47 protein-coding genes are annotated in these 52458 nt (G+C 66.9%); 28 read left to right on the top strand and 19 right to left on the bottom strand.

The genetic code is table 11. The features are described 5' to 3' along the window. Window positions 1–438: 438 nt before the first annotated feature. Window positions 439–2025, top strand: a complete 1587-nt coding sequence (locus Q0996_RS08605; protein WP_299617689.1) for an ABC transporter substrate-binding protein — start codon at window positions 439–441, stop codon at window positions 2023–2025. A 6-nt stretch (window positions 2026–2031) separates the two neighbouring features. Here the strand turns inward: Q0996_RS08605 and Q0996_RS08600 are convergent, their stop codons facing one another. Further along, entirely contained in the window at window positions 2032–2274 is a 243-nt protein-coding gene (locus Q0996_RS08600; protein WP_299617687.1) for a YdcH family protein, read from the bottom strand. A 158-nt stretch (window positions 2275–2432) separates the two neighbouring features. Between Q0996_RS08600 and pobA the strand changes: the two genes are divergently transcribed. The 4 genes from pobA to Q0996_RS08580 all read left to right on the top strand — a co-directional run bounded on the left by pobA (window position 2433) and on the right by Q0996_RS08580 (window position 8492). After that, window positions 2433–3608, top strand: a complete 1176-nt coding sequence (pobA, locus tag Q0996_RS08595) for a 4-hydroxybenzoate 3-monooxygenase (RefSeq protein WP_299617685.1) — start codon at window positions 2433–2435, stop codon at window positions 3606–3608. A 174-nt stretch (window positions 3609–3782) separates the two neighbouring features. Next, window positions 3783–5990, top strand: a complete 2208-nt coding sequence (locus tag Q0996_RS08590) for a C45 family peptidase (RefSeq protein WP_299617683.1) — start codon at window positions 3783–3785, stop codon at window positions 5988–5990. Between the two features lie 298 nt (window positions 5991–6288). Then, window positions 6289–7551, top strand: coding sequence for an MFS transporter (locus Q0996_RS08585; protein WP_299617681.1), 1263 nt, complete (start codon window positions 6289–6291; stop codon window positions 7549–7551). 119 nt (window positions 7552–7670) lie between these two features. Continuing rightward, on the top strand, window positions 7671–8492 hold the full coding sequence (locus tag Q0996_RS08580) for an alpha/beta hydrolase (RefSeq protein ID WP_299617679.1): 822 nt from the start codon (window positions 7671–7673) through the stop codon (window positions 8490–8492). A 111-nt stretch (window positions 8493–8603) separates the two neighbouring features. Here Q0996_RS08580 and Q0996_RS08575 read toward each other — a convergent pair whose 3' ends face one another. Next, window positions 8604–9833: a YbiU family protein gene (locus Q0996_RS08575; RefSeq protein WP_299617677.1), complete on the bottom strand. Its 1230-nt coding sequence runs from the start codon at window positions 9831–9833 to the stop codon at window positions 8604–8606. A gap of 26 nt (window positions 9834–9859) precedes the next feature. After that, the gene (locus Q0996_RS08570; protein ID WP_299617675.1) at window positions 9860–10972 is read right to left on the bottom strand and encodes a LacI family transcriptional regulator; all 1113 of its coding nucleotides are present in this window, start codon (window positions 10970–10972) and stop codon (window positions 9860–9862) included. Between the two features lie 251 nt (window positions 10973–11223). On the opposite strand from Q0996_RS08570, the gene Q0996_RS08565 reads away from it, so the two are divergent. From Q0996_RS08565 to Q0996_RS08525, 9 genes are all read left to right on the top strand, one after another. After that, entirely contained in the window at window positions 11224–12480 is a 1257-nt protein-coding gene (locus Q0996_RS08565) for an ABC transporter substrate-binding protein (RefSeq protein WP_322096666.1), read from the top strand. A gap of 88 nt (window positions 12481–12568) precedes the next feature. Next, window positions 12569–13453 carry a carbohydrate ABC transporter permease gene (locus Q0996_RS08560; RefSeq protein WP_299617671.1) on the top strand — a complete coding sequence of 295 codons (885 nt, stop codon included), beginning with the start codon at window positions 12569–12571 and terminating at the stop codon, window positions 13451–13453. Continuing rightward, window positions 13450–14331, top strand: a complete 882-nt coding sequence (locus Q0996_RS08555; RefSeq protein WP_299617669.1) for a carbohydrate ABC transporter permease — start codon at window positions 13450–13452, stop codon at window positions 14329–14331. The genes Q0996_RS08560 and Q0996_RS08555 overlap by 4 nt, the downstream gene beginning before the upstream one ends. Window positions 14332–14349: 18 nt before the next feature. Further along, window positions 14350–15450 (top strand): ABC transporter ATP-binding protein, encoded by a 1101-nt coding sequence (locus Q0996_RS08550; RefSeq protein WP_299617667.1) that lies wholly within the window; start codon window positions 14350–14352, stop codon window positions 15448–15450. 123 nt (window positions 15451–15573) lie between these two features. Further along, window positions 15574–16608, top strand: coding sequence for an oxidoreductase (locus tag Q0996_RS08545; protein ID WP_299617665.1), 1035 nt, complete (start codon window positions 15574–15576; stop codon window positions 16606–16608). 596 nt (window positions 16609–17204) lie between these two features. Then, a complete protein-coding gene (locus tag Q0996_RS08540; protein ID WP_299617663.1) occupies window positions 17205–18989 on the top strand; it encodes a fatty acyl-AMP ligase in 1785 nt (594 codons plus the stop codon). 47 nt (window positions 18990–19036) lie between these two features. Continuing rightward, entirely contained in the window at window positions 19037–20005 is a 969-nt protein-coding gene (locus Q0996_RS08535; protein WP_299617661.1) for an NAD(P)-dependent oxidoreductase, read from the top strand. Window positions 20006–20114: 109 nt separating this feature from the next. Next, window positions 20115–20366, top strand: a complete 252-nt coding sequence (locus tag Q0996_RS08530; RefSeq protein WP_299617659.1) for an acyl carrier protein — start codon at window positions 20115–20117, stop codon at window positions 20364–20366. A 4-nt stretch (window positions 20367–20370) separates the two neighbouring features. Next, the gene (locus Q0996_RS08525) at window positions 20371–21585 is read left to right on the top strand and encodes an aminotransferase class I/II-fold pyridoxal phosphate-dependent enzyme (protein WP_299617657.1); all 1215 of its coding nucleotides are present in this window, start codon (window positions 20371–20373) and stop codon (window positions 21583–21585) included. Window positions 21586–21601: 16 nt separating this feature from the next. Here Q0996_RS08525 and Q0996_RS08520 read toward each other — a convergent pair whose 3' ends face one another. The 6 genes from Q0996_RS08520 to Q0996_RS08495 all read right to left on the bottom strand — a co-directional run bounded on the left by Q0996_RS08520 (window position 21602) and on the right by Q0996_RS08495 (window position 27690). Then, complete coding sequence (locus tag Q0996_RS08520; protein WP_299617654.1) at window positions 21602–22513, bottom strand: hypothetical protein; 912 nt, start codon at window positions 22511–22513, stop codon at window positions 21602–21604. 5 nt (window positions 22514–22518) lie between these two features. After that, entirely contained in the window at window positions 22519–23499 is a 981-nt protein-coding gene (locus Q0996_RS08515) for an acylglycerol kinase family protein (protein ID WP_299617691.1), read from the bottom strand. Window positions 23500–23501: 2 nt separating this feature from the next. Continuing rightward, complete coding sequence (locus Q0996_RS08510) at window positions 23502–24710, bottom strand: CDP-alcohol phosphatidyltransferase family protein (RefSeq protein WP_299617652.1); 1209 nt, start codon at window positions 24708–24710, stop codon at window positions 23502–23504. A 170-nt stretch (window positions 24711–24880) separates the two neighbouring features. Then, on the bottom strand, window positions 24881–25966 hold the full coding sequence (locus Q0996_RS08505; RefSeq protein WP_299617650.1) for an LptF/LptG family permease: 1086 nt from the start codon (window positions 25964–25966) through the stop codon (window positions 24881–24883). After that, a complete protein-coding gene (locus tag Q0996_RS08500) occupies window positions 25963–27180 on the bottom strand; it encodes an LptF/LptG family permease (RefSeq protein ID WP_299617648.1) in 1218 nt (405 codons plus the stop codon). Before Q0996_RS08500 ends, Q0996_RS08505 begins: the two co-directional genes overlap by 4 nt. Window positions 27181–27231: 51 nt before the next feature. Then, entirely contained in the window at window positions 27232–27690 is a 459-nt protein-coding gene (locus Q0996_RS08495; protein WP_299617646.1) for an HIT family protein, read from the bottom strand. Between the two features lie 127 nt (window positions 27691–27817). On the opposite strand from Q0996_RS08495, the gene Q0996_RS08490 reads away from it, so the two are divergent. After that, window positions 27818–28384: a DUF2141 domain-containing protein gene (locus tag Q0996_RS08490; protein WP_299617644.1), complete on the top strand. Its 567-nt coding sequence runs from the start codon at window positions 27818–27820 to the stop codon at window positions 28382–28384. Here Q0996_RS08490 and Q0996_RS08485 read toward each other — a convergent pair. After that, entirely contained in the window at window positions 28290–29279 is a 990-nt protein-coding gene (locus Q0996_RS08485) for a metallophosphoesterase (protein WP_299617642.1), read from the bottom strand. The genes Q0996_RS08490 and Q0996_RS08485 overlap by 95 nt on opposite strands. Before the next feature lie 148 nt (window positions 29280–29427). On the opposite strand from Q0996_RS08485, the gene Q0996_RS08480 reads away from it, so the two are divergent. Next, window positions 29428–30201: a phosphocholine cytidylyltransferase family protein gene (locus tag Q0996_RS08480; protein ID WP_299617640.1), complete on the top strand. Its 774-nt coding sequence runs from the start codon at window positions 29428–29430 to the stop codon at window positions 30199–30201. On the opposite strand, the gene Q0996_RS08475 is transcribed toward Q0996_RS08480, so the two are convergent. From Q0996_RS08475 to Q0996_RS08460, 4 genes are all read right to left on the bottom strand, one after another. Next, window positions 30184–31011, bottom strand: coding sequence for an NTP transferase domain-containing protein (locus tag Q0996_RS08475; protein WP_299617638.1), 828 nt, complete (start codon window positions 31009–31011; stop codon window positions 30184–30186). The two genes, Q0996_RS08480 and Q0996_RS08475, sit on opposite strands and share 18 nt — an antisense overlap. Continuing rightward, entirely contained in the window at window positions 31008–32210 is a 1203-nt protein-coding gene (locus Q0996_RS08470) for a dATP pyrophosphohydrolase (RefSeq protein ID WP_299617636.1), read from the bottom strand. The genes Q0996_RS08475 and Q0996_RS08470 overlap by 4 nt, the downstream gene beginning before the upstream one ends. Before the next feature lie 83 nt (window positions 32211–32293). Continuing rightward, window positions 32294–33073 (bottom strand): sterol desaturase family protein, encoded by a 780-nt coding sequence (locus tag Q0996_RS08465; RefSeq protein ID WP_299617634.1) that lies wholly within the window; start codon window positions 33071–33073, stop codon window positions 32294–32296. 90 nt (window positions 33074–33163) lie between these two features. Further along, the gene (locus Q0996_RS08460) at window positions 33164–33922 is read right to left on the bottom strand and encodes a 2,3-diphosphoglycerate-dependent phosphoglycerate mutase (protein WP_299617632.1); all 759 of its coding nucleotides are present in this window, start codon (window positions 33920–33922) and stop codon (window positions 33164–33166) included. Between the two features lie 161 nt (window positions 33923–34083). On the opposite strand from Q0996_RS08460, the gene Q0996_RS08455 reads away from it, so the two are divergent. The 5 genes from Q0996_RS08455 (at window position 34084) to Q0996_RS08435 (ending at window position 39860) form a co-directional block, all read left to right on the top strand. Next, a complete protein-coding gene (locus tag Q0996_RS08455; RefSeq protein ID WP_299617630.1) occupies window positions 34084–35244 on the top strand; it encodes a mitochondrial fission ELM1 family protein in 1161 nt (386 codons plus the stop codon). Next, window positions 35241–36599: a hypothetical protein gene (locus Q0996_RS08450; protein ID WP_299617628.1), complete on the top strand. Its 1359-nt coding sequence runs from the start codon at window positions 35241–35243 to the stop codon at window positions 36597–36599. Before Q0996_RS08455 ends, Q0996_RS08450 begins: the two co-directional genes overlap by 4 nt. 213 nt (window positions 36600–36812) lie before the next feature. Continuing rightward, entirely contained in the window at window positions 36813–38216 is a 1404-nt protein-coding gene (locus Q0996_RS08445; RefSeq protein ID WP_299617626.1) for a hypothetical protein, read from the top strand. Between the two features lie 31 nt (window positions 38217–38247). Further along, complete coding sequence (locus Q0996_RS08440) at window positions 38248–39120, top strand: FkbM family methyltransferase (protein ID WP_299617624.1); 873 nt, start codon at window positions 38248–38250, stop codon at window positions 39118–39120. Further along, a complete protein-coding gene (locus Q0996_RS08435) occupies window positions 39114–39860 on the top strand; it encodes a hypothetical protein (protein WP_299617622.1) in 747 nt (248 codons plus the stop codon). The genes Q0996_RS08440 and Q0996_RS08435 overlap by 7 nt, the downstream gene beginning before the upstream one ends. A 19-nt stretch (window positions 39861–39879) precedes the next feature. Here the strand turns inward: Q0996_RS08435 and Q0996_RS08430 are convergent, their stop codons facing one another. From Q0996_RS08430 to Q0996_RS08420, 3 genes are all read right to left on the bottom strand, one after another. Continuing rightward, window positions 39880–41967 (bottom strand): acyltransferase family protein, encoded by a 2088-nt coding sequence (locus Q0996_RS08430; protein WP_299617620.1) that lies wholly within the window; start codon window positions 41965–41967, stop codon window positions 39880–39882. Between the two features lie 119 nt (window positions 41968–42086). Beyond that, on the bottom strand, window positions 42087–43805 hold the full coding sequence (locus Q0996_RS08425; protein WP_299617618.1) for an ABC transporter ATP-binding protein: 1719 nt from the start codon (window positions 43803–43805) through the stop codon (window positions 42087–42089). Between the two features lie 94 nt (window positions 43806–43899). After that, window positions 43900–44649 carry a TylF/MycF/NovP-related O-methyltransferase gene (locus tag Q0996_RS08420; protein ID WP_299617616.1) on the bottom strand — a complete coding sequence of 250 codons (750 nt, stop codon included), beginning with the start codon at window positions 44647–44649 and terminating at the stop codon, window positions 43900–43902. Between the two features lie 205 nt (window positions 44650–44854). Between Q0996_RS08420 and Q0996_RS08415 the strand changes: the two genes are divergently transcribed. The 6 genes from Q0996_RS08415 to Q0996_RS08390 are packed head-to-tail and all read left to right on the top strand — an operon-like array spanning window position 44855 to window position 49893. Continuing rightward, on the top strand, window positions 44855–45994 hold the full coding sequence (locus tag Q0996_RS08415; RefSeq protein ID WP_299617614.1) for a 4Fe-4S dicluster domain-containing protein: 1140 nt from the start codon (window positions 44855–44857) through the stop codon (window positions 45992–45994). Next, window positions 45994–46488 carry a Crp/Fnr family transcriptional regulator gene (locus Q0996_RS08410; protein WP_299617612.1) on the top strand — a complete coding sequence of 165 codons (495 nt, stop codon included), beginning with the start codon at window positions 45994–45996 and terminating at the stop codon, window positions 46486–46488. The genes Q0996_RS08415 and Q0996_RS08410 overlap by 1 nt, the downstream gene beginning before the upstream one ends. Window positions 46489–46535: 47 nt before the next feature. Beyond that, entirely contained in the window at window positions 46536–47348 is an 813-nt protein-coding gene (locus tag Q0996_RS08405) for an FAD/NAD(P)-binding protein (RefSeq protein ID WP_299617610.1), read from the top strand. 2 nt (window positions 47349–47350) lie between these two features. Next, window positions 47351–48148, top strand: a complete 798-nt coding sequence (locus tag Q0996_RS08400; RefSeq protein ID WP_299617608.1) for an oxidoreductase — start codon at window positions 47351–47353, stop codon at window positions 48146–48148. Next, window positions 48138–49433, top strand: a complete 1296-nt coding sequence (locus tag Q0996_RS08395; RefSeq protein ID WP_299617606.1) for a Ni/Fe hydrogenase subunit alpha — start codon at window positions 48138–48140, stop codon at window positions 49431–49433. Before Q0996_RS08400 ends, Q0996_RS08395 begins: the two co-directional genes overlap by 11 nt. Further along, entirely contained in the window at window positions 49417–49893 is a 477-nt protein-coding gene (locus Q0996_RS08390; protein ID WP_299617604.1) for a hydrogenase maturation protease, read from the top strand. The genes Q0996_RS08395 and Q0996_RS08390 overlap by 17 nt, the downstream gene beginning before the upstream one ends. On the opposite strand, the gene Q0996_RS08385 is transcribed toward Q0996_RS08390, so the two are convergent. Both Q0996_RS08385 and Q0996_RS08380 read right to left on the bottom strand, forming a co-directional pair. Beyond that, complete coding sequence (locus Q0996_RS08385) at window positions 49890–50846, bottom strand: shikimate dehydrogenase (RefSeq protein ID WP_299617602.1); 957 nt, start codon at window positions 50844–50846, stop codon at window positions 49890–49892. The two genes, Q0996_RS08390 and Q0996_RS08385, sit on opposite strands and share 4 nt — an antisense overlap. Before the next feature lie 55 nt (window positions 50847–50901). Beyond that, entirely contained in the window at window positions 50902–51528 is a 627-nt protein-coding gene (locus tag Q0996_RS08380) for a glucose-6-phosphate isomerase family protein (RefSeq protein WP_299617600.1), read from the bottom strand. A 181-nt stretch (window positions 51529–51709) separates the two neighbouring features. On the opposite strand from Q0996_RS08380, the gene Q0996_RS08375 reads away from it, so the two are divergent. Beyond that, window positions 51710–52458, top strand: a 749-nt coding sequence (locus Q0996_RS08375; protein WP_299617598.1) for an FGGY-family carbohydrate kinase, incomplete at its 3' end; no start/stop codon positions are given.

Here is a 52458-nt window from a genome sequence, read left to right as displayed (position 1 = left end):
TGCCGGCGGCACCAGACCGCCCGAAGGGTCGCGCACAGGCGCCCGTCCGCTACGTCGCGCCCCTCAACCGTAGTCCCCGCTACGCTTTTCGGACCGCTCCTGGCGGTGCGGACGCCTGAACACGACGCAGACCGTGGAGGGGGTGAGGAATGCGGGCTAAACATGACAAGCTCCTTTGAAGAAATCGGATTGGCGCGGGACCTTCACTGGCGAGGCGGCAGCGCCAAGACAGACGAGATAGGGGGCCGTCATGTCCGGTTCGTTTCGCCGAAGCCGGAGAATGATTTCTTCTGTTTCACCCGCTGAAACACGGCCGCGGCCCCGGGTCTGTCCCGATCTGCCAGGTGGTTGAACCGGCGGGAGGCCCGGGCTTAGACTTTCGCCCTGGGCATGTGCCGGGGGGCCAAGCGCCGAAGGGAGCCGAAAGGAGACGGAGTGATGTATCCAAGAGCCACCAGACTAGCGGCGGCGGCCGCACTCGCGCTTCTTCTGGCGCCCTGGCAGGGCGCCCCGCTCGGGGCCAAGGAGTTCCGCTGGGCCTCCACCACCGATCCGCAGACCCTCGATCCCCATGCCGTCAACTCAGCCCCGGTTCTCGGGTTCTTGAACAACGTCTACGAAGGGCTGGTGCGCCGGGGCCGGGACATGAAGATCGAAGGGGCGCTGGCCGAGCGCTGGGAGCCGCTGGGCGACGACGGCTGGCGCTTTCACCTGCGCCGCGGCGTCACCTTTCACGACGGTTCGGCCTTCACCGCCGAGGACGTGCTGTTTTCCTATGAGCGCGCGAGCGCCGAGGAGGCCGATGTCCGCTCCTGGTTCGCGCCGGTGCGCGAGGTCCGCATGGTGGACGGCTTCACCGTCGACTTCCTGACCAAGGCGCCCAACCCGATCTTCCCGGACTCCATCGCCAACTTCATGATCATGGACAAGGACTGGTCGGAGGCCAACGGCACCGCCCGCACCTCGACCCAGGCCGAGACCTTCGCCACCCTGAACGCCAACGGCACCGGCGCCTTCCGGGTGGCCGAGCGCTCCCCGGGGGTGCGCACGGTGCTGGAGCCCTATGCCGGCTGGTGGGGCGCGGTGGAGCACAACGTCACCCGCGCGGTCTTCACGCCGATCACCCAGCAGGCAACGGCGGTGGCGGCCCTCATTTCCGGCGAGGTCGACTTCATCAACCCGGTACCGCTGCAGGACGTGCCGCGGCTGGAAGGCGCCCCCGGCGTCAAGGTCATGCAGGGCATCGAGGCGCGGGTGATCATGCTGGGCTTCGCCCACCAGGCGGCGGCGCTGAAGTTCTCCGACGAGACCGGCGATGCCAATCCCTTCCAGGACCCGCGGGTGCGCAAGGCGGTCTATCAGGCAATCGACGTGGAGACCCTGATCAAGAAGGTGATGCGCGGCAACGCCGCCCCGGCGAGCCTGCTGGTCAGCCCGGCGATGCGCGGCTACAGCCCCGGGCTGGCGGCGCGCGAAGCCTTCGATCCGGCGGCGAGCAGGGCGCAGCTGGCCGCGGCCGGCTACCCCGACGGCTTCAGCTTCGGCCTCGCCTGCCCCAACGATCGCTACATCAACGACGCCAGCATCTGCACGGCGGTCGCCGCCATGCTGGCCAAGGTCGGCCTCACGGTGAAGCTGAACACCATGCCGGTGCGCCAGTACTGGCCGGAGCTGCGGGCCGGGCAGTTCGACATGTACATGCTCGGCTGGTCGCCGGGCACCTTCGATGCCGAACATCCCATCCGCTTCCTGCTGGCCACGCCGAACAAGGAGAAGAAGCTGGGAAGCTGGAACTTCGGCGGCTTCTCCGACAGCCAGGTCGACGACCTGCTGCCGAAAATCCAGCGTGAGATCGACCCCTCCGCCCGCCAGCAGATGCTGGACGAAGTCCACGGCCGTCTGCAGCAGGAAGTGGCCTACGTGCCGCTTTACGTGCAGCCGCTGGTCTGGGGCATGAAGCAGAACATCGAGGTCACCCAGCGCGCCGACAACTTCTTCATCCTGCGCTGGGTCACGGTGAACTGAACCCGCTTAGGAGCCCGTCTGCAACATCGCGGCGATCTCGTCCTTCAGCAGCAGGCGTTCCTTCTTCAGGTCCTCGGTGCGCATGTCCGAGGCGGCCTCGACCTCGCTCTCGATGCGGTGAATCTCCCGGTTGACCGTATGATACTGATCCGCCAGGCGGGCGAAGTGGGCCGATTCCATCTTCAGGCGGTGGATCGCCTCGGCGGATTCGGGGAATTCGTCGGCGAGCTCGTGGGGGGTGTGGGTCATAGAATCCTCTGCGGGTTTGCGGTCTTGATGCCGAGTTGGCCCCAAGGACGGCCACGCCTCATTGATCTTGGTCAAAGCCCAGGCGCCGCCTATGCTGCGGCGGAAGACGGACCGAGAGCCGTCAAGGCCGCGTTCGAAGGCTGGAACAGGGGGTAGGGGTGGAGCGCACGCAGGTGGCCATCATCGGCGCCGGCCCGGCGGGCCTGCTGCTGGGCCAGTTGCTGCTCCGCCAAGGCATCGATGCGGTCATCCTGGAGCGGCACACGGCGGCGCATGTGCTCGGGCGCATCCGCGCCGGGGTTCTGGAGCCCGGGACCGTCGAGCTGATCACCCGCGCCGGCTGCGACCGGCGCCTCAGGGCGGAGGGACTGCTCCACGGCGGCGTCAATCTTTGTTTCGGAGGGGAGCGGCACCGCATCGACCTCGTGGGCCTCACCGGCGGCAAGCAGGTGACGGTCTACGGCCAGACCGAGGTCACCCGGGATCTGATGGACGCCCGCGCCGCCGCCGGGGCCGTCACCCACTACGAGGCCGAGGAGGTCTCGCTGCACGACTTCGACGGCCCGCGGCCTTTCCTGCGCTTCGTCAGGGACGGGGCCGAGCGCACCCTGCACTGCGAGTTCATCGCCGGCTGCGACGGTTTCCACGGCATCAGCCGCCCTTCGGTTCCGGAAAGCGCGATGGAGACCTTCGAGCGGGTCTATCCCTTCGGCTGGCTGGGGCTGCTGGCCGACGTGCCGCCGGTGAACGAGGAACTGATCTATGTGAACCACGAGGACGGTTTCGCCCTCTGTTCCATGCGCTCGCCGACCCGCAGCCGCTACTACCTGCAATGCCCTGCGGAGGAGCGTGTCGAGAATTGGAGCGACGAACGCTTCTGGGATGAGCTTCGCCGCCGCCTGGACCCGGAGGCGGCGTCCCGGCTGACCACCGGCCCGGCCCTGGAAAAATCCATCGCCCCCTTGCGCAGCTTCGTGACGGAACCCTTGCGCTTCGGGCGGCTGTTTCTTGCCGGCGATGCCGCCCACATCGTGCCGCCCACCGGCGCCAAGGGCCTCAACCTCGCGGCCAGCGACGTGCACTACCTGTCGGAAGCCCTGATCGAACACTTCTGCGACGGCTCTTCGGCGGGGCTGGAGGCCTATTCGTCCCGTGCCCTGGCGCGCATCTGGAAGGCCGAGCGGTTTTCCTGGTGGATGACCTCGATGATGCACCGCTTTCCCGAGGTCGGGCGTTTCGGGCGCAGGATTCAGCGGGCCGAGCTGGAGTACCTCGTCTCCTCGCGCGCCGCCGCCACCGCGCTCGCCGAGAACTACGTCGGCCTTCCCTACTAGAAGACAGTGCCCGCGATGAGAGCCGCTCTTTGCCCTTTGTCCCCGCTTGGCGTTTCGGACTAGGTTGAGACCCGTCGGGTCCTTGTGAGTTCTCTCACAGCGGCGGGCCGGGGAGACCCTAAGCTGCCGCAAGGCAACGGCCTTGGGCCGCAGGAACTGGGGAAGGGAAGGGCAATGAGCGACGTGATCGAGGGCCTGGACAAGGCACCGGAAACCCTGCCGCCGGGGGCGGGCCGGGCCGACAGCAGCCTGCGCCGGCTCACCCTCAAGGGCCAGACCTTCCTTGTGCTCAAACAGCGCGGCCGCTTCCCCGACATCGCCTACGATCACGCCCGCCTCTTGGCGCAGGAGATTCACGACGGCGCCTTTCCGGAGATCATCTCGACCATCGCCCGCGCGGTGAACCTGGAAAGCGACACCCTCAGCCACGTCGCCAGCGCGCTTTACCGCTGCTACAGCGACCGCGTTCTGCGCAACTCCAGTCGCGAGTTCCGGGAGGCTGTTGACGGCCTCTCCCAGGGCTACCGCGATGGCATCGACGGACCCGCCTTCACGGACCTGGAGGTCCGCGATGCCATCATCGCCATCGAGGTGGGCAACGTCATCGACGGCCTGTCGCGGATCTTCCAGCTTCCCGGTGTGCGGCTGGCGCGGGCGCCAAAGATTCTGCCGCTGGTCATACCCTCGCTGTTCGATGACGAGGCCAAGGCTTACCTGCAAGAGGCGACGACCGAGGAGGCAAAGCAGCAGGATCTCGGCGCCGCCCTGGTAGCGCTCAGCGGGCCCAACAACCGCATCGACTTCGCCTGCACCGGTTTCGTCGTGCCCGGCGCCTTCACCAAAGACGGCCGCCACCTGCACGCCCGCAACCTGGATGCCGATCTTTATCACTGGAACAAGGCGCCGGTGCTTTCCTTGATCGACGAGACCGAGGGGCAGCAGGGCCGGCACAAGTACGCCGCTTTCGGCACCGCCGGGCTGATCTATCCCGGCGGCATCAGCGGCCTCAACGACGCGGGGCTGGCCGTCGCCCTGCACCAGATGTCCACCACCCAGATCCAGAGTGGCTTCCTCTTCGACACCGGCGACATCTGTCCTTTCGTTCAGCAAAGGGTCTTGCGCGAGGCGGCCAACGTCGACGAGGCGGTCGACCTGGTGAAGGACAGCCGGCACTTCGCCGCCTGGACCATCTGCGTCTCCGATGCCAAGACCGGCCAGTCTGCGCGCATCGAGGTGAACGGCGAGCGCGTTCGCGTGAGCAAATACGCCAACGAGGCGATCCCGCAGACCAACCACTTCCTGCACGCCGATATGGCCGAGCGGCTGTTCGACGAGGACGACCAGCACTTCACCCCCAGCTTCGGTAAGTGGCTGGAGACCCACGCCCGCTACGATGCCGTGACGGCGGCCCTGAAGGCCGACGCGCCCGAGCGGCGGATCGACCTGGACTGGGCCATCGACTGGCTGTCGTCCAGCCACGACGGCGCTCTCGAGAAGATCCGCAAGGGCATCGACGGTGAGGTTTCGCCCCTGGCGGCCGAGCGTTCCTACGGGCGCGTGCCGCGCAAGGTCTACAGCCAGCTCGGCAGCATCGTCCTGGCAGACCCGAAGCGCCGCTTCTACCGCGACGAGGTCTGGATGACCACCGGCGACCGCCAGCCGAGCCCGCACAGCGGCTATGCCGGCTTTCAGGTGGACTGGGAGGGCTTCGAGCTCAATCCCGTCGCGCCGGAACCGGTGAAACGCGTCGCCCACTACGCCGAGGACGGCCGCAAGAACTGGGAGGAGTCCCTGGTGCGCTATCTCTGGGCGCGCCTGGCGGTGTCACGCCCGCGCGACGAAAACGGCGCGCTGCTGCGCCGCCGGCTCACCGACGCCGAGGTGCGGGCGGGCCAGGAGCGGGCGGTCCACCTGCTGGGCTCGGCCATCGAGCTGGCGGCCGACGACCGCATCGTCGAGGTGCCCTATCACTACATGCGCGCCCGCTTCAATCACGAACTCGGCAACTACGCGGCAGCGGAGGCCGACTGGCGGCTGCTGCGCGCGATCTGGGCTTGGCAGACCGACGCCCCGGCCATCGCCGCCGACTGGCCGGTGGCCAACCCCAAGGCGATGCCGCTGATGCACCCCTATGAGGCGGCCCTGGTCGCCCTGCTGTCCTCGGCGACCGAGGACCTGCGCACCGGCAACACGGCCTGGGAGGGGCGCGACGCGCGGCTGGAGGAAGCACGCAGCCTCTTCGCCGCCCTCCAAACGGACTACTTCGGCGACGGCACCGCCCACTTCGATCTCGACGACTGGCTCGACCTCCTCGAGGAGATCAAGGACCAGGGCGCCGGCGCCGTGTCCCTGCCCGGCCCCAACTTCGTGACGGTGGAATAGCGGCTGATTGGCGGTTGGGGCGCGCACTCATGAACAACGGATAGCGGACGATCGCTTTCCGCAGAAGTCCGGACATCCACCTGCCGGCCGCCCTTGTCGCAGATGTGCCGTGAGCGGGTATCGGTGGCCTGTTTCAGGTGCTGGTAGTCGTCTGGATCGGTGCTGCGTGTTGAGTGCTTCGCCATACCAACGCCTCGACAGTCTTGGCAGAATCTCGATGAAATATGGCAGGACGGCGGAAATCTGCCAACTGTAGACTGTAGGTCACTCAGCCCGGTGGTGACGGAAGACCAAGACCATGAACCGCGACCGTCTGTACTTCTTGCTTCTGAACATCGGCCACTTCATGGATCACCTCTTCACCTTGATTTTCGCCACCGTGGCCGCGCTGGTGCTCTACAGGGAATGGGGCGTTTCCTACGCAGAGTTGCTGGCCTATGCGACGCCTGGGTTTTTCGCCTTCGGCGCTTTCGCCCTGCCGGCGGGCTGGCTTGCCGACAAGTGGAGCCGCGACGGGATGATGTGTGTCTTTTTCATCGGCATCGGGTTGGTTTCCACCGCCACCGGCTTCGCGCAGACCCCGCTGCAAATCGGTATCGGGCTTTTCGCCATCGGCGTGTTCGCGGCCATCTATCATCCCGTCGGGCTGGCCATCGTCACCACCAAGTGGCGCGATACAGGGATGCGGATCGCCGCAAACGGCGTTTGGGGAAACCTGGGGGTCGCCGCCGCCGCCCTGATCACCGGCTACCTCATCGACCATGCCGGATGGCGCATGGCTTTCATCCTGCCCGGCTTCTTCTCCATTGCCGTTGGCATCGCCTATATGTTGCTTCGCTGGGAAGGTATTGGCGCTGAACGAAAAGCCTCCAAGACAGAGGCCTCCGCAGCGGCGCCTGCGCCATCGCCCGAGTACAAGCGACTGCTGGTCCGTGTTTCCGCGATCGTCTTTCTGACGACGGCGGTCTCCTCGATCATCTTTCAGTCGACGACCTTCGCGTTACCGAAGATCTTCGAGGAACGGCTTCAAGGACTTGCCGCTGACATGGCCGCTTGGGCCGATGGTCTCGCAGCCGGAAGGAGCAGTGACATGGCGACCATGATCGGTTCCATGGCCTTCATCGTCTTTGCCGTGGCCTCGGTCGCCCAACTGATTGTCGGCTCAATGCTCGACCGCTTTGGGCCGCGCCGCGTGTTCATGTCCGTGGCGGTCATTCAACTGATTTTCTTCTCGGCCATGCCGGGTCTCACGGATGGTCCCGCGCTTTTGGTTGCCTTGGGCTTTATGCTCGGCGCCTTCGGGCAGATTCCGATCAACGACTTCATGATCGGCAAGACCGCCTCAGGCCCCTACCGGGCACGCATCTATGGTGTGCGCTATGTCGTCAGCTTCACCGTGTTGGCCGCGACCCTGCCCTTGATCGGCTTTGTGTATCACAACTGGGGATTCGATACCCTGTTCCGTATCCTTGCCGCCGCAGCCCTGGTCATTCTCGCTGCTGTGACGATCCTGCCGAGAAAGCTCCCCACGCCTGAATCGGCAATGGCAGCGGCGGAGTAGGTTCCTTGTGGATCAGTCTGAGACCAACGGCTTTCAATGGCTGGTGTCCGATCTGAGGTGCGGATCGGCGGGAAGGACTCAGGCTTGGGCCAAGATCCCGCCGCGCCGGAGAGATGATTATGCGAGATACCGGTAAGTGGCTCTTCAAGCTGGCCCGCATCCTCGCCGTGGCCTACGTCGCCACCGTCGCTTTGATGTTCGCACTGCAGACCCAACTGCTTTTCCCGACCTACATGGTGTCGGGTTCCGAGCCGCCCATGCCGGCATCCACCATCCGCCTTGAGGTCGCGACGCCCAATGGCGAGAGCCTCCGGGGCGTTCACCTGCCGCCCGCCCGTGAGCGATCGAGGGAGCGGCTGGTGGTTCTCGGCTTCGGCGGCAACGCTTGGAACGCAGGCAGCCTCGCGGTGTTTCTTCACCAGCTGTTTCCCGAGGCCGAGGTGGTTACCTTCCACTATCGCGGATACGAGCCCAGTAGCGGCAGCCCGAGCGCCGCCGCCCTTCTCGCCGATACGCCTGTGGTCTATGACCATGTGCTGGAGGCTGTCGGCGCGGAGCGTGTCGTCGCCGTGGGGATCAGTATCGGCGCCAGCATCGCGGCAGAGCTCGCAGCCCAGCGTCCCCTTGCGGGCCTGATCTTGGTGACGCCCTTCGATTCCCTAGAGGCGCTTGCCCGCGATCACTATCCTTGGGTACCGGTGGGTTGGCTGCTGCGCCATCACATGTCAACCGTCGAGTCCCTGCGCGGCTTGGCTACCCCGACCGCCCTCATCACCGCCGAACGTGACACCGTCGTGCCACCGCGTCGCACCGTCGCGGTGCGGCGGGCGATCTCCTCTCTGGTGCTGGACCGCACAATTAAGGGCGCGGGCCACAACGATCTATTTGGTCGCCCCGACTTCCGCGAGGCCATGACAGAGGCGTTGGCACGGATCGACTAGGCCCAGGGTCGCGGGGACCGTTGCGCGGTACGAGAACCACGCGGCCAACTTCTTCGATCTCGTCAAGCGCGCCGCAGTCTGCAGATAGAGTCGCCCTTGCGAGTCAAAGGCCTACAAGGCCATCTGCGCTTTTCCGAGGTCGGTCAGGTCGTCGAGGGTGGCGCGGCCCTTGAAGTCGACCTCGTAGTTCTCCGGGGCGAAGTCCGGGGCGCTTTCGCCGGCGAGGAAGGCGGCGGCCTGCTTGCGGGCGTAGGCCTCGTTCTTGGGGCAGCGCGGCGAGGCGCCGATGTAGATGACGTTGGACTCGTGGTTGCCGTTGTGCACGTCCTCGACGGCGTGGATCATGTCCGGGTGCCACCAGACCGTATCGCCCGGCTCCACCCGGGGGATCGAGACCAGGCCGTCCAGCAGGTCCTCGTGCCAGGTTGGGTCGGCGCAGAGGGCGCGGCCCGGCAGGGCGCCGCAGAGCTCGTCATCCGGCACGTCCGGCTGCAGGGCCCGCAGCAGCATGTAGGCGATGGCCGAGGAGATCGGCACGAGCTGCAAGGTGCCGTCATTAGGCCCCTGGCTGGTGAGCGCGGTCCAGCCCTGGAAGGAGCGGAACATGGAGCAGACTGCCGGCGAGGCGTATTCGCGCGTCTGGGTGCGATAGGTGGCCTTCCAGGGGTCGTAGGCCGTCCAGTCGCCGCCGAAGACGGCTTCGTAGATCTTCTGGAAGGCCGGGTCGACCCAGCGCTCGTAGGAGCCGGCGTCCATGTGCGGCGAGAGGCCGAGTTTGCTGTCCCCCGGGCGGCGCCGGCGCGTGCGGTCGGCATAGGTGAAGTCGTTGTCGGGATCGAACTCCTGGCCGGTGGGCCCGCGCACGTCCCAGAGGCCGTTGAGGAATCGCTTGGTCTCGGCCATCTCCGGGGCCTGGCGGGCCATGATCTGGGGCTTCGACCAGTAGAGCCCGAAGATCTGCGGGCGCGCCGCGTCGAGCCCGTCGAAGTACTTGTCCATCCCGGACTTTTCCTGCGCCTTTTCCAGGTAGCGGTTCTCGGCGATGTAGCTGCCGATCTCCGCGTTCCAGGCTTCCGCCCGGGCGCGCGGGAAGACGCCGCGGATGACCACCGCGCCACGGCGGCGGATGCGGTCGCGGTCTTGCGACGCCACGCGGCCCGCCTGGACCGCGGCGAAGTCGATCTGCGGCACCGCCGAGCCGGTCCTGGCTTCCTCGTCCAGGAGCGCCGCGACCTCCCTTCGCATGCCCTCGCGCACCTTGGCGAAGGCGGCGACCACGTCCTGCCGGCCGCGCAGCTCGGCTTTGGCCTTGACGATGAAGTGACGGATGGTTTCGTCCATGGGGTCCTCCGAATGGCTGCTGCCGGTCATTGCCGCGCCGCGGCTGCGGGCGGGTGCTGCGTTCTGAACCGCAGTTCCGGCACTCTGATGCTTTGCAGGGTGTCGATGGGTTCCTCGTTGATGCGCCGGACCAGGATGCTTGCCAGGGCGTGGCCGGTGGCGGTCAGGTCCTCGAAAATCGTGTCGATGGCGGGCGTGGTGTGGTCGAGCACCGAGGAGGTCTGCTTGGCCACCAGATCGAAGTCCTGGCCCGGCATCATCCCGGCATCGCGCAGGCCCGCGCCCAGGGCCAGCGCCGAGACGTCGCCACTGCAGATGAAGCCGTCCGGGCGCGCGCCGTTCCCGACCAGCGCGCGCACCGCCGTGCGAATGGCGTCGGGCGCGGAATCGGTGTCGATGCCCGGGGTGGGGACAATGGCGGCGCCAAAGTGGTGCACGGCCCGCTCGAAGCCCATCATCATGTGATTGTGGTAGGTGACGCCTTCGGGCGGCGCGATGAGGCTGAGCCGCCGACGGCCCTTCTCGGTCAGGCGCTTGGCGGCCTCGAAGGCGAAGGCGTAGTTGTCGAAGTCGTGGTAGGGATGCGGCGTCGCCAGCTCGGTGCGCCCGTGGGAGACGAAGGGAAAGTCCATCTCCAGGAGATAACGGATGCGCACGTCCTGGGGCCGGGTGCGCGAGAGGATGATCCCGTCGGCCGAGCCGGTCTCGATGATGTAGCGGATCGGCTCCATGGGATCGCCGCCCAGAAAGTGGGGGGTCACCACCAGGTGATAGGCGGTCTCCCGCAGCGCCTGGGAGATGCCGAAGATCATGGAGGTGCCGTAGCCCATGACCTCCTCATGGGGATTGAGCACCAGGCTGATCACGTTGGTCTTGCCGGTGCGCAGACGCACCCCGGCGCGGTCCGGGCGGTAGCCGATATCCCGGGCGATGCGGCGCACCCGCTTCTTGGTTTCCTCGCCGATCTCCGGCCCGTCCTTCAGCGCCCGGGAGACCGTGGTCACCCCCAGATTGGCGATCTCGGCGATGGTCTTCAGGGTCGGGCGCTTGCCGCTGTCCGGCGGCAGGGAGGCGCTGCCCTGCGGCGCGGCCGCCCGGGTCTTGCTGGCGTCTGTCCTGGCCCTGCTTTTCGGTGCCATTCTGGTGCTGCTCCCGGCCTCGAGGGGCCGCGTGGAAACCCCGCGACTATACCTGTATCGTTACAGATCGCAACGGGGATTCTGGCGATTCCTTTATTCATCGATGTTTCGGTTCCTAATATTTCATATATATCAGTATATTATGTATGTTCTCTATTTTTCCTCAAAGGGGGAGTTGACCGAACGGATCTGTAACGTTACAGATAAGGAAAGTTGAACTGTGAACACAGACCTGAACTGGGAGGAACATGATGACCCGCTTTGGCTTGAAGCTTTCCGCTAGCCTGGTGGCTCTGGCACTTGTGGCCGGCGGCCCGGCCGCGGCCGCGGAAGAGGTGGAGGTGCTGCACTGGTGGACGTCGGGCGGCGAGGCGGCCGCGCTGAACGTCCTGAAAGAGGACCTCGAGAGCAAAGGCGTCGGCTGGCAGGACATGCCGGTGGCCGGCGGTGGCGGCGAGCAGGCGATGACCGTGCTGCGCGCCCGGGTGACCGCCGGCAACGCGCCCACGGCGGTGCAGATGCTGGGCTTCGACATCCAGGACTGGGCCCAGGAGGGGGCCCTGGCGGACCTCAACGAGCTGGCGGCCTCGGAGAACTGGGACACAGTGGTGCCGGCCGCCCTGCAGCGCTTCGCCAAGCACGACGGCAAGTGGATCTCCGCGCCGGTCAACGTGCACTCGACCAACTGGGTCTGGGCCAACAAGAAGATCTTCGACGAACTCGGCATCGCCCAGCCCAACACTTGGGACGAACTGGTCGCGGCCCTGACGAAGATCCAGGATGCCGGCTATGTGGCGGTGGCCCATGGCGGGCAGGCCTGGCAGGACGCGACGATCTTCGACGCCGTGGTGATGAGCGTCGGCGGGCCTGACTTCTACAAGGCCGCCTTCATCGATCTCGATCCCGATGCCCTGGGCGGCGCGCAGATGACCGAGGCCTTCCAGCGCATGGAAACCCTGCGCGGCTTCGTCGACGAGAACTTCTCCGGCCGCGACTGGAACCTGGCTTCGGCCATGGTGATCGAGGGCAAGGCCGGGCTGCAGTTCATGGGCGACTGGGCCAAGGGCGAGTTCCTCAAGGCCGGCCTGACACCGGATCAGGACTTCCTCTGCTTCCGCTTCCCCGGCACCGACGGCACGGTGACCTTCAACTCCGACCAGTTCGCCATGTTCTCGGTCGGCACCGAGCGGCGCGATGCGCAGGTGAAGCTGGCCTCCTCCATCATGGCGCCCTCCTTCCAGTCCGCCTTCAACGTCGTCAAGGGCTCGGTGCCGGCGCGCACCGACGTCTCCGATGCCGACTTCGATGCCTGCGGCAAGAAGGGCATGAAGCAGCTCGCCGCGGCCAACGACGCCGGCAAGCTCTTCGGCTCCATGGCCCACGGCCATGCCGCGCCGGCATCCGTGAAGAACGCGATCTACGACGTCGTGACCGCGCACTTCAACGGCGAATTCGATGCCGCGACGGCCGCTGAAGAGCTGGTCAACGCGGTGGACGCCGCGCAGTAACCTCCCGCTGCGCAAGCGGCGCCCGGACCTCGTTTCGGGCGCCGCTTCCCCGGGCCCCGCGCCTCACTCAAGAGCTGACGTCTTCGCCATGCCGACCCGCCTGCGCGCCACTGCCCAGGATCTGCTGCCGAAACTCGTGCTGTCGCCGAGCTTCGTTCTGATCCTGATCTTCGTCTACGGCTTCATCGTCTTCACCGGCTATCTGTCGTTCACCGGCTCGCGCATGCTGCCGTCCTTCGACCTGGTGGGCTTTGCCAACTACTTCAAGCTCTTCAGCCTGCGCCATTGGTCGACCGCCCTCAGCAACCTGGCGATCTTCGGGGTGCTCTACATCGGCATCTGCACGGTGATCGGCCTGGGGCTGGCCATCCTGCTGGACCAGAAGATCCGTGGCGAGGGTGTGCTGCGACCGATCTTCCTCTATCCCATGGCGCTCTCCTTCATCGTCACCGGCACCGCCTGGAAGTGGTTCCTCGATCCCGGGATCGGCCTGGAAAACGTGATGCACCTCTGGGGTTGGGAATCCTTCGAGTTCCGGTGGATCAAGGACCGCGACATGGCGATCTACACCATCGTCATCGCCGCCGTCTGGCAGTCCTCCGGCTTCGTCATGGCGATGTTCCTGGCCGGCCTGCGCGGCATCGACAACGAGATCCTGAAGGCCGCGCAGATCGACGGCGCCTCGGCCTGGAAGCTCTACCGCCGCATCGTCATTCCCATGCTACGGCCGGCCTTCCTCTCGGCCTTCGTCGTGCTCGCCCACCTGGCGATCAAGTCCTACGACCTGGTGATCGCGCTGACCAACGGCGGCCCGGGACGGGCCACCGAGATGCCGGCGACCTTCATGTACTCCTACACCTTCACCCGCAACCAGATGGGGGTCGGCGCCTCCTCGGCGGTGATCATGCTGATCATGATCGCCTCCATCATCATACCCTATCTCTACAGCGAGCTGAGGGAGAAGCGGACATGAGCGCGGCCAGCAACGACATCGCCCTGCGCACCGGCGTGATCACCCGCGTGGCCATCTTCGCGGTGCTGATTCTCTTCGCGGTCTATTACCTGCTGCCGCTCTTCGTCATGCTGGTGAATTCGGTGAAGCCGCTGGAGGAAATCCGCTCCGGCAATATGCTGGCGCTGCCGGAGGTCTTCACCATCGCGCCCTGGATCAATGCCTGGGGAGAGGCGCAGATCGGCGTGCAGCCCACCGGTCTCTCGCCCTACTTCGTCAACTCCATCATGATGGTGGTTCCGGCGGTCTTCATCGCCACCTTCCTGGGCGCGCTGAACGGCTATGTGCTGACCAAGTGGCGGTTCCGCGGCCACCGCATCGTCTTCGGGCTTATGCTGTTTTCCTGCTTCATCCCCTTCCAGATCGTGCTCATTCCCATGGCGCGGATTCTCGGCCTGCTGGGGATAGCCGGCACCACCTGGGGGCTGGTGCTGGTCCATGTTGTCTACGGCCTGGGCTTCACCACCCTGTTCTTCCGCAACTACTACGATGCCTTTCCCAGCGAGCTGATCCGGGCGGCGACCATCGACGGCGCCGGATTCTTCCGCATTTTCCGCCGCATCCTGCTGCCGTCGTCCGGGCCCATCATCGTGGTCACCGTGATCTGGCAGTTCACCAACGTCTGGAACGACTTCCTTTTCGGCGCTTCCTTCGCCGACTTCGACAGCCAGCCCATGACGGTGGCCCTGAACAACCTGGTGAGTTCCTCCACCGGGGTGAAGGAATACAACGTCCACTTCGCCGGGGCGATCCTCGCGGCCTTGCCCACGCTCGTCGTCTATGTCGTATCCGGCCGCTACTTCGTGCGCGGGCTCATGGCCGGCGCGGTGAAGGGCTAGGTCCGCTAGGGGGTAATCATGGCGTTTCTCGAAATCCGCGATCTCCGCAAGTCCTTCCACGAGGTCGACGTGCTGAAGGGCATCGACATCGCCATCGACGAAGGCGGCTTCCTCGTGCTCGTCGGCCCTTCGGGCTGCGGCAAGTCGACCCTGCTGAACACCATCGCCGGGCTGGAGACCATCACCGCCGGCGAGATCCGCATCAACGGGCGTCCGGTGAACGACCTGCATCCCTCCCAGCGCGACATCGCGATGGTGTTCCAGTCCTATGCCCTCTATCCCAACATGAACGTCGCCGAGAACATCGCCTTCGGCCTGGAGATGCGCGGCGTGTCGAAGCCGGAGCGCGAGGCCGCCGTCGGCCGGGTGGCCGACATGCTGCAGATCGACCACCTGCTGAAACGCCGCCCCGGCCAGCTTTCCGGCGGCCAGCGCCAGCGTGTCGCCATGGGCCGCGCCCTGGTGCGGGAGCCGCAGGTCTTTCTCTTCGACGAGCCGCTCTCCAACCTCGACGCCAAGCTGCGGGTGGACATGCGCACCGAGATCAAGAAGCTGCACCAGGCGCTGGGCACCACCATCGTCTATGTCACCCACGACCAGATTGAGGCCATGACCCTGGCGACCCAGATCGCCGTGCTGAAAGACGGTATCCTGCAGCAGGTCGGCACCCCCGATCAGGTCTATGCCAGCCCCGCCAATGTCTTCGTCGCCGACTTCATGGGCTCGCCCACCATGAATCTGGTGCCCGGAAACGTACAGTCGGCCAACGGCACCACCTCCGTCAGGATCGGCGCGGTGGATCTGCCCATCGCCGAGCCGACCGAGGCGCTGCGCGCCCGCGCCGGCCAGGATGTGGTCTTCGGCGTGCGCCCGGAGGACGTCACCGACGTTGCCAGCGCCGATCGCTCGGCCCGCTACGTGGAGACCGTCGACTGCAACATCGACGTGGTGGAACCCACGGGCGCCGACAAGTTCGTCGTGACCCGCCTGGGCGAGAAGGAATTCACGGCGCGGGTGCGCTCCAGCGAGAGGATCGCCCCGGGCGACCGGGTGCCGCTGGCCTTCAACATGGACAAGGTGCACTTCTTCGATCCGCAGACCGAAATGCGGATAAATTAGGGTGTTCTTGTCTTTCGGCACCGGCCCGCACCCCCGCCCGGCCACCCAGCGCGAGTATCCTAGTGGGTGGCCGGGCGGGGGTGCGGGCCGGAACCGCTTCGAGTTCGGAGAACGAGAACAGTCATGACACTAAGGGTCGGATTGGTCGGTTACGGGCTGGCCGGCAAGGTGTTTCACGCGCCGCTGTTTGCCGCGGCGGGCCTCGATCTTGTCGCGGTGGCGTCCTCCGACAGCGCCAAGGTCCATGCCGACCACCCGGACGCGCGAGTCCACCCGACGCCGGCCGCGCTCTTCGCCGATCCCGACGTGGATCTCGCGGTGTTGGCGACCCCCAGCCCGACCCACCCGGGGCTGATGCTGGAGGCCCTGGCCGCGGGCAAGCACGTGGTCTCCGATAAGCCCTTTACACCGAGCGTTGCGGAAGCCGATGCCGTAATCGCCGCGGCGGCCGCGGCGGGGCGGGTCGCCACCTGTTTCCAGAACCGCCGCTGGGATTCCGACTTCCTGACGCTGAAGGCCCTGATCGAGGCCGGCGAGCTGGGCGAGATCAAGAGCTACCGCGCGCATTTCGAGTTCTTCCGGCCGGAGGTGACGGAACGCTGGCAGGAGGCACCGGCCCCCGGCGTCGGGATCCACTACGATCTCGGGGCCCACCTGATCGACCAAGCCTTGCATCTCTTCGGCCTTCCCGACTGGGTGGAGGGGGACCTCGTCAGCCAGCGCCGCGGCGGCCAGATCGCCGACGCCTTTCACGCCCGCATGGGCAAGGGCGACCTCAGGATCGACCTCTTCGCAAGCTATTGCGTCCCGGATCCCTCGACCCGCTATGCCGTCCACGGCACCCACGGCTCCTACATGAAACGTTTCATGGATATCCAGGAGGACCAGCTGCGGGCCGGTATGACGCCGCTGGACGAGGGCTTCGGCGTCGAGCCGCAGGACCGCTGGGCCCGGGTGACCACCTACCAGGATGGCCAGGCCAGCACCCGCTTCGAACCGAGCCTGCCAGGCGCACATCACCGCTTCTATGCCCTCTTGCGCGAGGCGCTGGAAAGCGGTACACCGCCGCCCGTCCGGGCGGAAGAAGCCCGCGACACTATCCGTCTAATCGAGATGATCAGAGACTCGAGCGACAGTGGAGCCCGTCTCCGCTGCTGACGGTGTTTTGGAGAGGGTCTCGGTCGGCACGGCTCCCAGACTGCGTTGGGGCTGCGGCGGCGCGCGACAGGGGATGGTCAGGTGCCAATGGATCGGCTGGTCGGCGGTTTTGGTCCCAGCGGACTCGGGCCGCGGATTGCAGCGGGCGCGAGAGTATCCGAGGGATTGTCGGGCTCAGCGATTGATCCTTCGGGGCATCTGTCGTAAATCACAGGCCCGTAACAAATGCGACGACGCCGTCATCCCGTCCCCCAACATGAGGCCGGATTCGTCTCGAACGGTTCACGGAATTGGGCTGCCTACATTGAAATGCATGTAACCCCGTTGACCTTTTGTGAAAATCACACGACTCTAGAGAATCTGCGGGGGATTTGGGGGAATCCAATCTTGTCGGGCAAATCCGCACTGCCGCGATACCGATTGCGCACGCTGCCAGGCTGGCCCGGCGGCGGGCGACCGCATGTTTCGTTGACTTAGTTTCTCCAGGGGGGCACGGGCAGCGTCACGAAGGAAAGGCTCAGCCTGAGGCAAAAGGACAATCTGCCCGAAAAAAGACACAGGAAAGCCAGGTAAAGAGAAAAGCTAGGGATTGAATAATGCCAGGTGTAACGGCATCCACGAATACGAGTCTGCCTTTTGTCGTTTCTGACTTCGCCACGCTGGCCGAAGGATTGGATTACGCCGCACGGGGTGAGACGGGATGCAATTTCTTTGGCCGAAAAGGCGAACTCCGGCAGTCCTTGACCTACCGCGAGATTCGCGATCTCGCCGTCACCATGGCACAGCGCTTCGACAAGGCCGGGCTGAAGCGCGGGACCCGGGTTGCGATCGTTGCCGAGACGAGCCCGGATTTCCTGGTCTTTTTCTTCGCCTGCCAATACGCAGGTATGATTCCCGTCCCATTGCCGCTGACCATCCATCTGGGCGGCCACGACGCCTATGTGACGCGCCTGCGGTCGATGATCGTCAAGGCCGGTGCCGAGGTCGCGGTGGGTCCGGCGGAGATGCTCCACTATCTGAAGGAAGCCGCCGGTTCCCTGAAGATGATCGGAACGCCGGAGGACTTTTACGCCCTGCCCTTTGAGGGGGGCGCACTCCGGCCCTTCACCAGCGATGAAGCCTGCTACATCCAGTACTCCTCCGGCAGCACCAGCGTGCCGCGCGGCGTGCTGGTCTCGCAGCAGGCGATTACCAGCAATGCGCGTGGGATCGGCCGGCACGGCCTGGACCTGCGCCAGGGCGACCGCAGCACCTCCTGGCTGCCGCTCTATCACGACATGGGGCTGGTCGGCTTCTGCCTGACGCCGATGCTGAGCCAGATCACCATCGATTATCTGGCGACCAAGAACTTCGCGCTGCGTCCGCTCACCTGGCTGAAGCTCATCTCCGAGCATGGCAGCACCATCTCCTTCAGCCCGACCTTCGGCTACGAGCTTTGCGTGCGCCGCGGCCTCAACGGTTCGGCCAAGACCATCGACCTCTCCCGCTGGCGGGTGGCCGGCATCGGCGGAGAAATGGTCCGGGCGGAGATCCTGGATCGCTTCGTCGGGACCTTCGGGGTCACAGGTTTCTCCGCCAAGGCCTTCCTGCCCAGCTACGGCTTGGCCGAATCCACCCTTGCCGTGACTTTTACGCCCCTGGACCAGGGGGTGGAGGTCGACCGTGTCGATCAGGAACACTTCGCCCAGACCGGCAGTGTGGTGTCGGTGAAGCGCAACGGCATCGGTTCGAGCCGCGCCGCCCGGCCCTTCGTGATCTGCGGCGTTCCGCTGCCCGACCATGAGGTGGAGATCCGCAGCGAGCTGAACGTCGCCCTGCCGGACCATCATATCGGCCGGGTCGTGGTCCGCGGGCCCAGCGTCATGGACGGCTATTTCAACGATCCGGTGGCGACCTCGGCGGTTTTCACCGACGACGGCTGGCTGGATACCGGCGATCTCGGCTATATGACCGATGGGCGCCTGGTCGTGACCGGCCGCCGCAAGGATCTGGTCATTCTCAACGGCTTGAACATCTGGCCGCAGGACGTCGAGTGGGCGGTGGAGGCCCTGGAAGACGTCAGGGCCAGCGATGTCGCCTGCTTTTCGGTGATCGAGCCCGGCGAGGGCGAACGGATGATCGTGGTGCTGCAGTGCCGCCTGCACGATGTCGCCGCCCGCGAGAGCCTGCGCAAGAAGGTGGTCGCCACGGTGCGCAAGACCTGTGGCGCCGACTGCCAGGTCGTCCTGGTGCCGCCGAAGACCCTGAAGTTCACCTCCTCCGGCAAGCTGAGCCGCTCGGCCGTGCGCGAAGACTACATCGCCGGCGAAATCTTCGATCTCAACCTCGCCGTCGGCCAGTCGGGCCCGGCCAGAGCCGCGTTCTCAGAACAGCGCAAATAGCCGGCGCACCGCGGGGGAGCGCCGCGATCGCTCTAGATTAGCTCCCCATGACCAGCCAGACACCGCAAGCCGGAACCGTTGCCCTGACCGGGGCCACGGGCTTTGTGGGCGGCCATATCGCCCGCCGGCTGGCCGCCGGTGGATGGCGGGTCAGGGCCCTGGTCCGCAGGCCCTTGCAGGACAGCGCGCTAGGCGACCTCGGTGAGCTGGTGACGCCGGTGCAAGGCGCGCTGGACTCCCCTGCGGCCTTGAGCGAGCTGGTCGCCGGTGCCGACGCCGTGGTGCACTGCGCCGGCCTTGTGGCGGCCCGGCGGCGCAGCGAGTTTCACGCCGTCAACGGCATCGGAACCGCCCGCCTGGCCGAGGCGGCGGCAGCGGCGCCCGGCGCGCCGCGGTTCCTGCTCATCTCCTCCCTGGCCGCCCGCGAGCCCGGGCTCTCGCCCTATGCGGCCAGCAAGCGGGAGGCCGAAGACCTGCTGCGGCGTAAAGCGGAGGGCCTGTCCTGGCAGGTCCTGCGGCCCCCGGTGGTCTATGGGCCCGGTGACCGGGCCACCTTGGACCTCTTTCGCCAGTTCGCCCGCGGGTTCGCGCTCATCCCGGGCGGTGCCGGCCGCTTCTCCATGATCTACGTCGAGGATCTTGCCGCCGCGGTGGAGGCGTTGTTGCAGGCATCCCCGCCGGAGCCCCACATCATCGAGCTTGATGATGCCAGGCCTGGCGGCTATGCATGGGCCGACGTCGTCGCTGCGGCCGAACGCCAGCTTGGGCGTCGGGTGCGCAGCCTGGCCGTACCGGGGCCGCTGCTGCGGCTGGTGGCGGGCATCAGCAGCGGAATGGCCATGCTGACCGGGCGCGCCTCGGTGCTGTCCCAGGGGAAGGTGAACGAGATTGCCCATCCGGACTGGGTCTGCCGCAGCAATCTGCTCGGCGATCTGGTTCCTTGGCGCCCGCTGGTGGCGTTCGAGGAGGGTTTCTCAAGGACCCTCGCATGGTATAAGGCTGCTGGCTGGCTATAGCCGGCACAAAGGCAAGGGAAAAGGGGACCCGCGGTCGCCGCCGCCCGGCGGAGACAACTCCAATTCGGACATCGCATCCGGGGCGCAGGTCACACCATGAGGAATAGGTATGCAGTGGACTGCCGATACGGTCCAGACGGAGGTTGTACAGCTTCTTGAGCCCTTTAATCCAAAAGGCATCGAGCTGACGCCGGAGACCGATCTTTCAGCCGATCTCTACATGGATTCCGTTGCCGCGATGAACCTGGTTATGGAAATTGAGGACCGCTTCGAGATCGACATCCCGATCAGCCTGCTCCCCGACGTCAACAGCCTGCAGGATCTGGTGGACGTCGTGTTGGCACAGTTGAGCAAAGACTGACTCCATGAGCCTCTTCGACAAGTACGATCAGGTCGCCGCCCGCCACGACCGCCTTGTGGCGGCGGGCCGCGACCCCTTCAACATCTGCATGGACCGCATCGTCTCGGCGACGGAAGCGATCGTCGACGGCCGCGAGGTCATCCTGGTGGGGACCAACAACTATCTGGGCCTCACCTTCGATCAGGATTGCGTCGATGCCGCGGTCGCAGCCGTGAAGCGGGAGGGGACCGGCACCACCGGCTCGCGCATCGCCAACGGCACCTATTCCAGCCACCGTGCCCTGGAGCAGGAAATCGCGGATTTCCTCGGGCGCCGCTCGGCCCTGGTGTTTCCCACCGGCTACCAGGCAAACCTGGGCATCCTGGCGGGGCTGGCGGGCTCCAAAGACGTTATTCTGCTCGATGCCGACTCCCATGCGAGCATCTACGACGGCTGCCGCCTGAGCGGCGCCACCCTGATCCGCTTCCGCCACAACTCGCCGGCAGATCTGGACAAGCGCCTCTCTCGCCTGAAGGACAAGGAGGGCGGCAAGCTGGTGGTGGTCGAGGGCATCTACAGCATGCTGGGCGACCAGGCGCCGCTCGACGAGTTCGTCGACGTGAAGCGCCGCCACGGTGTCGAACTGCTGGTGGACGAGGCCCACTCCCTGGGTGTCTTCGGCGAGAACGGGCGCGGGATCGCCGAGTCGGCCGGCGTCGAAGAGGACGTCGACTACGTGGTCGGCACCTTCAGCAAGAGCCTGGGCGCCGTGGGCGGCTTCGGCGCCTCCGACCAGCCGGCCTTCGAACGGCTGCGCTATACCAGCCGGCCCTACATGTTCACCGCCTCCTCCTCGCCCTCCAGCATCGCCACGGCCATGGCCACCCTGGGCAAGATCAAGTCTGGCCCGCATCTCCGCAAACAGCTCTGGGACAACGCGCGGATGCTCTACCAGGGCCTCACGGACCTCGGCTTTACCATCTGCGCCGAGACCAGCCCCATCGTCGCCGTGAAGATGCCCGGCGAGGCGGCCGCGGTCTTCATGTGGAACGCCCTTCTGGAAGCCGGGGTCTACGTCAATCTGGCCTTGCCGCCGGGCACCCCCGACGGAAGCTGCCTGCTGCGCTGCAGCCTGTCCGCGGCCCACACGCCGGCGCAGGTGACCAAGGTCTGCGATGTCTTCGACCAGTGCTTCCAGGCGTTGCGTTCCTGGCAGGACGCGCAGTCGGCGGCGGAGTAGCCGGCGAACGCCCCTTCTATTTGAAAGCGCCGCGCCGGTAGAGCTGCCAGAACAGCACCGTCGAGGCCAGGACCGGATGGCGCCGCTGCCAGGGCGTCAGCGTGACCGCGACGCCGGAATGGCGCTCAATCTTCCACTGCAGGTACTGGGCGCCGTTCTGAAAGGTGAAGGCCGCCTTGATCAGCCGCAGCGCCGACAAAAGCTTGCCCTGGAGACGCCGGAGCAGCCACCTAGCGCCGACGCTTTGTGACCGCTTGGTGACTGTGTCGGTTCCTGAGGCCTGCAGCGCGATCAGCGCCGCGGTGCCGGCCCGCGCGAAATAGTCTTCGTTGGCGGCCAGAAGTCTGGCGATCCGCTCCGGCGGTTCGGCGCGCAGTTCCGCGCTATAGCTCTGGCGGAACACGGCAGTCCAGACATCATGGACGGTGGCACCGGGCCTCAGCGCCAAGCCCTCGGCCATGGTCTTGCGGACAGCCCCTTCGAGGGCTGCGATCACTACCGTCCGCACCGCTTCGTCGCGGCAGTGGGCCAACCGGCAGGGCTGGGCAAAACGCGCCCAGAGGTAGGGATGAAACCAGCCGCCGCCGGCGCCGCGGGCGAAATCCGCCAGGGAAATCACCGCATACTTGGCGCGCACGACCGTGCCCTCGAACGGCGTTTCCAGATAGTAGACATTGGGCGGCAGGGCCCAGTTGAGCAGGGCGGACAGGCGCCCGTGATGGGCGCTGCGGTAGTCGTCCACCAGCAGGTAGAGATCGACGATCTTTCCCTCGACGCTGTCCTGCTGCAGGCAGGAGCCATAGAACAGCACCGCGGCGACAGTTTCCCCGTGGCGTTGCCGCGCCGCCGCGACGATGGCGGCGACAGGCGGCGAGACCTGCTGGTCCACTTCGTTCTGGAGGACAGATCTCAGGTCGCCGCTGTCCATCGGGCCTAGATCCTCAGAAAGCGCGCCTGGTCGGCGGCCGTCAGAATCACCGGTTTCTCCGCTTCGGGCTCAAGCAACTCACCGTCCAGGGTAAAGGGGCAGTTCATGGTCAGCGAAACGCGGCCGGCCTTGCGGCTCATGTAGCTGCTGTCCGGCAGGCTGCGGTCTTCGCGCCCGTAGAGCAGGCGCCAAGCATAGCGCAGGATGCGCTCGGGCGGATAAGCGATGCTGGTGAAGCGCAGGTGGCCCTGGCTGCCGTTCCAGAACGGCCGGCTGCCGAGGATCAGGCGGTCCAGGGTGGTGGCCAGGACCACCAGGCTGAAGAGGTCCTGCGGGGGCAGATTGTCGAAGGCGGCCTCGATGCGGTCGCCGGAAAAGACCGCGGCGCCGTTCTTTGCTTCGGCCTCGGCGCTCCGGCGTCCGCCGCGCAGGAGCCAGCCGCCCAGCAGGCCTGCCAGGGTGACGGCTGCGGCGGCATCGGCCTTGATCTGATAGGGATGCACCTGGTTGCGGCAGGCGAGGATGGCGCGATAGATCGCCGCCCCGCCGAAGAACATGCCGTACTGCGGCTTTCGATCGCGGGCATTCTCCAGGCGCAGGATGCGCCGTTCGACAGTCGCCCGGTCCAACTCCCCGGCGTCCCTGGTTTGCAGCAGCCGCGTGAGGCCGCGGCGGCGCAGGCCCACGTCGGCGGCGATCATGTTGGTCATGCCCCGGGGCACCACGGCGAGGCGCGGGGGCTTCTCGTAGGGCCGCGTGCCGAACAACTCCGTCAGGACGGCCTGGACCGTGCCGTCGCCGCCGGCAACGGCGACCACGTCGATCTCCTGCCGGGCGAAGTCGGCGAGGATCTCGGGAATCTCGGTGATGGCGCCGAGGACCACGTGACGGGTCTCCGGCGCCTCCGCCAAGACCTTGGCGAAGCGGTCCAGTCCGCCCTTGTTTTTCTGGCTGCGCGGGTTGGTGATGACGCCCAGTCTCGCCATGCTCACGCAGGCCCCGCCATCCAGGACGTGAGCTTTCCGGTCCGGCGCGCGGCCTGGGCGGCCTGCAGCAATTGCAGCCCGTGGAGTAGCAGGCAGACCGCGGTCCAGACCGCCACCGCAATCAGGCCCCAGTCCGGCCGGCCGACGGCGACGGCAAGGGTGAGCAGCACGAGGTTCGGGTTGCGCCGGGCCGTTACCAGGCGGAACCAGGTGTCGATGCGCCGCCAGACATGGATCTCCAGGCCGAAGCGCCAGATCGAAATCCCCTCAATGACCCGCTGCAGCACATAGCCGGCGATGATGACGATGAGCATGAATTCGAGCGCGCCCGGCATCACCGCATGGGCCCCCTGCTGCAGGCCGATCCCCCAGGCCAGATACCAGAAGGGCGGATGGATGAGGTCGATGGAATGGTCGAAGACGTTGCCGAACTTGCTGGACTTCAGGGTCACCCGGGCGAGCTTGCCGTCGACGGTGTCGAGGAAGGTCATCAGCCAGGCCGCGACGAGACCAAGCAACCAGTCGCCCTGCCAGAACCAGTAGAAGGCGACGATCACCATCACCAGGCTCAGGGCTGTCACCTGATTGGGTGTGATGCCGAAGCGCGCGCAGAACTTGGTGACGTAGAAGGCCGGCCGCGGCCAGAGCCACTTGGTGACGAGATCGGTGGCACCCTTGTAGGTGCCCATGAAGATGCGCCATTCGGTGGCCGCCCGCTCCGCAGGTCCGGGGAGCAGGGCATAGGGCTCTTCGCGCTTGCGCAGCGCCTGCCAGTAGGAAGCCCCGAGATCGGCAACGCGGGCGGCGTGCAGTCCGCCGGGCAGTTGCGCGCCCGGTCCCTGGCGCAGGACCTCGGCGGCGCGCAGGGCCAGACCCGCCGGGGCGTGGACCGCCAGGGGCACGCCGTCCTGCGGTCCGTTGGACAGGAGGACCGCCCCCGGGTTGGCCAGCAACGCCTGGATCAGCGGCGCGTCGATGACCGCGTCGGCCCGTGCCAGGAGGACAGCTTCGCTCTCCCCAGCCAGGCTGTTTTCCTCAACGAAGCGCTCGATGCCGGCCTTGACCAGGGCCCTGCGCAGCCGTCCGCCGGGGTTGTCGAACCAGATCTCCAGGTCGCTGCTGCCGACAAGGCAGGCCACGGCCGCCGGCTGGCCGCCGGCGAGCGGCGGCGCGGCATCCGTGGAGGGCCGTGGATCGGTCTCAGCGCTCACCTGGGCTCACTTTGTTGCGAATACTCGGGGCAGATGGCCCTTCGAAGGGCGCGCCTCGATCTGCCGGCCGGGCCGAAGCGCTCCATTAATCGGAGCCGGCGCGGATTGTCAAGGAAGCCGCCGGGCCCAGCTCGCCCCGGCGGAGCGGAGGTTGGCCGGGGGACCTTTCTCTAGCTGGGGGCCTTCTTCAGTTCGTGCCAGAAGGCCACGCTGGCGGCCACGGCGGCGAAGACCAGCAGCGGCGTGCTGCTGGCGACCAGCGGCGGCAGCATGCCCACCTCGCCCATGGCAAGGGTGATGCCGTTGAAAATGAAGAAGGAAAAGCCGATGACGATGCCGCCCAGCAGAAGAAACTCGATACGGCCGGCGCGCTGCGACTGCTGCGCAAGGGTGACGCTCAGAAACAGCATGAGAAAGGGAACCAGGCAGTTGCTCAGCTTGGTGTAGAGCCAGGTCTCGTAGAGGTAGGGGGCCCAGGTGCCCTGGCCGTCGCCGTCGGTGAAGTGAAGGATCTGCCCGAGGGAGAGATTGCGCGGATGCACCAGCACGTGCTGCAGGCTCTCCACATCCAGATCGACCGGCCAGTTGCGCCGGGCCTCGTGGCGCACCGGCCCGCCGGCGACGCGGCGCTCGGTGATGTCGCGAAGCTCCCAGTTGCCGTCCCGGTAGCGTGCTTCGCCGACATCCAGGCGCGCCTGGAGATTGCCATTTGCGTCCCGCTCGAAGAGGGTGAAGTTGCGCAGGCCCTGGGGGTCGATGTTGGTCTGGGGAATGCGCAGAATATCGCTTCCGACGTGGATCCAGGTGACGGCCGTCGCACCCTTGCGGTCCCGGCCGCCGACATCGTCGACGACACCCCAGTCGCTGAGCGCCTCGACACTGCCCGGCACGACCCGGTCGTCGATGACGAACTGCAGGCCGCCCAGAATGATTGCCAGGGGGATCAGGCGGCGCACGAGTCCGAACTGCGACACACCGGAGTTCCAGATCGCCGCCAGTTCCCCGTGCCGGATGAGAAAGGTAAGGGTCAGGAGGCCGGCCAGGAGGGCGGCGATCTTGATGAGATCGGAGATGATTGTGGGCGAGCGCAGCAGGATATAGCGCGTGAGCGAGGCCAGCGCGTTGTCGCCGTCGGCCATGACGCTGTTGGCGTTGACCATCAAATCGAGGCCCATCATGAACGCCCCCATGCCGAAGAGCAGCAGCAGGAAGCGGACAAAGAGCAGCCGCGTCAGGTATTGGGACAGCAGACTCATTTCGGGGCCGGCCTCGCGCCGCCCTCGGGCCGCGCCCTGGGTTGCCGCATCGCCGCGTCCAGGGCCTTCAGCGGCGAGGGCAGACCGCTGCCCTGTCCGACGAGATAGGCGCTGCGGTAGAAGAGATAGGAACTGCCGGCCGCCAGGACCAGGAAGGGCAGCCACTGGCCAAGGAGGGCGGGCACCTGATCGATGGACGCCAGTGACTTGCCGATGCTGAGAAGCTGATTGTAGCCGACCAGGATCAGCAGGCCCGCGGCGATGCCATAGGCCTGGTGCACGCGCCGGGCGCCGATGGCGAAGGGCACGGCCAGGAAGGGCAGGAAGAGCACCGACAGCGTGCGCACCAGGCGGTCATGGAACTCCGCAAGCATCTGGTCCGTCGTCACGCCGGGCGGCGGCGTCGCGCGATAGCGCCAAAGCTCCAGCAGAGTGAGCTCGCGCTCATCCTCGCCGCGCGGTCTGAAGGCGTCCTGGCCCACAAGATCGATGGGGTTGCGGAAGTTGCCGAACTGCAACACACCGAAGTCCGGGGGTTTTTCGCCGCCTTCGATGGCCGCCGGCAGGTCGACTTCCATACGCACGCCGTTCAGCAGGAAGAGGGTCGAGCGCTCGCCCTTGGGCGCCAGGTCCAGGTTGCCGCGCTGTGCCGACATGGCAACGGCCTGTCCCTCCTTATTCTCCTCGTAGATGAACACACCGCCGAACTCGCGGCTGCCGCGGTGAAAGCGCTCGGCCATGAAGGTCACGCCGTTCACCTCCATGAAGGTGCGTTCCTGCAGGTAGACGTTGATCGAGGCCTCGCCGATGTCGTGGACCAGCGCACGGTAGATGTAGCGGGCATAGGGCTGGCCGATGCTGAAGTTGACCGCGGAGATCACGGTGAGCGCCAGCGCCAGCAGCAGCACCGGCTGCAGCAGACGCGGCAGCCCGACCCCGGCAGAGCCCAGGGCATCGAGTTCGTGGTTCTGATGCAGGCGGCTAAAGGCCAGCAGAACGCCGAGAAAGAACGCGACCGGCAGGGCCAGGGCCATGTAGTGCGGCACCAGATAGGCCAGCATCTCCAGCAGCACCGTCAGGCCGCCGTGGGAATCCAGCACCAGGTCCAGAAGCCGCAGCATCCGCTCGGTGAGCAGCACCAGCAGCGCCAGCGCCACGGTGGCCAGCAGCGGCGCCATGGTCTGTCGCAGGATGTAGCCGCTGATGGTTGACATCGTCCCCCCGCCCGGGTGCTTGCGCCAGGTGCTACCGGCCGTGACCGGGCCTTAAACCGGCCCGGACGGCCAGGCGGCCTTCAATGCGGTGCCCAGGCTCGCCAGTGCGGCGCTGTCCGGATGAACGCCCGCCGTCAGGTCCGGAACCGCCGGCCATCCCTTGTCGGGAAAGGCCGTGCCGTCGAAGACCTGCTCGCTTTCATAGCGGGGTAAGACGTGAAAATGCACGTCCTTGTCAACCATCATGAGCATAACGTAGTTGATTTTCTGGTAGGTCCGAAAGGCGCTGAGCCCTGCCTCGATATCCCCGATGACCTGCTGCAGCTCGCTGAAAGCCTGGGGGCTGACCTCGCCGAAGGCCTGGGCGGGGTCCTTGCAGACCAGCACCAGCGCGCCCAGCGTCGCCTGGTGAGGCCGCAGCAGAACGACCCAGCGGCGGTAGTCGCGGATCAGCGTGTCCGGGTAGCCGAACTTGGTCATGGTGTCGTTGGGCTTGCTTGACAAAGTCACGATGGCGTCTTACCTCGCTGAGGCTGGTCTCAATAGGCCCTAGGCAGGGATGCGGTCTGCGTTGCGCTCGTAACACCGGATGCAGCCGTTACTGGTGATCCCCTGTTGAACTCCGAAGGAATGATCGATGTCAGCGCTTAGCTCTCGCTTGGTGAGCCCGGGCCGCAGGTTTCTGACGGCGACCGCCGCGGCGGCAGCAGTCTCGGCGATGGTGCTCTTCGCGGCTCTGCCTGGCAAGGCCGCTGAGGAACCCGGCGACTGCGCCGCCGAAGGCCTCGGTTTGATCGAGGTCACGGTCGAAAATGTGCGGAATTCCAAGGGGCTGATAACGGCGGTCCTCTATGCCGACAATCCGGAGACGTTCCTGAAAAAGGGCGCGCGGCTGGACCGCGTGCGGGTCGAGGCGCAGGAGGGCGAGACGCTGCTCTGCCTCGAGGCACCGGCCGCCGGCCGCTACTCGGTGGCACTCTATCACGATGAGAACGGCAACAAGAAATTCGACCGGGATTTCATCGGCATCCCCTCGGAAGGCTACGGCTTTTCCAACAATCCGGGGTTCCGCTTCGGCAAGCCGGACCAGGAAGAGACGCTGTTCAGCGTCAAGCAGGGCCCGACGAGCCTGCGGGTCTCGATCCTTTATCTTCAGGGAGATGGCTCTCCGGCCCGCCGGACATCGCGAGGCGATCAGTCCTGACCTCGTGAAAGCCGCCGCGCGCCGGGTCGAAACCGCGCGCCGTCACCTGGACCGACCAGCCCCCCCCATCGCGCGCAACGGCATAGGTCTGGTAGTGCGCCAGGGGCTTCTTCCGGCTTTCCCGCGCGGCGGAGGCGGAGGGCACGCCGAACACCGGCACCGGCCCCGCGGCGGCCGCGATACGGTCTTCGCCGAAGGTGTGGTCATGGCCATGCAGCACGAGTTCGGCGCCCTCTTCGGCGATCACCCGACGGAACGCCGCGGCGTCCACCAGGCGCTTGCGCCAGGCGATGCCCTCCAGGCTCGGCGGATGATGCAACAGGACGACGCGGAACCAACCCTCTTCGCCCAGTTCCCGCAGCAGGCGGCGCAGGCGGTCCAGTTGTGCCTCGCCGAGGGTGCCGTAAGCGCAGAACAGCGGCGTCGGCTGTGCGGAACTGAGACCGAGGATGGCAAGCGGCCCGCGAAAGCGCAGGAAGGGAAAGTCCTCCGGGCCCGCCGGCGGGCTCGCCGCGCCATCGGCTTCCGTCTCGCTGGTCATGAAGGCCTGCCAGTGGGCCAGGGACGCCTCCCAGGGCACTGCCACATAGGCGTCGTGATTGCCGGGGATCACGCTCACCGCATCGGCGGGGCCGAGGCCGTGGAGCCATGCCCCGACCTGGGTAAACTCCTCGGCCAGGGCGATGTTGGTGAGATCGCCGGTGATCACCAGGTGATCGGCTTCCTGGGCCGCCAGATCCTCCGCAAGTGCCGCCAGTACCGCCGGGCTGTGCACGTTGCGGCGCCGGCGCTGCCAGGAGAGGTAGCCGAAAAACCGCTTGTTCAGGATCTCCGCCGGGCGGACCGGCGGCAGCGGCCCGAGGTGCGGGTCGGAGATGTGGGCGAGCAGGAACATCTTGGTTTGGTTGGGCTTTCTCGGTGGTTCAGAAGGGGTTCAACGGGAGTTCAGAAAGGGCACAAAGGTTGACGTTTCGGGAGGAACATGTGATCAAGACGCACCGCCGGAGAAAGCCAACCACTCGTACCTGGGGATCCGTAGTCCATTGAAAGCACTGATTATCGGCGCCGGTCAAGGCAGGCGCCTGCTCCCTCTGACTGAGGTGGAGCCCAAGGCTCTGCTGGATATCGGCGGCAAGTCCCTTCTGGAGTGGCAGGTCGATGCGCTGGCCGAGCGCGGCGTGGCGGAGATCGTGTTTCTCGCCGGCTTCAACCTGCCGGCCGTGGAACGCAGCCTGGAGCGTCTGGGCCGGCGCTGGCCCCAGACGCAGTTCAGGGCCGTCTACAATCCCTTTTACGGTGTCGCCGACAACCTCGCCACCTGTTGGATGGCGCGCGCGGAGATGCAGGGCGACTTCCTGCTGCTGAACAGCGATACCCTGTTCAGCCCGCCGGTCCTGCATACGCTCCTGGACAGCGCGCCGGCGCCCATCAGCCTGGCGGTCGACCACAAGTCCCGCTACGACGACGACGACATGAAGGTCGAACTGGACGGCAGCCGCCTGTTGGACATCGGCAAGACCCTGCCGGGCGAGCGGGTCCACGGCGAGTCCATCGGCATGCTGCTGTTCCGCGGCGAGGGGCCGGCACGCTTCGTCGCTGCCCTTGAGGCGGCGATGCTGGAGCCGGCGGCCCTCAAGCAATGGTATCTCTCGGTGATCGCCGCCCTGGCGCGCGAAACGCCGGTGCAGGCCGTGACCATCAGCGGCCACGCGTGGTGCGAGATCGACTATCCCGTCGATATCAAGAAGGCCCGCCAGATGGTGGCCGGCTGGCACAGCGCGCCGCAGGACGCGGTCGCCTCAACCGGGACCTCCTGAACCGGCTTCCCGCGCCAGGATCTCTTCCACCAGCGCCAGATCCTCCGGCTTGTCCACGTCGATGGCCGCCTCGGCAAAGGGCATCTTGACGGCGGCGACCGTCAGGCCCAGGCGTTGCGATATCCGCGCCAGCGCTTGGTCCAACGTCAGCCGACGCAGCAGATAGTTCAGCAGCAGGGCCGGGCCGAAGACGGCGGCGATACGCCAGGGCCGCTTGCGCTGCTGCTCCGCCCGTTTCCAGAGGTCCACGGCGGCGGTTGCCGTGGGGGTCATCAGGGTGAAGAGGTTGCTGCCGGAATAGCGTTCGTCCCGGAACGACAAATAGGTCCGCTTGGATTGGGGATAGCGGCGCAGCAGCAGGGCCGAACCGGTCACCCCGACGGCCAGATCGAGGTCGGCGCCGGCGCTGGCGGCGCAGATGTGGTCCACCATCGCCGGGCTCAGCAGCGCATGGTCCGCGGTGGCGATGAGCAGGGGAAAGGGGTCGTCCAGGCCCTCCAGGGCGGCCAGAACGCTGCGGCTCGGGCTCTCCGCCGTGGCCAGCGCGGTGAGCCGCCGCTGGTCGATCAGGGCCTGAAAGCCGGGGATCTGCGCCGCCAGGGCGGGGTCGTTGAGAGAGAGGGCGATGCGGCCGATCCAGGGGCTGGCCGCCAGGGCCGCCACGACCCGCGCGACCATCGGTTCGCCGCCCACCTCGACCAGGCACTTGTGGGTGACGCCGGCAGCGCGGCAGAGCGGGTCCTCGGGCCCGCGGTCGCCGGCCAGCACCAGCGCAGTGAAGCGCCCTTCATCAGGGGAAGGGCCGGTCATCCGCCGAGGTCCCGCGCGTAGACACGATAGGTCTTGTAGGCGTCCGCGCCGAGCTGTTCGAGCATGCGGCGCATGGGCAGGTTGTCTTCCAGAATCCAGGAAAGCTCGACCCATTCCACGCCCATCTGTTTCTGGGTGCGGCGGATGGCGTCGATCACCGCAAAGGCGAGGGCGGCCCCCAGCATGCTGCCGTGAAACTCCCGCAGCACCCCCATCAGCGGCACCCGCGCGGAGGCGGTGGTGCGGACTTTCAGCCGCCACAGCAGCTTGGCCCAGCCGAAGGGCAGCAGCCGGCCGTCCAGATCGGCGATGGCCTCGTTGACGTTGGGCAGGCCGATGGCCATGGCCACCGGGCGGCTGGCCAACTCGGCAATGGCGATGGTCTGCGGCCGCACGATAGGCTTCAGGTCCCGGGCCATGGCCCGCAGTTCGGCGGCGGACATCGGCAGGAAGCCCCAGTTCTCCGACCAGGCATCGTTGAAGATGCCCATGATGCTCGCGAGATCGTCCTCATAGCGGCCCATGTCCAGGGAGCGGATGGTGAGCCCCTCCACCGCCGTCGCCTTCTCCAGGAAGCGCACGACCCCGGCGGGCAGGTCCTGCTCCGCGCCATAGCGATAGCAGATCAGATCCTTGACCTTGGCGTAGCCCGCGGCCTCCAGCCGCGTTGCGTAGTAGGGCTGGGCGTGGCCCATCATCAGCGCCGGCGGGTGCGCGAAACCCTCCACCAGCAGGCCGGACTCCTCGTTGATCGAGAGGCTGAACGGTCCCACCGCGCGGCGCATCCCCTGTTCGCGCAGCCAGCACTCGGCCGTGGTCAGCAGCGCCGCGAAGGTCTCCGCCCGGTCTTCGCCTTCCAGCAGGCCGAAGTGGCCGGTGGCATCCTGATAGCGGGCGAGATGGGCCCGGTTGACCTGGGCGGAGATGCGGCCGACGGGCCGTCCGTCCCTGAAGGCGAGCCAGAGACGCACATCGGCCGTCTCGAAGATCGGGTTCTTGCGCGGGTTCAGAAAGTCCCGGCGCTCCTGCAGCAGCGGCGGCACCCAGGCCGGGTCGTCTCCGTAGAGCGCCCAGGGCAGGCGGATGAAGGTTTCGCGTTCCGCCGCGGTCTCCACCGCCTTGACGACCACCGAGGCATCGCAGCTCGGGTGATCGATGGTCTGCGCGGCCCGCGGCGAGGCCTTGGAGGATTGGGTCATGCCGGCCGACGCATCACGTGACCAGGGCCGCGGCGGTCATCCGGCCGAAGAGGAGGAAGACGGCCCCCGCTGCGCGCGGCGCGTCATTCCCTTCGGACGCGCCGGGGGACCGGGCTGCCGTCGGCGGCGAGGCCGGACAGCAGCGCGACCCAGGGAAAGCGCGCCGTCTCCGCCCCGGTGTAGCCCAGGTTGAAGACCGTCTCGCTGCGCGGAAACTGCTTGGCATCGGGATAGAAGGTGCCGAACACCCGGTCCCAGAAGAAGTTGGTGATGCCGTAGTTGCCCTGCTCGCTGTGGAAGTGATGGGCCAGATGATGGCGCTTGATGCGCCGCAGAAAGGCCCACTTCGGCGTGAAGGGCAGGTGCTGGATGCAGTGGCAGAACTCGTAGAAGCAGGTGGTGACGATGCCGGTGGTCGCCGCCGCCGCCGCCGCCGTGGGTCCGCCGATCAGCCATCCCAGGGGAATGGTGACGGCCAGGATGGTCGGCAGCGTCGTCGACAGGGCCCCGAAGAGAACGCCCAGATCGTGGGGGTCCTGGTGATGGTCGAAGTGGATGCGCTTCCACAAGGCCGCGGTCTGCGGATAGCGATAGAGCCAGCGCCCGTGCAGCACGAAGCGGTGCAGCAGGTACCAGACCACGGGGTAGATGAGGATCGTCGCGGCGACCGCCACAGCCAGCGCCGAGGCACTGGTACCCCAGGCGGTCAGGCCCTGGATCACCACAGCTAGACCCACAAGGCTCAACAGGCCGTAGGCCTGAATGGCCGGATAGGTCACGTAAGCCCAGACCAGCTCCCGCAGGGTCATCTTGTCGAGAAAGTACTTCCTGTCGGACCAGGGCGTTCTGCCGAACAGCGCCATCGTCTGCCTTTTCAGCGTTTCCGGAGTCGGCCCAAACCTAAGAGTTCGCAGGCGAAGAATCAACGCCGAGCCGACCCCCATCAAAGCGTTCTAAACCCAGGAGATTCGGGTGCCCGGCTTGTGCTTGTTGAGGAACTGGCGCAGGCGTCCGCCCCAGCCGCCGGCCAGTGCCTCGCGGCCGATGACGCCCAGATCGGCATCGAGCCGATAGACCAGCGGCACCGCGGTGGCGATGCGAAAGGCCGCCGCCGCCTCGCCGTCCAGCCCTTCGAGTTCACGCACCAAGCCGCGGATGCTGCTGGTGTGGGCGGCCACCAGCACCTTCTGTCCCTGGCGCAGGCGCGGTGCCAGGCTCTCGTGCCACCAGGGCGCCACGCGCGCGGCCGCCTGCTGCAGGCTTTCGCTGCGCGGTAGGAGTTGGGGTTCGACCTCGGCATAGAGCGGGTCCGCGGCGGGCAGCCGCGGGTCGCCCTCGGCCAGGGCCGGCGGTTCGGCGGTGAAGCTGCGGCGCCACTGCGCGACCTGCGCGTTGCCGTACTGCAGCGCCATCTTGGCCCGATTCTGACCCTGCAGCGCCCCGTAGTGGCGCTCGTTCAGCCGCCAGGTCCGCTCCACCGGCAGCGCCTCTTCGCCCATGACCGCCAGCATGATGGCCAGGGTCTCGGCGGCGCGGCTGAGGTAGGAGGTGCAGCAAAGGTCGAAGCCGAGGCCCGCTGTCGCGAGGGCGCGGCCGGCGGCCCGCGCTTCGGCGCGTCCGCCCGTGCTGAGCGGCGCGTCGGCCCAACCCGCAAAGCGGTTCTGGCCCGACCATTCCGTCTTGCCGTGGCGCACCAGGACCAGCGTAGGCATAGATTCCCTTGATTTGCTTTGGACAACCGGCCGTCAGTGGGTGCTTTACCCCCGTGGCCGGGGGATATAAACCCTAGAGCGGCCCCTCGGCAATCGCCCGGTCAGCGGCGTGCCGAAGGAGCGGCCTTCGTAGCCCGAGGTGAGCAATTCTTCCAGCCGCGATGTCTGTTGTCTCCATTCCCGCCTCCGAACCGTGCCAGCCGGCCGTTCAAGAGACCGCCGATCAAGACACTGCCGCGGCGCCGGCGCCGCGGGTCTGGCTGCTGCTGGACGACCGGCCCGGGCATGTGACCCAGGTCGTCGGGCTGGCCGAGGCTCTGGGCTGGCCCTATGAGCGCAAGACCCTCGCGTTCACCCGGCTCAACCGCATCAGCAACCGGCTGCTGGGCGCCAGCCGCCTGTCGCTGGACACGGCGCGCTCTGCGGAACTGGCGCCGCCCTGGCCGGATCTGGTGATCGCCATGGGCCGGCGCACGGCGCCCATCGCCCGGTGGGTCAAGCGCCGGAGCGGCGGCCACACGCGCCTCGTCCAGCTCGGCCGCAAGGCGGCCAACGTTGCCGACGGCTTCGATCTGGCGGTCACCTGCACGCACTTTCAGTTGCCGGACCACCCGAAACGCCTGCAGGTGCTGCTGCCGCCGACCCAGGTGACGGCGGCGCGGCTCGACGCGGCGGCAGCGCGCTGGCCGGACCTCTTCGACGGGGCGGCCCGTCCGCGCGTTGCCCTGCTGGTGGGAGGCACAACGGCGCACCACAAACTGTCGGCGGAGACGGCGGGGCGCATGGCCGCTGCCTTGCAGGGCTTCGCCGAAGGCCTCGGCGGGTCGCTCACCTGCGTGACCAGCCGGCGCAGCAGGGCGGCGGTGGAAGAGGCGCTGCGCCAGGGCGCGCCGCACGCTGCGCTGCACTGCTGGCGCCCGGACCAACAGGAGAATCCCTATCTCGGTTACCTGGCCCAGGCGGATGTCCTGGTGGTGACCGGCGAAAGCGAGTCCATGCTGGCGGAGGCCGCGGCGGCGGCGAAGCCGCTTTTCATCTACCCGGTTCCGGCGCGCCGCAGGTCTTTGCGCGCCCGGTTCGCGGGCTGGGTGCTGGCCGCAAGCCGCCGTGGCGGAGGCCTGGGCGGGATCTGCGAGCGCCTCATTCAAGGCGGCTGGGTGGTGCCGCCGCGCGATCTGGATCTCATGCACCGCGGCATGATCGAGGCCGGCATCGCGCAGCCCTTCGCCGAGGGCGGCGCGCCGAAGCAGCCGGCCCCGCTGCCGGACCTCTCCCTGCTGGCCGCCCGCGTCCGCCGTCTTGTGGAGCAGAGCGCGCCGTGACCTCGGTCGATCACGCCGCCTCCGGCGGGTTCCTGACACGCTGCGGGCAGGTCGCCTTCTCCGGCGAACGCACGCTGTGGCTGCACGGCGCCCGGCGCCAGGACTTCGAGGCGGCCCGGCCGCTGGTCGAGGGCCTGCGGGACCGCTTCGCGCGGCTCGACTTCCTCTTCACCGCCGCCGACCCGGGCCTGCGCGGCTGGCTGACCGAGACCTTTCCGGGCGCCGTGGTGCTGCCGCCGCCCTTCCGCCTCGGCTATTGCGCCAGCCGCTATCTGGTGAACCTCAACGTCCGCGGGCTGCTGCTGCTGGGGCCCTTCGACCCGCGTGACCGTTTCATTTCGACCGCCGCCCATGGGCGCGCCACACCGGTGGTGGTGATGCAATCCGATGGTGTCGACGACGCAGAGCGTCCAACCGATCTTGAGGCCCTCGGAAGCGATCTCCCGAAGCTTCAGCATTGCTTTGTGGCCGGCGAGGCCCGGCAGCGGTACCTGACGTCCGCCGGGTTGCCGGCGGAGCGGGTGACCCGCCTGTCGGACGAGGCCGAGGCGCGGCGCGACCAGTTGCTGACGGTGGTCGCACCGCTGCTGGGGCGCGACCTCAAGCTCATGCGCAGCACCCAGCGGCCGCTGCGGCGGCGACTGGAGCGGCTGGCTCTGGCCTGCATGGACCGGCCGCGGCTGCGCCGCTGGCTGTCGGTCAAGGTGGAGCGCTTCGATACCATCGAGGCCCTGCGCGAAACCCTGGGCAACCCGACCACCATCCTCTGCCTCGGCAACGGCCCGTCGTCGGAGGGTCCGGAGGTCGCGGCGGTGCGCCACGATTGCCTGTTCCGGGTCAACCATGTCTGGCTGGAGCGCGGTTTCCTGACCGCCCCGGATATGGTCTTTACCGGCTCCAAGGCCTCGCTCTCCGCGGTCAAAGGGTCGATCTTCGGCCTGCAGACCGTCAAGTCGGAGGCCCGCTTGCTGGCCACCCGTGTTCTGCAGCCGCATTTCCGCCGCATCCGCTATGCCACCATCGAACGCTTCGACCTCTACCTCTCGGAACCCCGCTGGGAGGGCATCCGCCCCACCAACGGGGCGGCCATGCTGGCGACGGCGGTGGCCTTACAGCCGCCGCGGCTAGTGATCTCCGGGATCGACCTCTTCAGCCATCCCGCCGGCAGCTATCCCGGCGACACCGCCACGCCCAACGCCTATTCGCCGGGCCACGACGCGGACTCTGAGCTGGCGCTGCTGTTGGAGGCCCTCAGCCTCTACAAAGGCGAACTGATCATCCTCAGCGATGCCCTGAAGGCGCGCTGGGAGGAACATCAGAGCGCTTTGACGGCGCGCCGGGACGCGGCAGGCTGAAATGCGGGCGCCGCGCCTGCGCAGCCCCAGGGCCAACTGCGCCTTGCCTGCCGGGCCCGTCTGTTTTAATGGTGTGGGCCGATCTGGACATGTTTTTCTTTGCCCAGGCACACGTTCTATGGCCGTGAGCCCAATTGCCGTGCGTGGCACGGCGGGCCGATCCTTTGGCGAGGTTTGTCTCTAGGTCCCTGTCTTGCTAAGAAAGTGAAGCCCTTGACCGCTGCACAACCGAGTTTCAAGACCAAGTACTACCACAAGCGCATCGGCCATCTGCTGCGCATCGAGCGTGGCCGCCCGCCCGGCAACCGCGAGGCCCCGGAGGTGGTGCTGCTGGACGCCGAGCCCGGCGTCACGCCCAGTTCCAAGCCGCCGGTGCGCATCTTCCTGGGCACCGAAACGGCACAGCACCGGGCCGAGCGCATTTTCGTCTGGTCGATCCTGCAGGTCCGCGACCCTGCGCGCCGCTATGAGATCCACCTGATGAAACACCTAAAGGGCTTCGACCGCTCGAAGTGGAAGACCGGCTTCACCGCCTACCGCTACGCGATCCCCGAGCTGGCGGGCAGCCAGGGCCGGGCGATCTACAACGATGTCGACCAGATCTACCTGGTCGACCCGGCGGAGCTTTTCGACATGGACATGCAGGGCTGCGGCCAGCTCTGCATCACCGAAAAAGAAACCGCCGTCATGCTGCTCGACTGCGAAAAGATGGCGAAGATCTGGCACCGGGCCGATGCCGAGCGCGGGGAGCGCCACAAGTTCTTCCGTCACCGTGTGCAGGCCATCGAGGGCATGTGGGGCCAACTGCCGGGGGTGTGGAATTCCCGCGACCACGAGTACGAGCCGGGCGTGTCCAAGCTGCTGCACTACACGACGCTGCAGACCCAGCCCTGGCAGCCTTTCCCCAAGGAGCTGCGCTACAAGGACAACGCCAACGGCGAGATCTGGTTCGAGATGGAGCGCGCCGCCGATGCCGCGGGCTTCACCCTCTTCACCGAGGAGAACCCGAGCCGCGGCTACACCAAGCTCGTCGAGATGTACCGCACGATGCACGAAGAGGGCTCGCCCGATGTCGGCCGGCCGCCGGAGAAGACCTTCTCCGGCAAGTCCCTCACCGAGCATGTCGATCCCATCGCCGAGCTGATCCGGGCCTCCGGGGCCAAGAGCCTGTTGGACTACGGCTCCGGCAAGGCGAAGCTCTACAGCCCCTATCCCGGCGAGGCGCCGGATGCGCGCTTCAAGTCCATGGCCGCCTGGGGCGAGACGCGGGTGACCTGCTACGATCCGGGCTACGAGCCCTTCTCCGGGCCCATCGAGCCGAAGTACGACGGGGTGATCTGCACCGACGTGTTGGAGCACATCACCGAAGAGGATATCCCCTGGGTGCTGGACAAGCTCTTCGCCCACGCGACCTCCTTCGTCTACGCGGTGGCGGCCTGCTATCCGGCCAAGAAGTTCCTGCCGGACGGGCAGAACGCCCACTGCACGGTGCAGCCGCCGGAGTGGTGGCGCGAGCAGCTCGAGGGCGCGTCGCGGCGCCATCCAGGGATCAAGTGGCAGCTCTGCGCGCAGTTGAAGGGCAAGCTCGGCAAGAGCGACCGGGTCTTCCGGGGCTGACCTCAGGGCGCCTCCGGCGGGTCGATGCGGCATGGCAGAACTGGGATACACCAAGCTCAAGGGCACCCGGTGGCGCATGGCGAAGCGGCAGCTCGCGAAGTTGCGCTACCGCATGGCGCGCAGGCTGATGGGCCACTACCAGCTCAAGGACAACGGGCACGCCTACCATCTGGCGCCGACGTCGTTCCGCGAGTTCTGGCGTATCAGCGGCGTCTATCTGAAGGAAGCCGGCACCGTCGAGCTGATCCGCAGGGAGCTGCGCGAGGGCGATGTGTTCTGCGATATCGGCGCCAACATCGGGCTCTACAGCCTGATGGCGGCGGCGCGCACCGGCAAGACCGGACAGGTCTATGCCTTCGAGCCTTCGGCGGCCAATTTCGCCAGTCTGGTGGAGAACATCCGGCTCAACGACTACTGCGACCGGGTCACCCCCTTCTCCCTGGCGCTGACCGACAGCTCTGGGATCTTCCCGTTCCACTACATCCGCCTTGAGGCCGGCACCTCGGGCAGCCAGTTGCACGAAGCCGTCGACGATCACGAGACGCGCTTCCAGCCCCTGGTCACCGAGATGAAGTACGGTGCGGACCTGGATGCCCTGGTCGAGTCGGGCGTCATGCGCGCGCCGGACTTCGTCAAGCTGGACGTCGACGGCAACGAAGCCCGCGTTCTGCGGGGCATGCAGCGGCTGCTGAACGGCCCGCGCCGCCCCAGAGTGCTGAGCGTGGAAGTGAACGCCCGCGAGAAGCAGGCGCTGTTCGGCTACATGGAGGCGCAGGGCTACGTCTTTTCCGAGCGCAACGACACCATGGGTGTGTTGCGCCAGATCAATGCGGGCGCGGACCCGGAAATGGTCGCCTACAATGCGATCTTCCGGCCTGCAGAAAGCACGACCAGAGTATGCTGAACTTTGATGCAATCGAATTCGATTACGAACCCTATCCGATCGGGATCGCACGCGGGGCCCTGGACCCCGACTTCTACCGCGAACTGATCGCCACCTTCCCCGATGACAAGACCTTCGTCTTGAAGGAGTTCAACGGGGTCAAGTACTCGCTGTCCCGCCACAACAACAAGGCGGCCTATTTCGAGCATCTGCGCAAGAACGCCGGCTGGGGCCGCTTCTACGACTACATCAAGAGTGAGCGCTTCATCACCGACACCATGGCGATGCTGAGGTCGCACAACATCGACCTGGGGCTGGCCAACGTGTCCTGGCGCGAACGCGCCGCCAAGCGATTCAAGGCACTGAAGAAGGGCAGCCCGCAGCCGCATATCCCGCGCCTGCGCTCGCGCTTCGAGTTCTCCTCCATGCCGGTGACCGGCGGCAACATCCGCCCGCACACCGACCATCCCTCCAAGGTCGTCACCATGGTCATCCCGATCCTGAAGGACGACGAGTGGAACGATGACTACGGCGGCGGCACCAGCGTGGTCTGGCCCCGGGACAGGAACCGCAGCTACAACCTGGTCAACGGTTACATGGACTTCGACGAGGTCGAGTGCCTGCGCACCTATCCCTTCGAGCCGAACCAATGCCTGGTCTTCGTGAAAACCTACAACTCCTGGCATGCGGTCTGGCCGATGACCGGCAACGATCCGACTGTTCTGCGCCGGACGCTCACCATCAACATCGAGAGCAACTGACCGCGTCGTTCCGCCGGGGTTACCGCGCGTCCCATAGTTGCGGGTCGTAGATCTCAGCGAGCAGGGAGGCGATCTCCGATGAGATCTGCTGGTTCATCGGCAGGGAGAGGTGATCGGAGTCGGCGAACATCAGGACTTTGTCCCTGAAGCCGTAGCACAGTTCGCCCGTCTGCGAGCAGGTGAACCGCCGCGGATCGATCATGGTGACCTTGGGGTCGTCGGCGTAGCGGCCCATGACGAAGGCGTTGAATTCCTCCAGGCGTTGCGCGACGGCGCTGCCGGGAATCGAAAGCTTCGCCTCCAGCTCTTCCAGGCTGCTCACGCTCGCCTTCAGGCGGCGCGCCTTGTCGGGGACGTTCCAGCCGTTCATGTGGTTCGGCAGCACGAAGACGACGTGGTCACTGGCCGCCAGAACCGCCGTCATGGTCTTCTCCAGCGACTGGAAGTAGTCCCGCTTGTGCTGCTCGCCTTTGGAGGAGATGGACTTGGCGGCAATGATCCGGTCGCGCCGCTCGACGCCGCCCACGCTGTTGTCGAACCCCTCGCCATGCAGGTAGAGCGCCCAGCGCGCGGAGAGAACCGCCACTTTCTTATGGCTGCCGTTAGAGGTCAGAAAGTCGAGGCGCTGGCGCTGGTAGCGGTCGTCGCAGCGGTGCGCCTCCGGCCCGATGTAGACGGTCAGATCCAAGAGGAAGGGACAGCCGCCGGCGCTGAGATCGAAGAACTCGGTGTAGAAGGAGCGGTCCCCGTGGACCGCCTCCGTCAGCACCCGCGCGTGGCTGTCGCCGATGACGAAGAGCGACAGCTCCGTCTGCGGTGCCTTGCGCAGGCCCTCAAAGCGGCAGAACTCGTCGGGGAGTTTCGGAAAGCTGCAATCCTTGCCGTTTACCTCGATGCCGCCGAACTTCCGCGGGACCATCACCCTCTCGGAAGCGACCTCGATCTCCATAGGCGGCTTGTAGACCAGGCCGAAAACCCCCGCCAGGATCAGCGCGACCCCGCTCGCCGGCGCCAGTTTGACAACCGTTCTTGTGGTCACCTGGGCGCGATTGCGGAACGACTGCTCGACGTAGCGCCAGGTGAGGTAGCCCAGCGCAAGCGAGGCGGCGCAGAGGGCCAGCTTCATGACGGTCTCGGGATCGCTCAGGGACCAATGCCGGTAGAAGGCCATGAGCGGCTGGTGCCAGAGATAGACGCTGTAGCTGATCAGACCGATGCCGACGGCCGGCCGGCTGGCGAGGATCAGCTGCGCCGGGGTTCTGGCCGGCGCGGAGAGGATGACCAGCGCGGTTCCGACGGTCGGCACCAGGGCGTAAAGCCCCGGAAAGGGTGTATGGCGGTCGAAGGCGAAGACGGAAAAGGCGATCATGCCGAGCCCGAGCACGCTAAGCCAGGGGTGCGCCTTTCCGGCCCCGGCGTTTCCGCGAAGGTAGAGCGCCACCAGCGCCCCGATCAGGAACTCCCAGGCGCGGGTCGGCAGCAGGTAGAAGGACGCCGTCGCAAAGGCGTAGGCCCCCCAATGCGCCGCCGCCAGGCTGACGGCCGCCACGGCGGTGAGGACCAGGGCCATCCGGTTGTAGCCGCCGCGCCAGAGCAGCAGCAGGAACAGCGGAAAGAGGATGTAGTACTGCTCCTCGACCGCCAGGCTCCAGGTATGGATCAGCGGTTTGAGTTCGTTTGCCGTGTCGAAGTAGCCGCTCTGGTCCCAGAACAGGATGTTCGACCAGAAGGTCGTCACGGCGATGACGCTTTCGGCGAAGCCCTCGATGTGGCGTGGTGCAATCCACAGGAAGGCCAGCGGTATGCAGGCCGCGGTGACGAAGAAGAGTGCCGGAAGGATGCGCCGCGCCCGGCGCTCGTAGAAGCGGAGCAGGCTGAAGCTGCCGTTGCCGAGTTCGGAAAGGATGATCGAGGTGATCAGATAGCCGCTGATGACGAAGAACACGTCGACGCCGACGAAGCCGCCGCTGAAGATCTCGAAACCGGCGTGAAAGAGCACGACCGAGAGCACGGCGATGGCCCGCAGGCCGTCCACCTCGGCGCGGTAGGGCAGGGCGGCGTGCCGCCCCTTGCTGCCCAATTGAAGTCCGTTGATGTCCCCCGACACTGCTTTTCCCGATCAGGGCCTGCCCAAGCCCGCCCAAGGCCAGAGGCCACGTGCGCGACCCAGCGTGCACGGCGGCGATCCAGAGAGTCCTTGTCCTGACGACGGCGTAGGCATCGGAGTCAGGCCGGCCGCTTCAGGGCACGGCCGCTCTTGATGAGTTCGATGCCGCCGCGGTCGATCAGGTAGGTCCGCTCGGCGATGTCGGTCCAGGCCTCCCGATGGGTGATGGCGAGGATCGTCATCTGGCGGCTGAGAGCATCGATGTTGCGGCAGATCGCCTGTTCGGTCTCCGGGTCGAGGGCCGAGGTCACTTCGTCGAGGATCAGCAGCTTGGGCTTTCCGGCCAGAGCGCGAGCCAGGGCGATGCGCTGGCGCTGTCCGCCGGAGAGCTTGGCCCCCTTCTCGCCGACGACGCTCTGCAGACCTTCCGGCAGGCCCGCGACGAAATCCCAGACCCCGGCGGCCTCCAGCGCCTCCCGCGCTTCCGCCTCGCCGATGCGCGGGTCGCCTAGGGTGACGTTGGCGAGGATCGTATCGTGAAAGAGGATCAGTTCCTGCGGCACATAACCCACCTGCGCCCGCCAGGCTTGGAGATCGATCTCGTCGAGCGGCTGTCCGTCGATCAGGACGCGTCCGCTGCTCGGCCGGTAGAGCCCCAGGAGCAGATCGGTCAGGGTCGTCTTGCCGACCCCGGAGGCCCCGGTGATCACGGTCAGGCCGCCGGCCAGGATTTCCAGGGTGACACGGTCCAGCACCTTGTGGCTGGAATGGGCGAAGGAGACCTCCTCGAAGCGGCAGCCCAGGTTCAGGCTGGGTGTGGCGCGGCCGGGATTGGGCTCCTGCGCCGACTCGGCCTCGTCGATCAGGCGGCGCACCGACCAGTAGGCGCTCTCATAGATGACCGCCTTCTGGAGCTGGCGTTGCATCTTGCCGATGCTGGCGACCGCCTGGAACAGCAGCAACCCCATGACGAGGAGCTGCGAGACCGGCACGGCCCAGCCGATGATGGCGATGTAGAACCCGACGCCGACGGCCATGGCGACCAGCATCTCTTCCAGGTTTTTCAGGGCGTACTGGCTGACGATCTGGCGGCGCAGAGCCCGTCGCAACTGACCGATCTTGCGGTCGAAGAGGTTGGCGAACTTGCTGGCCTTGGCCATGGCCTTGATGGGCTTGATGCTGTTGAGCGCGTCGCTGAGATAGACCACCAGCTCCGAGGTACGCTCGGTCTGGCGGCGACCGGCCTTCTTGCTGATCCGAACCAGGAAATGCAGCGACAGCGCGATGGTGCCGCCGAGCGCTAGGGCCGCCAGGGCGAGCTGCCAGGAGACCAGGGCCGCGACCAGGCTGTAGATCACGGTCTGGATAATGTTGACCTGGAAGTTGGCGGCCATGAGATAGGCATGGCCGGAGCGCGTGGCATCGACGCTGACCGCGTTGGCGATCCCGCCCAGCGGCTGGTGCGTGAAATAGCTCCAGCGCACTGTCAGCAGGCGCTTGATCAGTTCAGCCCGCAGGCCGGTGGCGACCTCCGCCACGGCATAGCCGACGAAACGCATCGCAATCAGGGTCAGGAGGCACTTGAGCACGATGCCGCCCACCACCAGGCAGAGCAGCAGCCCCAGAGTCGGCGCCAGCCCGACGAAAGCCAGGGCCTGCTCGACGTAGAGCGCCACCGTCGAGGTCTCTCTGGCGCCGTCGTCGATGGTCAGCGACAGCAGCGGCAGCAGGGTGGCGAGACCGATGCCCTCGAAGACCCCGGCCAGCAGCAGGCAGAAGAGGACAAGCCAGGGATTCGTGCCCTTGGCGCCGTAGAAGATGCGGAGAATGCCGGTCATCGCCCATGTATTTGCATGTATTTCCCGGGGGTCAAGGCCATTTCTCGGGAGTCCGGCACTCCGAAGGCGGGAAAATCACTGTTTGGGCAAGGACTTACTTGAGAACCAGGCCCTGGCCGGTGGGCACGTGGACCACCTGGCGGCCGACGCCTGCCGCGGCCTCGTCCATGGCCTTCTTGGCCCCCGGACAGGTGCGAAAGCCATAGTCGTCGCAGAGGATGGCGCCGCCCGGCACCAGGCGCTCGAAGAAGAAGGAAAAGGCGTCCCGCGTCGGCTCATAGAAGTCGACGTCGACGTTGACCAGGCAGAAGGTCTTGTCCGCCACCTCGTCGAAGCGTTCCGGGATCCAGCCCTTGTAGAACAGCGCCTGGGGGTGGGCCGCCAGGTTTTTCTTCGTCCGCTCCAGCGGGCTGGCGAACTCGCCCGCCTGGAGCGCGCGCACGCTCTGGGTCTTGGGTTTGTCGTGTTCGGTGGGCTCGGACAGGCCGCTGAAGGAATCGAAGATGTGGTGCGGCCGGTCGTCCTCGAAGGCAGACATGATGACATGACTGGAATCGCCGCCGAGCGCGCCGCATTCCGCCGTCTCGCCCGGCAGGTGGCGCAGGCTCCTGGCCAGGTTATAGAGGAAAAACTGCCGTTCCTTGATCCTGGGGTAGCTGGGGTCGAAGCGCCGCATCACCGCCAGGAACTCCTCGTCGTCCTGCCAGCTTGTGTGTTTGTTATAGATCCGCATGTCGAACCACTTCGCCAACTGGTTCATCACGTAGAAGGCGAAGTCGCGCTTTTCGTGGGGCTCCCCAGTCAGGGAGCGATAGCCGTAGCGGACCAGTTTCTGCAGCTGCACGGGCGCCGGGTCTCCAAATTCGAGGCCCGTGTTTGGCAGGAAATCGCGGGGCCCGCAAGCGCCATGACGCCGGTCTCAGCCACCCGCCGCCCGGCGCTGGGCCCCCGGGTTCGGGCGCTCAATTGATCTCGCTCATTGGCGGGTGCGCCGAGGCATGCGATCTAAGCGGTGATGCATTCTCAACGGCCAAAGGGGACTGGCCACCGTGGACCGTGCCGCCGACACCTCTGTTGTCACCCCTGCCGGGGGCCTCGACGCGCTGATCGAGGTGCTGAGGGCGCGAGGCTATCAGGTTTGGGGCGCGCAGGAGACTGACGGCGCCTTGACGCTGGGGCCGATCGCTTCCGCGTCCGACCTGCCCCGCGGGCGCATCGAAGCGGCCGAGGCCGGGACGGTCCGTCTGATCGACGGGCCGCGCGACGCCTTTTTCGATCACACGCTGCCCATGCAGGGGCTGAAGCGGGCCGTCTATCCGGCAGAGGAGCGGCTCTATGAGGTCGGCATGGACATGGCCGCCGAGGAAGATCCGGTGGAGGCGCCGCCCCTGGCGGTCCTCGGCTTGCGCCCCTGCGATCTGGCGGCCCTGGAAACGCTGACGGCGGTCTTCGAAGACGGCCCCTTCGTCGATACCCGCTTCCGCCGCCGGCGGGAAGCGCTGCTGCTGATCGCCGTGAACTGTATGCGCCCGGCGGCGACCTGTTTCTGCGCCTCCATGAACACGGGGCCGCGCGCCGAGGGCGGTTTCGACCTCGTGCTCGATGAGATCCTCGAGGACGACCGCCATGTTTTCGTGGTCGGCGCGGGGAGCGCGAAGGGACGCGAAATCCTCGATGCTCTCTCCGGGGAGCCGGCAGGCGAAGCCGACCTGAAGACCGCCCGCGCGGGCTCGCGGGCCTGTGCCGAGGCGCAGCAGCGCCGTATGGGCGAGGATGTCGAAGCCCTGCTGAAGCGCAACTACGAGCATCCGCATTGGGCGGCGGTGGCCGAGCGCTGCCTGAGCTGCGCCAACTGTACCCTGGTCTGCCCCACCTGCTTCTGCGGGACGGTCGAGGACCGCTCCTCCCTCGACGGGGCGCAGGCGGAGCGCTGGCGCCGCTGGGATAGCTGCTTCTCCCTGGACTTCAGCTATCTGCACGGCGGTGCAGTGCGCACCGAAACCGCCTCGCGCTATCGCCAGTGGATCACCCACAAGCTGTCCCACTGGCACGATCAATTCGGCCAGTCCGGCTGTGTCGGCTGCGGGCGCTGCATCGCCTGGTGCCCAGTGGGCATCGACATCACCGCCGAAGTGGCGGCGCTTGCGGCGGCGGAGCGGACAGCGGGACAAGCCGGGAAGGAGGCTTGATGACTGACGGCAAGATGAAATCGATGGCCGATATCCTGGCCGCCCATCCGCTCTTTGCCGGTCTCGATTCGGAGACCACCGAGCTGCTGGGCGGCTGCGCCGGGAACGTTCACTTCTCCAACGGCGACTATCTGTTCAAGGTCGACGAGCCCGCCGATACCTTCTATCTGCTGCGGGGCGGCGACGTGGCCCTGGAGCTGCGGATGCCCGGCCGTGGCCGGCTGACGGTGCAGACCGTGCATCCCGGCGCCGTGGTCGGCGCCTCATGGATTCTGCCGCCCTACCGCTGGCGCTTCGATGCGCGGGCGGTGGGCGCCGTGCGCGCCACCGGCGTCGATGCCGCCTGCCTGCGCACCAAGTGCGACGCCGATCCCAGCATGGGCTATCAGGTGATGCAGCGCTTCCTGCCGGTGGTTGCGGAACGGCTGCAGACCACGCGCCTGCGCCTGCTCGATCTCTATGCCCCGCCCGCCGAAGTGGGCCGCGCCCTATGACGACGGCTGTCGTCGCTGAGCGGAGTGTGCACTCCGGCGAAGGTGGCATGCTGCCGCGAGCTTTCGAGGTGCGCGCCCGCCGGCCGGAGCTGGCGGACTGCGTCACCCTGGAAATGGCGGCGGTCGACGGCCGGCCCCTCGACTTCGCTCCGGGCCAGTTCACCATGCTCTACGTCCACGGGGTGGGGGAGATTGCCATCAGCATCTCCGGCGATCCGGCCGCAGACGCCACGCTGGTGCAGACGGTCCGCGCCGTGGGCGCCGTCTCCAAGGCAGTTTGTAACTTGCAGGAAGGCCAAAGGATCGGCGTGCGCGGCCCCCTGGGGACCGCCTGGCCGGTGGAACGGGCGTTCGGCAAGCATCTGATGATCGTTGCCGGCGGCCTCGGCCTGGCGCCGACCCGGCCCATCATCTATTGGGCGCTGGCCAACCGGGACCGCCTGAAAAGCGTCGCCATCGTCTACGGCACCCGCGCGCCGGATCAGATCCTCTATGCCCCGCAGCTTCTCGGCTGGTCGAACACCGAGGGTCTGCGGGTCGGCATCACCGTGGACCGCGCCGCCGAGGACTGGAGCGGGCGCGTCGGCGTGGTCACCGACCTCGTGCCCGCGATGCTGCGCGACCCCGCAGAGACCGTGGCCATGGTCTGCGGCCCGGAGATCATGATGCGCTTCGGCGCCCAGGCCCTGCTGGACGCCGGCGTGCCGGCGGAGGACATCCACCTTTCCCTGGAACGCAACATGAAGTGCGGTATCGGCTGGTGCGGCCACTGCCAGCTTGGCCCGCATCTGATCTGCCGCGACGGCCCGGTTTTCTCCTACCCGGCGGTGCGCGACCTCATGACGGTCTGGGAGCTCTAGACATGACGCCGCGAGAGACGAAGCCCGGGGGCAGCCGGCCCAAACTGGCGGTCTGGAAGTTCTCGAGCTGCGACGGCTGCCAACTCACCCTGCTGGATTGCGAGGACGAGCTGCTCGACATCGCCGATGCCGTGGAGATCGCCTACTTCCTGGAGGCGACCCGGACGACGCAGCCGGGCCCCTACGACGTCTCCCTGGTCGAGGGTTCGATCTCCACCGCCCATGAGGTGGAGCGCATCCAGGAGATCCGCCGCGACAGCCGGATCCTGATCACCATCGGCGCTTGCGCCACCGCCGGCGGCATTCAGGCACTGCGCAACTCCATGGACCACGAAAGCCTGAAGGCCTCGGTCTATCCCAGCCCGCAGTTCATCGACGCCCTGGATACCTCGACGCCCATCGCCGACCACGTGAGCGTCGACTACGAGTTGCGCGGCTGTCCCATCGACAAGCACCAGCTTGTCGAGGCCATCACCGCCCTGCTGAAGGGGCGCAAGCCCTCGATCCCCGACTACAGCCAGTGCACCGAGTGCAAGCTGGCCGGCACCGCCTGTGTCATGGTGACCAAGGGCATTCCCTGCCTGGGCCCGGTGACCCAGGGCGGCTGCGGCAACCTCTGCCCGCGGGTCGGGCGCGGCTGTTACGGCTGCTTCGGTCCCAAGGAGGGCGCCAACACCGCGGCGCTGGCGGCGGACCTGGCCGCGCTCGGCGCCGACCGGCGCACCATCCGGGACCTCTTCGGCGGTTTCACCGCCGGGGCCCCCGCCTTTGCCGAGGAGCGAAGCCGCCATGACGGATAATACCCGCACGATTCAGGTCGAGGCCCTGGCGCGGGTCGAGGGCGAGGGGCGCTTCAAGGTGCGGCTGGAGGGCGGCAAGGTGGTGCGCTCCGAATTCAGTATCTTCGAGCCGCCGCGCTACTTCGAGGGCCTGCTGCGGGGCCGTTCCTTCCGTGACGCGCCGGATGTCACTTCGCGGATCTGCGGCATCTGCCCCATCGCCTACATCATGGGCGCGAGCCAGGCCATGGAGGATGCGCTGGGCTGGCAGATCACCCGGCCGATCGCCGACCTGCGGCGGCTGATCTACTGCGGGGAGTGGATTCAGAGCCACGTGCTGCACACCCACATGCTGCACGCGCCGGACTTTCTCGGCCTGCCGGACTCCATCGCGCTCGCCCAATCGAACCGCAGCCTGGTGGAGAACGGACTGGCGGCGAAGAAGATGGGCAACCGCCTGATGGAGGTGATCGGCGGGCGCAGCGTCCATCCGGTCAACACCCGCGTCGGCGGGTTCTATGCCGCCCCGGCAGCCGCGGAGATTCACGCCCTGGTGCCGGAACTGGAGCGCTGCGAGGCGCTGTCCGTCACCGCGCTCGATGCCTTCTCCGGGTTCGATTTTCCCGATCTGGAGGTCGACTATCTCTTCGTCGCTCTGCGCCACGAGAGCGAGTACCCCATCACCGAGGGGCGCATCGTTTCCTCCGCCGGCCTGGACATCCCGGTGGAGGCCTTTCCCGAACACTTCGAAGAACACCAGGTGCCCCACTCCAACGCCCTGCAGGGCGCCACCGTCGATGGCCGTCCCTACCTTGTGGGGCCTCTGGCGCGCTTCAATCTCAACGCCGACCGCCTGCCGGCGGACATTCTCGCCCTGGCCGAACGGGCCGGACTCGCGCCAGGCTGCCGCAACCCCTTCAAGAGCCTGCTCGCCCGCCAGGTGGAGACGATTTACGCCTTTCGCGAGGCCGCCCGCCTCGCCAGGGACTATGTGCCGCCGGCGCCGAGCTTCGTCGAGGAACCGCCGCGCGCCGGCACCGGCCACGGCATCACCGAGGCGCCGCGCGGCATCTGCTATCACCGCTACGAGGTGGCAGACGACGGCGCCATCGTCAGCGCCACCATCGTGCCGCCCACCTCCCAGAACCAGCGTCAGATCGAGCTGGACCTGGTCAGCACAGTGGAGCGGTTCCACGAACTGGACGACGACGATCTGCAGTGGCGCTGCGAGCAGGCGATCCGCAACTACGATCCCTGCATTTCCTGCGCGACCCATTTCCTGAAACTCGATGTCGAGCGTGCCTGAGGACTGGGTCTTCATCGGTGTCGGCCACAGCGAACGGCAGGATGACGGCGTCGGCCCCTATATCGCCGACGCGCTCGGACGGCACGGCCTGACGGCCGTCGCGCACCAAGGCGACGGCAGCGGCCTGCTGGAGCTTTGGGACGCGCGGCAGCGCTGCGTGGTCATCGATGCCGTGGCGGGAGGCGGGGCGCCGGGGACCGTCCACTTGTTCCGGGATCTCGGCGACCCGGCCTTTGCCGGCGCCGGCTTCGTGCATTCCACCCATCAGATCGGCCTGCCGGAAGCCGTCGCCCTTGGCCGCGCCCTGGGGCGGCTGCCGGAGCGGCTGATGGTGATCGGCATCACCGGCACCACTTTCGGTTTCGGCAGCGCGCTCTCCCCGCCGGTCGCCGAAGCCGCGGAGCAACTGATCGACCGGCTGGCCGGCGGCATGGACCCATTTAGCGCCGGGCCCGGCTAAGCTCCCCGCCCGGCCGCAGCCTTGGCGATCCGGCCGATGGCGGCAAAGCCCTCGCCCGAGGTCGGCACCTCGATGTCGAACACTTCCGCGATGACCTGGGACCAGCCGTGCAGGAAATAGGTCCAGCCGTCCTCGATCTGCAGCCCGGCTGCGGCCTGTTGCGCCCGGGCCTGGTCGAGGAAGACCAGGTCGCCGCGGTAGTTAAGCTCCCAGGCGACGCAGCTTTCCGGGAAGCGCGCAGCGTCGCCTAAGGGCGAACCCGGGGCATCCTTGCCGAGCCCGGTGGCGTTGATGATCAGGGAAGAGCCGGGCAGGCCGCTGAGTATCGTGTCGTTGCCGTCGCGACCGGCAACCTCGATGTAGTCGACGGGAAGGTCGGCCGCCATCGCCCGGTGGATCTGCCGGATGTGGTCCAGCCGGGCGGCGGAGCGGTCCGAGACGACAATCCGCGATGGCCGGTTCGCCCCGCGGGACGTCTGCAGCAGATGCCAGGTGATGGCGATGGTGGCGCCGCCGGCGCCCATGCAGAAGAGCGCGCCGCCGGTCTCGGCGAAGTGGTTCGGGGCGAGGAACCCGTCGATGGCGAGCCCCGCGGTGATCGGGTCCTTCGCGTGACACAGCAGGCGGCCGTTGCGTTTGGAAAGGCAACTGGTCTCGGCCATCAGGGCCGCGTGCTCGCCCACCGCGTCGAAGAGATCGCGGCAGGCGGCGAAGAGGTCCAGCTTGTGGGTGGTCACCAGGGCCCCGCGCGAGAGGGGATCGCGCTTGATGAAGGCGACTGCCTCGCGATAGCGCTCCGCCGCGCTCTGCGGCGCGAAGTCCATGCCCGCGATCCGGGCGTCCTCCAGGCCCAGGTGGTCGGCCCAGGCGGGAAAGACCCGCATGATGGAGCTTTGGCCTGTCGTGACGCCGATGAAGTAGAGCGTCGGCTGTTCGGCGGGGGTGAAGGTCACGGCGTTCCTCGTTTCCCTGTCGACTGTGGGGGCGCCACAGTCGGCAGCGCCGGGCTCACTGGTCCGCCGTCGCAAGGATGGCCGCGATATCGCCGGGACCGCGCGGCCGGTAGTCGGCATTCGGCACCTCGCGCCAGCCGCTTCCTTCCGCCAGGATCCGGCTCCTCATGCCGCCGGAGCGGTGGATCACGTCATAGTCCTGCCCGGCATCGGCGGGGTAGCAGAAACTCATCACCAAAGGGTTGTCACCGATGTTGATGGAGCGGTGAATCCAAAACGGTGGGACATAGCAGACAATGCGTTCGCCGATCTCGACGATGCGGGTCTCGCCCTCCGGCGACTCCAGCAGCATCAGTCCCTCGCCGGCTTCGCCGTAGTAGGTCTCGGGCCGGTTCGCCCGCGCATGGATATGCCCGCGGGTCATATAGAACTCGTCGCCGATGCGCCCGGGCTCCATCCGGGTCACGCCGAAGATCAGGTCGCCATGGGCTGACTCGGGCTTCCGGTCCGTCACCCGGTAGACGATCTCCTCGCCATGGCTCTCAACAGCCGCGGCAAAGGCCGCCGTGTCGGCATAGAGGCCATCGAGATCCTTCAGCTTTTTCTCATAGCTGCCACTGGCCGCCAGGAGCTGGCCGCCGCGCAGGTCGACGCGGTGACGGCTCGGCTCGACGTATTGCATCTTCAGGTCCTATCATGGGTCTCCGGGGCGTCCGCGCGCGGTTATAGCACGCTGGGGCGCAGATATCTTCGGGGGATCCATCCAGGTGCGGCGCTATCCTTGGACCATGACGGGATGTGAAGGGTGCCCTCCGTTCTGCCGCTCCGGCACGCTCCGCTGGCCGGTCCAGGCGGGCGCCTGAATGGCGCGAGATCTCTATCTTTCCATCGACGTCGGGACCGGCGGCATTCGTGCGGCTCTGGTCGACCGTCAGGGCCGCATCCTCGCGTTCAGCTATCAGGCCCACGAACAGATCGTGCCGCAATATGGCTGGTCGGAACAGCGGCCGGCGGACTGGTGGACCGGCGTGCAGGCGACAATCCGCAGCGTCGTCGGCAAGGTCGAGAAAGCCTCGGCCCGGGTGGCCGCGATCTGTGCCTGCGGGCAGATGCACGGCTCGGTCCTGATCGATGACGACGGCGCCCTGACCCGCGAAGCGGCGCTACTGTGGAACGACAAGCGTACCGCGCCCCAGGTCCAGGCCTTCGCGGAGCGCCATGCTGCCGACAGCTACCTCGAGCGCACCGCCAATCTGGCGGGGCCGGCCTGGCCCGCCTTCAAGCTGCTCTGGATCGCCGAGAACGATGCGCCGGCCTACGCGCGCGCCAGCACGCTTCTCATGCCCAAGGACTACATCGGTTTTCGGCTGACGGGAGAGCGGGCCTGGGATTGGACCGAAGCCTCCATGAGTTTTCTCATGGATGCCCGCAGCCGCGACTGGTCGGACGATCTGCTGGCGCTGACCGGGCTCCGCAAGGAACTCTTTCCGGCGATCAGGGCGCCCTGGGAGGTGCTCGGGCCGCTCACCGCCGGGACGGCGGCCGAGATCGGGCTGGCGCCCGGCGTCCCGGTGCTGGTCGGCGGCGGGGACTTCCCGGTGGCCCTGCTGGG

Origin of the sequence: Pelagibius sp. (assembly GCF_028289705.1) — a bacterium.
Taxonomy (GTDB): domain Bacteria; phylum Pseudomonadota; class Alphaproteobacteria; order Kiloniellales; family Kiloniellaceae; genus Pelagibius.
This window is presented reverse-complemented; position numbering and strand designations above follow the sequence as displayed.

Coding starts and splice junctions, on each gene's coding strand:
- Q0996_RS08605 (WP_299617689.1), top strand. CDS start 439: ATGTATCCAAGAGCCACCAGACTAGCGGCGGCGGCCGCACTCGCGCTT.
- Q0996_RS08600 (WP_299617687.1), bottom strand. CDS start 2,274: ATGACCCACACCCCCCACGAGCTCGCCGACGAATTCCCCGAATCCGCC.
- Q0996_RS08590 (WP_299617683.1), top strand. CDS start 3,783: ATGAGCGACGTGATCGAGGGCCTGGACAAGGCACCGGAAACCCTGCCG.
- Q0996_RS08585 (WP_299617681.1), top strand. CDS start 6,289: ATGAACCGCGACCGTCTGTACTTCTTGCTTCTGAACATCGGCCACTTC.
- Q0996_RS08580 (WP_299617679.1), top strand. CDS start 7,671: ATGCGAGATACCGGTAAGTGGCTCTTCAAGCTGGCCCGCATCCTCGCC.
- Q0996_RS08575 (WP_299617677.1), bottom strand. CDS start 9,833: ATGGACGAAACCATCCGTCACTTCATCGTCAAGGCCAAAGCCGAGCTG.
- Q0996_RS08570 (WP_299617675.1), bottom strand. CDS start 10,972: ATGGCACCGAAAAGCAGGGCCAGGACAGACGCCAGCAAGACCCGGGCG.
- Q0996_RS08565 (WP_322096666.1), top strand. CDS start 11,224: ATGACCCGCTTTGGCTTGAAGCTTTCCGCTAGCCTGGTGGCTCTGGCA.
- Q0996_RS08560 (WP_299617671.1), top strand. CDS start 12,569: ATGCCGACCCGCCTGCGCGCCACTGCCCAGGATCTGCTGCCGAAACTC.
- Q0996_RS08555 (WP_299617669.1), top strand. CDS start 13,450: ATGAGCGCGGCCAGCAACGACATCGCCCTGCGCACCGGCGTGATCACC.
- Q0996_RS08550 (WP_299617667.1), top strand. CDS start 14,350: ATGGCGTTTCTCGAAATCCGCGATCTCCGCAAGTCCTTCCACGAGGTC.
- Q0996_RS08545 (WP_299617665.1), top strand. CDS start 15,574: ATGACACTAAGGGTCGGATTGGTCGGTTACGGGCTGGCCGGCAAGGTG.
- Q0996_RS08540 (WP_299617663.1), top strand. CDS start 17,205: ATGCCAGGTGTAACGGCATCCACGAATACGAGTCTGCCTTTTGTCGTT.
- Q0996_RS08535 (WP_299617661.1), top strand. CDS start 19,037: ATGACCAGCCAGACACCGCAAGCCGGAACCGTTGCCCTGACCGGGGCC.
- Q0996_RS08530 (WP_299617659.1), top strand. CDS start 20,115: ATGCAGTGGACTGCCGATACGGTCCAGACGGAGGTTGTACAGCTTCTT.
- Q0996_RS08525 (WP_299617657.1), top strand. CDS start 20,371: ATGAGCCTCTTCGACAAGTACGATCAGGTCGCCGCCCGCCACGACCGC.
- Q0996_RS08520 (WP_299617654.1), bottom strand. CDS start 22,513: ATGGACAGCGGCGACCTGAGATCTGTCCTCCAGAACGAAGTGGACCAG.
- Q0996_RS08515 (WP_299617691.1), bottom strand. CDS start 23,499: ATGGCGAGACTGGGCGTCATCACCAACCCGCGCAGCCAGAAAAACAAG.
- Q0996_RS08505 (WP_299617650.1), bottom strand. CDS start 25,966: ATGAGTCTGCTGTCCCAATACCTGACGCGGCTGCTCTTTGTCCGCTTC.
- Q0996_RS08500 (WP_299617648.1), bottom strand. CDS start 27,180: ATGTCAACCATCAGCGGCTACATCCTGCGACAGACCATGGCGCCGCTG.
- Q0996_RS08490 (WP_299617644.1), top strand. CDS start 27,818: ATGTCAGCGCTTAGCTCTCGCTTGGTGAGCCCGGGCCGCAGGTTTCTG.
- Q0996_RS08485 (WP_299617642.1), bottom strand. CDS start 29,279: ATGTTCCTGCTCGCCCACATCTCCGACCCGCACCTCGGGCCGCTGCCG.
- Q0996_RS08475 (WP_299617638.1), bottom strand. CDS start 31,011: ATGACCGGCCCTTCCCCTGATGAAGGGCGCTTCACTGCGCTGGTGCTG.
- Q0996_RS08470 (WP_299617636.1), bottom strand. CDS start 32,210: ATGACCCAATCCTCCAAGGCCTCGCCGCGGGCCGCGCAGACCATCGAT.
- Q0996_RS08465 (WP_299617634.1), bottom strand. CDS start 33,073: ATGGCGCTGTTCGGCAGAACGCCCTGGTCCGACAGGAAGTACTTTCTC.
- Q0996_RS08460 (WP_299617632.1), bottom strand. CDS start 33,922: ATGCCTACGCTGGTCCTGGTGCGCCACGGCAAGACGGAATGGTCGGGC.
- Q0996_RS08455 (WP_299617630.1), top strand. CDS start 34,084: ATGTCTGTTGTCTCCATTCCCGCCTCCGAACCGTGCCAGCCGGCCGTT.
- Q0996_RS08440 (WP_299617624.1), top strand. CDS start 38,248: ATGGCAGAACTGGGATACACCAAGCTCAAGGGCACCCGGTGGCGCATG.
- Q0996_RS08435 (WP_299617622.1), top strand. CDS start 39,114: ATGCTGAACTTTGATGCAATCGAATTCGATTACGAACCCTATCCGATC.
- Q0996_RS08425 (WP_299617618.1), bottom strand. CDS start 43,805: ATGACCGGCATTCTCCGCATCTTCTACGGCGCCAAGGGCACGAATCCC.
- Q0996_RS08410 (WP_299617612.1), top strand. CDS start 45,994: ATGACTGACGGCAAGATGAAATCGATGGCCGATATCCTGGCCGCCCAT.
- Q0996_RS08405 (WP_299617610.1), top strand. CDS start 46,536: ATGCTGCCGCGAGCTTTCGAGGTGCGCGCCCGCCGGCCGGAGCTGGCG.
- Q0996_RS08400 (WP_299617608.1), top strand. CDS start 47,351: ATGACGCCGCGAGAGACGAAGCCCGGGGGCAGCCGGCCCAAACTGGCG.
- Q0996_RS08395 (WP_299617606.1), top strand. CDS start 48,138: ATGACGGATAATACCCGCACGATTCAGGTCGAGGCCCTGGCGCGGGTC.
- Q0996_RS08390 (WP_299617604.1), top strand. CDS start 49,417: ATGTCGAGCGTGCCTGAGGACTGGGTCTTCATCGGTGTCGGCCACAGC.
- Q0996_RS08380 (WP_299617600.1), bottom strand. CDS start 51,528: ATGCAATACGTCGAGCCGAGCCGTCACCGCGTCGACCTGCGCGGCGGC.